This window comes from Pseudomonas sp. Irchel s3f7, from assembly GCF_900187615.1.
GTDB lineage: Bacteria > Pseudomonadota > Gammaproteobacteria > Pseudomonadales > Pseudomonadaceae > Aquipseudomonas.
This window is the reverse complement of record NZ_FYDO01000023.1, coordinates 57,672-110,078: the sequence shown is the minus strand read 5'-3', so window position 1 is coordinate 110,078 and position 52,407 is coordinate 57,672. Positions and strand designations below refer to the sequence as shown.

Below are 52,407 nucleotides of genomic sequence, written 5' to 3'. Positions count from 1 at the left end.
TGGAACCACCTGATCCCATCCCGAACTCAGCAGTGAAACGATGCATCGCCGATGGTAGTGTGGGGTTTCCCCATGTGAGAGTAGGTCATCGTCAAGATTAAATTCCGAAACCCCAATTGCGAAAGCAGTTGGGGTTTTGTTTTGTCCGCAGGAAAGTTCGCCTCCGGGATTTCTATGCAATGGCTCGGGGCGTGGCTATTATGCGGGCCTCATTGTGAGGCGAGACTTGCATGCTGACGTTGTTAAAGCTTCTTAAAGATGGTCGATTTCACTCGGGTGAAGCCTTGGGGGCTGCCCTGGGGGTGAGTCGTAGTGCTGTGTGGAAACAGCTCCAGCATCTAGAGGCAGAATTAGGTCTTTCAATTCACAAGGTCCGAGGTCGTGGTTATCAGCTGTCCACGTCACTGGTGTTGCTTGATCCTTCGGAAATCTTGAGAGCATCTTCCTGTGAGTGGCCGGCCCTCGCTTACGATTCGATCGACTCTACAAATGCAGAGGCGCTACGTCTGATCGAGCGGGGCCAAGCGGCACCATTTCTGGTGCTGGCTGAGCGGCAGACTGCTGGGCGCGGACGACGCGGTCGCAAGTGGGTGAGCCCATTTGCAGAGAATGTCTATTACAGTCTCGTATTGCGTATTGATGGTGGTATGCGTCAGCTAGAGGGATTAAGTCTGGTCGTTGGGCTTGCCGTTATGCAGACATTGCGCGAGCTGAGTATTCCAGGGGTTGGGTTGAAATGGCCTAACGATGTCCTGGTCGGTCAGAAAAAGATCGCCGGGATACTGCTGGAGTTGGTCGGAGATCCTGCTGATGTGTGTCACGTGGTCCTTGGTGTTGGAATTAATGTGAACATGCAGGCGAATGATGAGGTTGATCAGCAATGGACATCCATGCGGCTTGAATCGGGCAAGGTATTTGATCGCAATCATTTGGTCGCAGCGTTGGGTGCGACGCTTCAGAGATACTTGGCTCTTCATCAGGCGGGTGGCTTTTTGGCTATCCAGGCTGAGTGGGAGCAAAATCACTTATGGCAGGGGCGAGATGTGTCGTTGATTGCCGGCGTCAATAAAATAGACGGCCAGGTAGTAGGTATCGATAGTCAGGGAGCATTGCGTCTGAGGGTTGGTGGCGTGGAGAAAGTTTTCAGTGGTGGCGAGCTGAGCCTGAGGTTGCGTGATGATTCTTGAGCTCGACTGTGGGAATAGCTTCATCAAGTGGCGTGTGCTTGCGACAAGCGTCCGGCAGCTGATCGGTGAGGGTGTTGTCGATTCGGATCTCGCGCTGCTGGAAAGTCTGGAGGCGATCACGGGCCTTGCTCTCACTTTTTGCCGGATGGTGAGTGTCAGGACCGCTGAAGAAACTACGGCATTGACGTCGTTGCTATCGGATACCTACAGCGTATCTGTCGTTTGTGCTGCACCAGTGCGTGAGATGGCCGGTGTCCGAAATGGATACGAGGAGTTCGACCGTCTGGGGCTTGATCGTTGGTTGGCGATGCTTGGTGGTTTTCACTTGGCGGCTGGTGCCTGCTTGGTGCTCGATTTCGGTACGGCGGTAACTGCTGACTTCATAGCTGCAGACGGAGAGCATCTTGGTGGTTTCATCTGTCCGGGCATGCCATTGATGCGCAACCAACTGCGTACTCACACTCGTAAGATTCGATACGGGGATCTTGCAGCGGAGCGAGCGCTGGAGGTGCTTGTCCCTGGTCGAACCACTGTCGAAGCTGTCGAGCGTGGCTGTTCTTTGATGTTGCGTGGCTTTGTGCTGACTCAGCTCGAGTTGGCGCGCAGCTATTGGGGAGAAGGGTTCACAGTCTTCCTCACTGGTGGGGATGCGGGTCTGGTTGCTGAGGTGGTGCCTCAGGCCAGAGTCGTTCCGGACCTGGTCTTTGTCGGATTAGCTATGGCTTGCCCTTTGTCCTGAGGTTTTTATGCGTTGGTTGTTTCTGCTGCTACTTGTCCTCAATGGCTTTTATTACGTCTGGCACCAGCAGGAAGCACCTTTGCGTGCGAAAGATGTCACACCGTTGAATTTGTATCGCGGCGCTCAGCAGGATATCCGTTTGTTGAGCGAAGCATCTGAAGCTCCTCGAGACAAAGCGAGGGCGCCTGCGGAGGCTACCTGCCTCTATTTGGGGGGATATGTTCGTCAGGACGCCGCGCAAGCGCTGGAACGACGCTTGAGTGGCATGGAGGTAAAGTTTCAATCTCTGCCCAGGAATGGCGCAGAGCCTTACTGGGTGCGAATCGCGCCTGAGAGCAGGCGTTGGTTGGATGATCTGCAGCTGATAAACCTTTCTAAAGAATTCAATGAGTTAAAACATAAAATAATGCCGTGCGAAGGGGTTGCGCCCACCGAATAGTTTGCATAGAATGGCGCCCGCTCCACAGCGAACACCGGTAACGGGTAGCGATGTGAAGCGAGGTCAACGCAGCTAAGCTCAGGTTTTTAATGAGAAAATGCTTGACAGAAGGCTGGCATGATGTAGAATGCCGGCTCGCTTAGGAGGGGTTCCCGAGCGGCCAAAGGGATCAGACTGTAAATCTGACGTCTACGACTTCGAAGGTTCGAATCCTTCCCCCTCCACCATTTTTAGCGAGAGCTGTAAGCCTCGCGGGTATAGTTTAGTGGTAGAACCTCAGCCTTCCAAGCTGATGATGCGGGTTCGATTCCCGCTACCCGCTCCAAGTTTACAGGTTTTGCACAGTGTTACGCTCTTGTAGCTCAGTTGGTAGAGCACACCCTTGGTAAGGGTGAGGTCAGCGGTTCAAATCCGCTCAAGAGCTCCATATAACAAGGCAGATATGAAAATATCTGCCTTTGTTTTAGGTGGTCGTGGTTGCGCCTTGAGGTGGTTTTTTAAGGTTGCCGGTATCGTGAGGTTCGGTGTTGCAATCAGGGTTTCCTGGTAAGTGTTGTAAAGTCTTTTTCGGGTCGGCATAATGGTCGGCCTGATTTTGTTTTAGGTCAGTAGCTCAATTGGCAGAGCGACGGTCTCCAAAACCGTAGGTTGGGGGTTCGATTCCCTCCTGACCTGCCAGATTCACTCGGTGTATCTGGCTTTCTTTTCACAGGATCTTCATAGATGACTCCTAAAGCTGAAGCTCAAGGCTCTCGTTTCGACCTCCTCAAGTGGCTAGTAGTAGTCGCTCTGGTGGTTGTTGGCGTTGTTGGCAATCAGTACTTTTCTGCTTCGCCGATCCTGTACCGCGTACTCGCATTGCTTGCTATTGCTGCCGTAGCTGCCTTTGTAGGCTTGCAGACGGTCAAGGGCAAGTCTTTCTTTGTACTGGTTAAGGAAGCACGCACCGAGATTCGTAAAGTCGTTTGGCCAACTCGCCAAGAAACCACGCAGACCACGTTAATCGTTGTGGCTGTTGTTCTGGTTATGGCGTTGCTGTTGTGGGGGCTTGATTCCCTGCTCGGCTGGCTTGTTTCCTTGATCGTCGGCTAAGGGTGTCCCGTGGCTAAGCGTTGGTATGTTGTGCATGCTTACTCCGGTTACGAGAAGCATGTAATGCGCTCGCTCATCGAGCGCGTAAAGCTGGCCGGTATGGAAGATGGCTTCGGCGAGATTCTGGTTCCCACTGAAGAAGTGGTTGAAATGCGTAATGGCCAGAAGCGCAAGAGTGAACGTAAGTTCTTCCCTGGCTATGTGCTTGTACAGATGGATATGAACGAGGGTACTTGGCACTTGGTCAAGGACACTCCTCGGGTGATGGGTTTTATCGGCGGTACCGCTGATAAGCCTGCAGCAATTACCGATAAAGAAGCAGAGGCGATCCTGCGTCGCGTCGCTGATGGTAGCGATAAGCCGAAGCCGAAGACGTTGTTCGAGCCGGGTGAGTCGGTACGTGTCAACGATGGTCCGTTTGCTGACTTTACCGGTGTCGTTGAAGAAGTTAACTACGAAAAGAGCCGGATCCAAGTGGCTGTGCTTATTTTCGGTCGCTCTACTCCGGTGGAGCTCGAGTTCAGCCAGGTCGAAAAGGTCTAGTTGAACAAAAATCCCAACCCCGCAGCCGTAGGCTGTGGGGTTTTGTCGTCACTGGGATAAACGCGCAAGTAACCGGGGAGCCTTTCGAGGCGTTTGAACCCGTAATTGGAGTGCCTCATGGCCAAGAAGATTACCGCTTACATCAAGCTGCAAGTGAAAGCCGCTCAGGCTAACCCAAGCCCACCTGTTGGTCCTGCACTGGGTCAGCACGGCGTGAACATCATGGAATTCTGCAAGGCTTTCAACGCCCGTACTCAGGGTCTTGAGCCAGGTCTGCCGACTCCAGTGATCATCACTGTCTACAGCGACCGTAGCTTCACTTTCGAAACCAAATCCACCCCTGCTTCGGTTCTGCTGAAGAAGGCGGCCGGTCTGACCAGCGGTTCCGCTCGTCCGAACACCGTTAAGGTTGGCACTGTGACTCGTGCTCAGCTGGAAGAAATCGCGAAAACCAAAAACGCGGATCTGACTGCAGCTGATATGGAAGCAGCCGTGCGTACTATCGCCGGTTCTGCTCGTAGCATGGGCCTTAACGTGGAGGGTGTGTAATGGCTAAGCTGACCAAGCGTCAAAAGGCTATCGCCGGCAAAATCGAAGCAGGCAAGGCCTACAACTTTGTAGACGCCGCTGCATTGCTGGCTGAGCTGTCGACTGTCAAGTTCAGCGAGTCGTTCGACGTTGCTGTAAACCTGGGTGTTGACCCGCGTAAATCCGACCAGGTCGTTCGTAGCGCTACTGTGCTGCCACACGGCACTGGCAAGACCGTTCGCGTTGCAGTGTTCACCCAAGGTCCAGCTGCTGAAGCTGCTCTGGCTGCCGGCGCTGACCGTGTAGGCATGGACGACCTGGCTGCCGAAATGAAAGGCGGCGACCTGAACTATGACGTAGTGATCGCATCCCCGGATGCAATGCGCGTTGTGGGTCAGTTGGGTCAGATCCTCGGTCCACGTGGTCTGATGCCTAACCCTAAAGTCGGCACCGTAACTCCAGACGTAGCTACCGCGGTTAAAAACGCCAAGGCTGGTCAGGTTCGTTATCGCACCGACAAAAACGGCATCATCCACACTTCCGTTGGCAAGATCGGCTTCGACGCCGTCAAGCTGAAGGAAAACGTTGAAGCCCTGATCGCTGATCTGAAGCGTATCAAGCCAGCTTCTTCGAAAGGCATTTACGTCAAGCGCGTTACCCTGAGCACCACTATGGGCCCAGGTCTGGTCATCGACCAAGGCTCGCTCGACGCGTAAGACACAGATTGGCGTAAGTAATTGCGCCAATTGAAAAATTGGGGTCCCTGCCTGGCGGGGGCTATCCAAGACCGTAGGCGACGAAAGTCTTAAACCTCAAGCCTACGCAGATGGTGCTCCCGGTTCCTTACCGAATCAGACACCAAAACGACATCCGGTTTCGACCAGATGAAACGGTAACAAGCAGGAGTTAAACCCGTGGCAATTAAACTCGAAGACAAGAAGGCCATCGTCGCTGAAGTCAACGAGGCTGCCAAAGTCGCTCTGTCCGCTGTCGTGGCTGATGCCCGTGGCGTAACAGTAGGCGCGATGACCGGACTCCGTAAAGAGGCTCGTGAAGCTGGCGTTTACGTACGTGTTGTACGTAACACCCTGCTCAAGCGCGCTGTTGCTGACACTGAATTCAGTGTTCTCAACGACGTGTTCACTGGCCCTACCCTGATTGCGTTCTCCAAAGAACATCCAGGCGCTGCTGCCCGGATTTTCAAAGAGTTCGCAAAGGGTCAGGACAAGTTCGAGATCAAGGCAGCTGCGTTCGAGGGCAAGTTCCTCGCAGCTAACCAAATCGACGTACTGGCAACTCTGCCGACCCGTGACGAAGCAATTTCTCAGCTGATGAGCGTGATTCAAGGCGCTACCAGCAAATTGGCTCGTACTCTGGCGGCAATTCGCGACCAGAAAGAAGCTGCTGCAGCCTAAGGCTCGTCAACTTCTCGCGTTTTTTGTTTTTTTCGATGGTCGCGTAGGCCGTCCCCAATATCAGGAATTAGATTCATGTCTATCTCTCAGAACGATATCCTTGAAGCAGTTGGCAACATGTCCGTAATGGAAGTTGTTGAGCTGATCAAAGCTTTCGAAGAAAAATTCGGTGTTACCGCTGCTGCTGCTTCGGCTGGTCCAGCTGCTGCTGCCGCTGTTGTTGAAGAGCAAACTGAATTCAACGTCATGCTGCTGGAAGCTGGCGAGAAGAAAGTTAACGTGATCAAGGCAGTACGTGAACTGACCGGTCTGGGCCTGAAAGAAGCCAAGGCTGTAGTTGACGGCGCTCCTGCCATGGTTCTGGAAGCAGTGACCAAAGATGCTGGCGACAAAGCCAAAGCAGCTCTGGAAGAAGCAGGCGCTAAAGTCGAGCTGAAGTAAGCATCGACTTTGCGTCTCCAGCCCGAGCGTTAAGCGACAGGCTGATGGCTGGTGGCTCTTGCCACCGGCCTTTTTCCGTTATTGGCAGCCGACTGGGTCGGTGCCGATAACGTGCTGTAACCACCCGATGCGGTGGCGCAAACCATGGGGTTTGCACGATTTTCTGGCTGCTCCCGTCGGGAGGGGCCAAACAAGCAGGTGACCAAGCTGGGGAACGCTGATGGCTTACTCATATACTGAGAAAAAACGTATCCGCAAGGACTTTAGCAAGTTGCCGGACGTCATGGATGTGCCGTACCTCCTGGCCATCCAGCTGGATTCGTATCGTGAATTCTTGCAAGCGGGAGCGACTAAAGATCAGTTCCGCGACGTGGGCCTGCATGCGGCCTTCAAATCCGTTTTCCCGATCATCAGCTACTCCGGCAATGCTGCGCTGGAGTACGTCGGATATCGTCTGGGCGAACCGGCTTTTGATGTCAAAGAATGCGTATTGCGCGGTGTAACTTACGCCGTACCTTTGCGGGTAAAAGTGCGCCTGATCATTTTCGACAAAGAGTCGTCGAACAAAGCGATCAAGGACATCAAAGAGCAAGAAGTCTACATGGGTGAAATCCCCCTGATGACTGAGAACGGTACCTTCGTAATCAACGGTACCGAGCGTGTAATCGTTTCCCAGCTGCACCGTTCCCCGGGCGTGTTCTTCGACCACGACCGTGGCAAGACGCACAGCTCCGGTAAACTGCTGTACTCCGCGCGTATCATTCCTTACCGCGGTTCGTGGCTGGACTTCGAGTTCGACCCGAAAGACTGCGTATTCGTGCGTATCGACCGTCGTCGCAAGCTGCCTGCATCGGTACTGCTGCGCGCGCTCGGATATACCACTGAAGAAGTGCTCGACGCGTTCTATACCACCAACGTTTTCCACCTGAGCGGCGAAACCCTCAGCCTGGAACTGATTGCTTCGCGTCTGCGCGGTGAAATCGCTGTTCTTGATATTCAGGACGAGAAGGGCAAGGTCATCGTTGAGGCTGGTCGCCGTATTACTGCGCGCCACATCAACCAGATCGAAAAAGCCGGTCTCAAGACCCTGGAAGTGCCTCTGGACTACGTCCTGGGCCGCACTACCGCCAAGGCCATCGTGCATCCGGCAACTGGCGAAATTCTGGCTGAGTGCAACACCGAGCTGAACACCGAGATCCTGGCAAAAATCGCCAAGGCCCAGGTTGTTCGCGTCGAGACTCTGTACACCAACGATATCGACTGCGGTCCGTTCGTCTCCGACACTCTGAAGATCGACTCCACCAGCAACCAATTGGAAGCGCTGGTCGAGATCTATCGCATGATGCGTCCAGGCGAGCCGCCAACCAAAGACGCTGCCGAGACTCTGTTCAACAACCTGTTCTTCAGCCCTGAGCGTTATGATCTGTCTGCGGTCGGCCGGATGAAGTTCAACCGTCGTATCGGTCGTACCGAGATCGAAGGTTCGGGCGTGCTGTGCAAGGAAGACATCGTCGCGGTACTGAAGACCCTGGTCGACATCCGTAACGGTAAAGGCATCGTCGATGACATCGACCACCTGGGTAACCGTCGTGTTCGCTGCGTAGGCGAAATGGCCGAAAACCAGTTCCGCGTTGGCCTGGTACGTGTTGAGCGTGCGGTCAAAGAGCGTCTGTCGATGGCTGAAAGCGAAGGCCTGATGCCGCAAGACCTGATCAACGCCAAGCCAGTGGCTGCGGCGGTGAAAGAGTTCTTCGGTTCCAGCCAGCTGTCTCAGTTCATGGACCAGAACAACCCGCTATCCGAGATCACTCACAAGCGTCGTGTCTCTGCACTCGGCCCTGGTGGTCTGACTCGTGAGCGTGCCGGCTTTGAAGTTCGAGACGTTCACCCAACGCACTACGGTCGTGTTTGCCCGATCGAAACGCCGGAAGGTCCGAACATCGGTCTGATCAACTCCCTGGCCGCTTATGCGCGCACCAACCAGTACGGCTTCCTCGAAAGCCCGTATCGTGTGGTGAAAGACGCTCTGGTCACTGACGAGATCGTGTTCCTGTCCGCCATCGAAGAAGCTGATCACGTGATCGCTCAGGCTTCGGCCACGATGAACGACAAGAAAATGCTGATCGACGAGCTGGTAGCTGTTCGTCACTTGAACGAGTTCACCGTTAAGGCGCCGGAAGACGTCACCTTGATGGACGTTTCACCGAAACAGGTTGTTTCGGTGGCTGCGTCGCTGATCCCGTTTCTCGAGCACGATGACGCCAACCGCGCGTTGATGGGTTCGAACATGCAGCGTCAGGCTGTACCAACCCTGCGTGCTGACAAGCCGCTGGTGGGTACCGGCATGGAGCGTAACGTTGCCCGCGACTCCGGCGTTTGCGTCGTGGCTCGTCGTGGTGGTGTGATCGATTCCGTAGACGCCAGCCGTATCGTGGTTCGTGTTGCTGATGATGAAGTCGAGACTGGCGAAGCCGGTGTTGATATCTACAACCTCACCAAGTACACCCGCTCCAACCAGAACACCTGTATCAACCAGCGTCCGCTGGTTCGCAAGGGTGATCGGGTTCAGCGCAGCGACATCATGGCTGATGGTCCGTCCACCGATATGGGTGAGCTGGCTTTGGGCCAGAACATGCGCATCGCGTTCATGGCCTGGAACGGTTACAACTTCGAAGACTCCATCTGCCTGTCCGAGCGTGTGGTTCAGGAAGACCGCTTCACCACGATCCACATCCAGGAACTGACCTGTGTGGCTCGTGACACCAAGCTTGGGCCTGAAGAAATCACTGCAGACATCCCGAACGTCGGTGAAGCTGCACTGAACAAGCTGGACGAAGCCGGTATCGTTTACGTAGGTGCTGAAGTTGGCGCAGGCGACATCCTGGTTGGTAAGGTCACTCCGAAAGGCGAGACCCAGCTGACTCCGGAAGAGAAGCTGTTGCGTGCAATCTTCGGTGAAAAAGCCAGCGACGTTAAAGACACTTCCCTGCGTGTACCTACCGGTACCAAAGGTACTGTCATCGACGTACAGGTCTTCACCCGCGACGGCGTTGAGCGTGATGCTCGTGCACTGTCGATCGAGAAGTCCCAGCTGGACGAGATCCGCAAGGACCTGAACGAAGAGTTCCGTATCGTTGAAGGTGCTACTTTCGAACGTCTGCGTTCCGCTCTGGTCGGCCACAAAGCCGAAGGCGGCGCCGGTCTGAAGAAAGGTCAGGACATCACCGACGAAGTTCTCGACGGTCTTGAGCACGGCCAGTGGTTCAAGCTGCGCATGGCTGAAGATGCTCTGAACGAGCAGCTCGAGAAGGCTCAGGCCTACATCGTTGATCGTCGCCGACTGCTGGACGACAAGTTCGAAGACAAGAAGCGCAAACTGCAGCAGGGCGATGACCTGGCTCCAGGCGTGCTGAAAATCGTCAAGGTTTACCTGGCAATCCGTCGTCGCATCCAGCCGGGCGACAAGATGGCCGGTCGTCACGGTAACAAAGGTGTGGTCTCCGTGATCATGCCGGTTGAAGACATGCCGCACGATGCCAATGGCACCCCGGTCGACGTCGTCCTCAACCCGTTGGGCGTACCTTCGCGTATGAACGTTGGTCAGATCCTTGAAACCCACCTCGGCCTCGCGGCCAAAGGTCTGGGCGAGAAGATCAATCGCATGATTGAAGAGCAGCGTAAAGTTGCCGAGCTGCGTAAATTCCTGCACGAGATCTATAACGAGATCGGCGGTCGTCAGGAAAGCCTCGATGACTTCTCGGACCAGGAAATCCTGGATCTGGCTCAAAACCTGCGTGGCGGCGTTCCGATGGCCACTCCAGTGTTCGACGGCGCCAAGGAAAGCGAAATCAAGGCCATGCTGAAACTGGCGGACCTGCCAGAAAGCGGCCAGATGCAGCTGACCGACGGCCGTACCGGCAACAAGTTCGAGCGCCCGGTTACCGTTGGCTACATGTACATGCTGAAGCTGAACCACTTGGTAGACGACAAGATGCACGCTCGTTCTACCGGTTCGTACAGCCTGGTTACCCAGCAGCCGCTGGGTGGTAAGGCGCAGTTCGGTGGTCAGCGTTTCGGGGAGATGGAGGTCTGGGCACTGGAAGCATACGGTGCCGCTTACACTCTGCAAGAAATGCTCACAGTGAAGTCGGACGATGTGAACGGCCGTACCAAGATGTACAAAAACATCGTGGATGGCGATCACCGTATGGAGCCGGGCATGCCCGAGTCCTTCAACGTGTTGATCAAGGAAATTCGTTCCCTCGGCATCGATATCGATCTGGAAACCGAATAACACGTGACGCGAATCGAGAGCGGGGCAGGATTGCCCGCTCTCTGCTCCGCCAGGAGGAAAGGCCTTGAAAGACCTACTGAATTTGCTGAAAAACCAGGGTCAAGTCGAAGAGTTCGACGCCATCCGTATCGGATTGGCATCGCCTGAGATGATCCGTTCGTGGTCGTTCGGTGAAGTTAAAAAGCCGGAAACCATCAACTACCGTACGTTCAAACCTGAGCGTGACGGCCTGTTCTGCGCCAAGATCTTTGGCCCGGTAAAGGATTACGAGTGCCTGTGCGGTAAGTACAAGCGCTTGAAGCACCGTGGTGTGATCTGCGAGAAGTGCGGCGTTGAAGTCGCGCTGGCAAAAGTTCGTCGTGAGCGCATGGCGCACATCGAACTGGCCTCGCCAGTTGCCCACATCTGGTTCCTGAAGTCGCTGCCGTCGCGTATCGGCTTGCTGATGGACATGACCCTGCGTGATATCGAGCGCGTTCTCTACTTCGAGAGCTACGTCGTTATCGATCCAGGCATGACCACCCTTGAAAAAGGTCAGCTGCTCAACGACGAGCAGTACTTCGAAGCGCTGGAAGAGTTCGGCGACGATTTCGATGCCCGCATGGGTGCCGAAGCTGTCCGTGAACTGCTGCACGCGATCGACCTGGAACACGAGATTGGCCGTCTGCGTGAAGAAATTCCGCAAACCAACTCCGAAACCAAGATCAAGAAGCTGTCCAAGCGTCTGAAGTTGATGGAAGCCTTCCAGGGTTCCGGCAACCTGCCAGAGTGGATGGTGCTGACCGTTCTGCCGGTTCTGCCGCCAGATCTGCGTCCGCTGGTCCCGCTGGATGGTGGTCGCTTCGCGACTTCCGACCTCAACGATCTGTATCGTCGAGTGATCAACCGTAACAACCGCTTGAAGCGCCTGCTTGATCTGTCCGCTCCGGACATCATCGTGCGCAACGAAAAGCGTATGTTGCAGGAAGCCGTCGACGCACTGCTCGACAACGGTCGTCGTGGCCGTGCTATCACCGGTTCCAACAAGCGTCCTCTGAAATCCCTGGCTGACATGATCAAGGGTAAGCAGGGTCGTTTCCGTCAGAACTTGCTCGGTAAGCGTGTTGACTACTCCGGTCGTTCGGTAATTACCGTAGGTCCGACCCTGCGTCTGCACCAGTGCGGTCTTCCGAAGAAGATGGCTCTGGAGCTGTTCAAGCCGTTCATTTTCGGCAAGCTTGAAATGCGTGGTCTCGCTACCACCATCAAGGCTGCCAAGAAGATGGTCGAGCGCGAGCTCCCAGAGGTTTGGGACGTTCTTGCTGAAGTGATTCGCGAACACCCGGTTCTTCTCAACCGTGCACCGACCCTTCACCGTCTGGGTATCCAGGCGTTTGAACCGGTACTGATCGAAGGTAAGGCTATCCAGCTGCACCCTCTGGTCTGTGCTGCGTACAACGCCGACTTCGACGGTGACCAAATGGCCGTGCACGTACCGCTGACGCTGGAAGCCCAGCTCGAAGCGCGTGCGTTGATGATGTCGACCAACAACATTCTGTCGCCAGCCAACGGTGAGCCAATCATCGTTCCGTCGCAGGACGTTGTATTGGGTCTGTACTACATGACTCGTGAAGCGATCAACGCCAAGGGCGAAGGTCGTGTGTTCGCGGATCTGCAGGAAGTTGACCGTGTGTTCCGTGCCGGCGAAGCCGCACTGCACGCCAAGGTCAAAGTCCGGATCAACGAAACCGTCAACGACCGTGATGGCGGCAGCGTGAGCAATACCCGTATTGTCGACACCACTGTCGGCCGCGCTCTGTTGTTCCAGGTTGTGCCAAAAGGTCTGTCGTACGACGTCGTCAACCTGCCGATGAAGAAAAAGGCAATCTCCAAGCTGATCAACCAGTGCTACCGCGTGGTTGGTTTGAAAGAGACTGTGATCTTCGCTGACCAGTTGATGTACACCGGTTTTGCTTATTCGACCATTTCCGGCGTTTCCATCGGTGTTAACGACTTCGTTATCCCGGATGAAAAAGCCCGCATCATCAATGCTGCTACTGATGAAGTGAAAGAGATCGAAAGCCAGTACGCCTCCGGCCTGGTAACCCAGGGCGAGAAGTACAACAAAGTGATCGACCTTTGGTCCAAGGCGAACGACGAAGTTTCCAAGGCGATGATGGCCAACCTCTCGAAAGAGAAAGTCATCGACCGTCATGGCGTCGAAGTCGACCAGGAATCTTTCAACTCGATGTACATGATGGCCGACTCGGGTGCGCGGGGTTCCGCAGCACAGATTCGTCAGCTGGCCGGTATGCGTGGCCTGATGGCCAAGCCGGACGGTTCCATCATTGAAACGCCGATTACTGCGAACTTCCGTGAAGGCTTGAGCGTACTTCAGTACTTCATCTCCACTCACGGTGCTCGTAAGGGTCTGGCGGATACCGCGTTGAAAACGGCGAACTCGGGTTACCTGACTCGTCGTCTGGTAGACGTGGCGCAGGATCTGGTTGTAACCGAGATCGATTGCGGCACCGAACACGGTCTGCTGATGACTCCGCACATTGAAGGCGGTGACGTTGTAGAGCCGCTGGGTGAGCGCGTATTGGGTCGAGTTATCGCCCGTGACGTATTCAAGCCAGGTACCGAGGACGTCATCGTTCCTGCCGGCACCCTGGTAGACGAGAAGTGGGTCGAGTTCATCGAGCTGAACAGCATCGACGAAGTGATCGTGCGTTCGCCGATCAGCTGCGAAACCCGCTTCGGTATTTGCGCCAAGTGCTACGGCCGTGACCTGGCTCGTGGTCACCAGGTGAACATCGGTGAAGCGGTCGGCGTTATCGCCGCCCAGTCCATCGGTGAGCCGGGTACCCAGCTGACCATGCGTACGTTCCACATCGGTGGTGCGGCAAGCCGGACCTCCGCAGCCGACAGCGTTCAGGTGAAGAATGGCGGTACCGTCCGTCTGCATAACCTGAAGCACGTTGAGCGAGTGGATGGTTGCCTGGTTGCAGTGTCCCGTTCCGGTGAATTGGCGATCGCTGACGACTTCGGTCGTGAGCGCGAGCGTTACAAGCTGCCATACGGTGCTGTGATTTCGGTTAAAGAAGGTGACAAGGTCGAAGCTGGCGCTATCGTGGCCAAGTGGGATCCGCACACTCACCCAATCGTTACCGAAATGAAAGGTACCGTGACCTACGTGGGCATGGAAGAAGGCATCACGATCAAGCGTCAGACTGACGAATTGACCGGTATGACCAACATTGAAGTACTCGACGCCAAAGATCGTCCAGCTGCCGGCAAGGACATCCGTCCTGCCGTTAAGATGGTCGACGACAACGGCAAGGATCTGTTGCTGCCAGGGACTGACGTTATTGCTCAGTACTTCCTGCCAGCCAACGCCCTCGTCGGTGTGGCGGATGGTGCGAAGATCGCGATCGGTGATGTTATCGCTCGTATCCCGCAAGAAACTTCGAAGACCCGTGACATCACCGGTGGTCTGCCGCGTGTTGCCGACTTGTTCGAAGCTCGTCGTCCGAAAGAAGCGTCGATTCTGGCTGAAGTCAGCGGCACCATCGCGTTCGGTAAAGAGACCAAAGGCAAGCGCCGTTTGGTTATTACCCCGAACGACGGTAGCGATCCGTATGAAGAGCTGATTCCAAAGTGGCGTCACCTGAACGTGTTCGAAGGCGAACAGGTAAACCGCGGCGAAGTTATCTCCGATGGTCCAAGCGATCCACACGACATCCTGCGTCTGCTGGGTGTGAGTGCGCTGGCCAAGTACATTGTTAACGAGATCCAGGACGTTTATCGTCTGCAAGGCGTGAAGATCAACGACAAGCACATCGAGACCATCCTGCGTCAGATGCTGCGTAAAGTTGAAATCGCTGAATCCGGCGATTCCAGTTTCATCAAGGGCGACCAGATGGAATTGACTCACGTATTGGTAGAGAACGAACGTTTGAGCGGCGAAGACAAATTTGTCTCCAAGTTCACTCGCGTTCTGCTGGGTATCACCAAGGCGTCGTTGTCCACCGAATCGTTCATCTCGGCGGCTTCCTTCCAGGAAACCACTCGCGTACTGACCGAGGCGGCGGTAACCGGCAAGCGCGATTACCTGCGCGGCCTGAAAGAAAACGTGGTCGTGGGTCGTCTGATCCCGGCTGGTACCGGCCTGGCCTATCACAGCGAGCGTAAGCGCCGCCGTGATGCTGACAAGCCGTTGCGCGTAAGCGCCAGTGAAGTGGAAGCTGCACTGACCGAAGCGCTGAACTCGAGCGGTAACTGAGTTCTGCGGTAAATGAGCGTAAGGCCCTGGTCGCTCCGTTCATCGAATCGAGACAATTTGTCGAGGTTGGATGAGGGGAGAGGTCGGGGCCTTGCCTTGACTGGGGGCAAGATCCTCTTTAGACTCTTGTACCCCTAAATTTGGCGGGAATTCGTTCCTGCCATTTTGCTTTTCTTGCAAGACAATAGCGTCGCAAGACAACAGTGGAGCTAGTAGATGGCAACTATCAACCAGCTGGTACGTCAGCCGCGTAAGCGTATCGTCGAGAAATCCGACGTGCCTGCGCTGCAGAACTGCCCGCAACGCCGTGGCGTGTGCACCCGTGTGTACACCACCACGCCGAAAAAACCTAACTCGGCACTGCGTAAAGTATGCCGTGTGCGTCTGACCAACGGTTTCGAGGTTTCCTCGTACATCGGCGGTGAAGGCCACAACCTGCAAGAGCACAGCGTGGTACTGATCCGCGGCGGTCGTGTAAAAGACTTGCCAGGTGTTCGTTACCACACCGTACGCGGCTCCTTGGATACTTCCGGCGTTAAAGGTCGTAACCAGGGTCGTTCGAAGTACGGTACCAAGAAGCCTAAGTAGTAGCGGCTTTTTGTAAAAACTGATTTTCTATTTTTCTGAGTCGATAAGAGTAAGGTCGGAGGCGTCCCTTGATGGGCACCGATTCCGAGCGAACCTGAAGACCGTTTGAGGGCTTATCCATGCCAAGAAGACGCGTAGCAGCCAAGCGCGAAGTGCTTGACGATCCAAAATACGGAAGCCAAATTCTGGCCAAGTTCATGAACCACGTGATGGAAAGCGGCAAGAAAGCCGTTGCCGAGCGTATCGTTTATGGCGCGCTGGAAAAGGTTAAAGAACGCAAGAACAGCGACCCCCTGGAAATCTTCGAGAAAGCTCTCGACGCCATCGCTCCGCTGGTCGAAGTGAAGTCGCGCCGTGTAGGCGGTGCTACTTACCAGGTTCCGGTTGAAGTTCGTCCGTCCCGTCGTAACGCTCTGGCAATGCGCTGGTTGGTAGACTTCGCCCGTAAGCGCGGCGAGAAGTCTATGGCTCTGCGTTTGGCTGGCGAATTGCTGGACGCTGCCGAAGGTAAAGGTGCTGCAGTTAAGAAGCGTGAAGACGTGCACCGTATGGCTGAAGCTAACAAAGCTTTCTCGCACTACCGCTTCTAATTTTTGCGTCACTAATTTTGCGAGGGCTTTATGGCTCGTACTACACCGATTAATCGCTACCGTAACATTGGTATCGTTGCTCACGTGGATGCTGGTAAAACCACCACCACCGAGCGCGTCCTTTTTTACACTGGCAAAAGCCACAAGATGGGCGAGGTGCATGACGGCGCCGCGACCACGGACTGGATGGTTCAGGAGCAGGAGCGTGGTATTACCATTACTTCTGCTGCTATTACCGCTTTCTGGCAGGGTTCTGCGAAGCAGCACAAAGACAACTACCGTTTCAACGTCATTGACACCCCGGGCCACGTAGACTTCACCATTGAAGTTGAGCGTTCCCTGCGTGTACTCGACGGCGCGGTCGTTGTGTTCTGTGGTACTTCCGGTGTTGAGCCTCAGTCCGAAACCGTATGGCGTCAAGCCAACAAGTACGGTGTTCCACGTATCGTTTACGTGAACAAAATGGACCGTGCTGGTGCGAACTTCCTGCGCGTGATCGCTCAGATCAAACAGCGTCTGGGTCACACCCCGGTGCCAATCCAGTTGGCTATCGGTTCCGAAGACAACTTCCAGGGTCAGATCGATCTGATGACCATGGAAGCGGTTTACTGGAACGATGCTGACAAAGGCATGACTCCACGTCGTGAGGCTATCCCTGCTGAGCTGCAGGAATTGGCTGAAGAGTGGCGCAGCAACATGGTTGAGGCTGCGGCTGAAGCCAGCGAAGAGCTGATGAACAAGTACCTGGAGGGTGAAGAGCTCACCATCGAGGAAATCAAGACCGCTCTGCGTCAGCGTACTATCGCTGGTGAGATCGTTCTTGCTGTTTGCGGTTCTTCCTTCAAGAACAAGGGCGTTCCCCTGGTTCTCGACGCCGTTATCGACTACCTGCCTGCTCCAAGCGACATTCCTGCCATCAAGGGTACAGACCCGGATGACGAGGAAAAGCAAATGGAGCGTCATGCAGACGACAACGAGCCGTTCTCGGCTCTGGCGTTCAAGATCGCTACCGACCCATTCGTGGGTACTTTGACCTTCGTCCGCGTTTACTCGGGCGTGTTGGCCTCCGGCGACGGCGTGATCAACTCGGTCAAGGGCAAGAAAGAGCGCGTGGGTCGTATGGTGCAGATGCACGCAAACGCCCGTGAAGAGATCAAGGAAGTGCGCGCTGGCGACATCGCGGCCCTGATCGGCATGAAGGACGTCACCACTGGTGAAACCTTGTGCAACGCTGATAAGCCAATCATCCTGGTTCGCATGGACTTCCCGGAGCCGGTTATTTCGGTTGCCGTAGAGCCTAAGACCAAGGATGACCAGGAAAAAATGGGTATCGCTCTGGGCAAGCTTGCTCAGGAAGACCCGTCTTTCCGCGTCAAAACTGATGAAGAGACTGGTCAAACGATCATCTCTGGCATGGGCGAGCTGCACCTGGACATCCTGGTTGACCGGATGCGCCGTGAGTTCAACGTCGAAGCCAACATCGGTAAGCCTCAGGTTTCCTATCGTGAGCGCATCACGAAGAGCTGCGAAATCGAAGGCAAGTTCGTTCGTCAGTCCGGCGGTCGTGGCCAGTTCGGTCATTGCTGGATTCGTTTTGCTCCTGCTGACGAAGGTCAGGAAGGTCTGCAATTCCTGAACGAAGTGGTAGGTGGTGTGGTTCCTAAGGAATACATCCCGGCAATCCAGAAGGGTATCGAAGAGCAGATGAAGAACGGCGTTGTTGCCGGCTATCCGCTGATCGGCCTGAAGGCTACCGTGTTCGATGGTTCTTACCACGACGTCGACTCGAACGAGATGGCGTTTAAGGTGGCAGCTTCCATGGCGACCAAGCAACTGGCCCAGAAGGGCGGTGGTGAGTTGCTTGAGCCGATCATGGCGGTTGAGGTTGTTACGCCTGAAGACTATATGGGTGACGTGATGGGCGACCTCAATCGTCGTCGCGGCATGATTTTGGGTATGGAAGATACGGTCTCCGGCAAAGTAATTCGTGCTGAAGTTCCGTTGGGCGAGATGTTCGGTTATGCGACCGACGTTCGTTCCATGTCCCAGGGTCGCGCAAGCTACTCTATGGAATTCAAAAAATACAATACAGCTCCGTCGCACATCGTCGAAACTGTAACCAAAAAACAAGGCTGATTCAGCCCCTTTAGGCTAGGAGTTAATTGTCGTGGCTAAAGAAAAATTTGATCGTTCCCTTCCGCACGTCAACGTTGGCACCATCGGTCACGTTGACCATGGTAAAACCACTCTGACCGCAGCTCTGACTCGCGTTTGCTCCGAAGTTTTCGGTTCCGCAATCGTTGATTTCGATAAAATCGACAGCGCGCCAGAAGAAAAAGCTCGTGGTATCACCATCAACACCGCGCACGTCGAGTACAACTCGAAGATCCGTCACTACGCTCACGTTGACTGCCCAGGTCACGCTGACTACGTGAAGAACATGATCACCGGTGCTGCCCAGATGGACGGCGCGATCCTGGTTTGCTCGGCCGCTGATGGTCCGATGCCACAAACCCGTGAGCACATCCTGCTGTCCCGTCAGGTAGGCGTTCCGTACATCGTGGTTTTCCTGAACAAGGCTGACCTGGTAGACGACGCTGAGCTGCTGGAACTGGTCGAGATGGAAGTTCGCGACCTGCTGTCCACCTACGACTTCCCGGGCGATGACACTCCAATCATCATCGGTTCGGCTCGTATGGCGCTGGAAGGCAAAGACGACAACGAAATGGGCACCACTGCCGTTCGTAAACTGGTTGAAACTCTGGACAGCTACATCCCAGAACCAGAGCGTGCTATCGACAAGCCATTCCTGATGCCAATCGAAGACGTATTCTCGATCTCGGGTCGTGGTACTGTTGTGACTGGTCGTATCGAGCGCGGTATCGTTCGCGTTCAAGATGCACTGGAAATCGTTGGTCTGCGTGACACCACCACCACCACCTGCACCGGTGTTGAAATGTTCCGCAAGCTGCTCGACGAAGGTCGTGCTGGCGAGAACTGCGGCGTTCTGCTGCGTGGTACCAAGCGTGACGACGTTGAGCGTGGCCAGGTTCTGGTTAAGCCAGGTTCGGTTAAGCCGCACACCAAGTTCACCGCAGAAGTTTACGTTCTGAGCAAGGAAGAAGGCGGTCGTCACACTCCGTTCTTCAAAGGCTACCGTCCACAGTTCTACTTCCGTACTACTGACGTGACTGGTAACTGCCAGCTGCCAGAAGGCGTTGAAATGGTAATGCCAGGTGATAACATCCAGATGGAAGTTACCCTGATCAAGACCATCGCAATGGAAGACGGCCTGCGTTTCGCTATCCGTGAAGGCGGTCGTACCGTCGGCGCTGGCGTCGTAGCCAAAATCATCGAGTAAGCGTCTCTTTTGAGATAGCTTCGATGCTTTGAAAAAGCCTCCGCTCAGCGGGGGCTTTTTTATTGGGTTGACACCTATCTGGGGCGTCTATAGAATTGCGCCTCCTTTTAACGGGCGTATTGCGCTCGGTGGGAATAGCAGCCGGAGTCTGAAATCCAATGCAAAATCAGCAAATCCGTATCAGGTTGAAGGCTTTCGACCATCGCCTGATCGACCAATCAACCCAGGAAATCGTGGAAACCGCGAAACGTACTGGTGCTCAAGTGCGTGGTCCAATTCCACTGCCTACCCGTAAAGAGCGGTTCACCGTTCTGGTCTCCCCGCACGTCAACAAAGACGCGCGTGACCAGTACGAGATCCGCACTCATAAGCGCGTTCTGGACATCGTCCAGCCAACGGATAAAACCGTTGATGCTCTTATGAAGCTTGATCTTGCGGCCGGTGTGGAAGTGCAGATCAGCCTCGGCTAAGACTCGGTCTTAGTCGTGTAACGCTCTGAAATGGGCGGCCATAGCGGGTGAAAGCCCCGTACACTCATGAGGTTTACAACATGACTATTGGTGTAGTCGGTCGTAAATGCGGTATGACCCGTATTTTCACCGAAGAAGGTGTCTCCATTCCGGTCACGGTCATTGAGATCGAGCCGAATCGCGTCACCCAGTTCAAAACTGAAGAGACCGATGGCTATCGTGCAGTGCAAGTCACTGTCGGCGAGCGTCGTGCTTCGCGTGTAACAGCAGCTCAGGCTGGCCACTTCGCTAAAGCGAACGTTGCCGCTGGTCGTACCGTAATGGAATTCCGCCTTGAAGAAGGCGAGTACCAGGCCGGCGATCTGATCAACGCTGAAATCTTCGCCGCTGGTCAACTGGTTGATGTAACCGGTCAGTCCAAGGGTAAAGGCTTCCAGGGTACGATCAAGCGTTGGAATTTCCGCGGGCAAGATAATACCCACGGTAACTCCGTATCCCACCGCGTTCCAGGCTCTATCGGCCAGTGCCAGACTCCTGGTCGTGTATTCAAGGGCAAAAAAATGTCCGGTCATATGGGCGCTGAGCGCGTGACCGTGCAGTCCCTCGAAGTAGTGCGCGTGGACGCTGAACGCAATCTGTTGTTGGTCAAGGGCGCTGTTCCTGGCGCTACTGGCGGCAACTTGGTTGTACGTCCAGCAGCCAAGGCTCGCGGTTAAGGGGAAGCTGACATGCAATTAAATGTAAATGACGCTCAAGCGATCGAAGTTTCCGAACTGACATTTGGCGGCGAATTCAACGAGACGCTGGTTCACCAAGCAGTCGTGGCCTACATGGCCGGCGGCCGTCAAGGTAGCAAGCAGCAAAAGACCCGTTCCGACGTTCGTGGTGGCGGTAAGCGCCCTTGGCGTCAGAAAGGTACTGGCCGTGCTCGTGCCGGTACTATCCGTAGCCCAATCTGGCGTGGCGGCGGTACCACTTTCGCAGCTCGTCCTCAGGATCACTCCCAGAAGCTGAACAAGAAGATGTATCGCGCAGCAATGCGTTCCATCCTTGCTGAGCTGGTGCGTACTGATCGTCTGGTTGTGGTTCAGGATTTCGCCGTTGAAACGCCGAAAACCAAAGACCTGCTGGGCAAGCTGAACAACATGAGCCTGACCGACGTTTTGATCGTGTCGGACGCTGTTGATCAGAACCTGTACCTGGCTGCTCGTAACCTGCCACACGTTGATGTACGTGACGTGCAAGGTTCCGATCCAGTTAGTCTGATCGCATACGACAAGGTGTTGATCACCGTGTCGGCCGTGAAGAAATTCGAGGAGCTGCTGGGATGAACCAGGAACGCGTATTTAAAGTTCTGCTTGGCCCGCACGTTTCCGAGAAGGCTACGGTTCTGGCAGACAAGAAAGGCCAGTTCGTTTTCAAGGTTGCTACTGACGCAACCAAGCTGGAAATCAAGAAGGCCGTCGAAAGCCTGTTCAGCGTGAAAGTAGAGCGTGTTACTACCCTGAACGTTCTGGGTAAGAGCAAGCGCACTGCTCGCGGTCTGGGCAAGCGTAATGACTGGAAGAAGGCAGTTATCTCCCTTCAACCAGGCCAAGATCTCGATTTCAGCAGCAGTGCTGAGTAAGGAAGGGGTGCATCATGGCAATCGTTAAATGCAAACCGACTTCCCCTGGCCGCCGTTTTGTGGTCAAGGTGGTCAACCAGGAGCTGCATAAAGGCGCTCCTCACGCACCGCTGCTCGAGAAGAAATCGAAGACTGGTGGTCGTAACAACAATGGCCGTATTACCACTCGTCACATCGGTGGTGGTCATAAGCAGCATTATCGTCTGGTCGACTTCCGTCGCAACGACAAAGATGGCATCGCTGCCACTGTCGAGCGTATCGAATACGATCCAAACCGTACTGCTCACATCGCTCTGCTGCTGTACGCAGATGGCGAGCGTCGCTACATCATCGCCCCTAAAGGCGTGAGCGCTGGCGACCAGCTGATCGCAGGTGCTTTGGCGCCGATCAAGCCGGGCAACGCTCTGCAACTGCGCAACATTCCAGTTGGTAGCACCGTACACGGCATCGAATTGAAGCCAGGTAAAGGCGCACAGATCGCTCGTTCCGCTGGTGCTTCGGCTCAGCTGATCGCTCGTGAAGGTGTGTACGTTACCCTGCGTCTGCGTTCCGGTGAGATGCGTAAAGTTCTGGCTGAATGCCGTGCGACCCTGGGCGAAGTCTCGAACTCCGAGCACAGCCTGCGTTCGCTGGGTAAAGCTGGTGCCAAACGCTGGCGTGGCGTTCGCCCAACCGTTCGTGGTGTTGCCATGAACCCGGTTGACCACCCACATGGTGGTGGTGAAGGTCGTACCTCTGGTGGTCGTCATCCGGTATCGCCATGGGGCTTCCCGACTAAGGGCGCGAAGACTCGTGGTAATAAGCGTACCGACAAAATGATCGTCCGTCGTCGCAAGTAAATAGAGGGATACGACAGTGCCACGTTCTCTGAAAAAAGGTCCTTTTATCGATCTTCACCTACTGAAGAAGATCGAAGTGGCGGCGGAAAAGAACGATCGCAAGCCGGTGAAAACCTGGTCGCGTCGTTCGATGATCCTGCCACAAATGGTCGGTTTGACCATCGCAGTACACAACGGTCGCCAGCACGTCCCAGTTCTCGTGAACGAAGACATGGTCGGCCACAAACTGGGCGAGTTCGCCGGTACCCGCACTTATCGCGGGCACGTGGCAGACAAGAAAGCCAAGCGTTAAGGGGTTAGGAAATGGAAGTAGCCGCTAAGTTGTCGGGCGCTCGAATCTCCGCCCAGAAAGCCCGCTTGGTCGCCGACCAGATCCGCGGGAAGAAGGTGGGCGAAGCGCTCAACCTGTTGGCTTTCAGCAGTAAGAAAGCCGCCGAGATCATGAAGAAAGTGCTGGAGTCGGCCGTAGCCAACGCCGAGCATAACGAAGGCGCAGACGTTGATGACCTCAAGGTCAGCACCGTTTTCGTCAACGAAGGGCGTTCGCTGAAGCGCATCATGCCACGTGCCAAAGGCCGTGCTGATCGCATCGTCAAGCGGTCTTGCCATATCACTGTCAAGGTTGCTGACAAGTAACGGAGTCGAAGAGATGGGTCAGAAAGTACATCCCATTGGCATTCGCCTGGGAATCGTCAAGGAGCACACCTCCGTCTGGTACGCAGACGGTCGGACTTATGCGGACTATTTGCTCGCAGATCTGAAGGTGCGTGAGTATCTCCAAGACAAACTAAAAAGCGCGTCCGTAAGCCGTATCGATATCCATCGTCCGGCCCAAACTGCACGTATCACCATCCACACCGCTCGTCCAGGTATCGTTATCGGGAAGAAAGGTGAAGATGTTGAGAAACTGCGTCAGGACCTGACCAAGCAAATGGGTGTGCCTGTGCACATCAATATCGAAGAGATCCGCAAGCCGGAGCTCGACGGTATGCTGGTTGCGCAGAGCGTAGCTCAGCAGCTGGAGCGTCGTGTAATGTTCCGTCGCGCTATGAAGCGCGCTGTACAGAACGCCATGCGCATTGGTGCCAAAGGCATCAAAATCCAAGTGAGCGGTCGTCTCGGCGGTGCTGAAATCGCACGTACTGAATGGTATCGCGAAGGTCGTGTGCCACTGCACACCCTGCGTGCCGACATCGACTATGCCAACTACGAAGCTCACACCACTTACGGTGTGATCGGTGTAAAGGTTTGGATCTTCAAAGGCGAAGTAATTGGTGGTCGCCAAGAAGAACTGAAACCACAAGCACCAGCGCCTCGTAAAAAAGCTGCTAAGTAAGGGGTACGCCAAATGTTGCAACCAAAGCGTACGAAGTTCCGCAAGCAAATGACTGGTCACAACCGTGGCCTGGCATTGCGCGGTAGCAAAGTCAGCTTCGGCGAGTTCGCGCTGAAGTCTGTTGCTCGTGGTCGTCTCACCGCTCGTCAGATCGAGTCAGCGCGTCGTGCACTGACCCGTCACGTAAAACGTGGCGGCAAGATCTGGATCCGTGTATTCCCGGACAAGCCTATTTCCAAGAAGCCACTCGAAGTTCGGATGGGTAAAGGTAAGGGTAACGTCGAATACTGGGTTGCCCAGATTCAGCCAGGCAAAGTCCTGTATGAAATCGAGGGTGTTTCTGAAGAGCTGGCGCGTGAGGCTTTCGCCCTGGCTGCTGCAAAGCTGCCGCTCGCCACCTCCTTTGTTAAACGGACGGTGATGTGATGAAAGCGAATGAACTTCGTGAAAAATCCGCACAGCAGCTGAACGAGCAACTGCTCGGCTTGCTGCGCGACCAGTTCAATCTGCGTATGCAGAAAGCAACTGGCCAGTTGGGGCAGTCTCATCTGCTCTCGCAAGTTAAGCGTGACATCGCTCGCGTGAAGACTGTGCTCAACCAGCAGGCAGGTAAGTAATCATGGCTGAAGCCGAAAAAACTGTCCGTACGCTGACTGGCCGTGTTGTCAGCGACAAGATGGACAAAACCATCACCGTTCTGATCGAGCGTCGCGTTAAGCACCCGATCTACGGTAAATACGTTAAGCGTTCGACTAAGCTGCACGCGCACGACGAAACCAATCAGTGCCACATCGGCGACAAAGTCACTATTCGTGAAACTCGTCCTTTGGCCAAGACCAAGTCTTGGGCGCTGGTTGATGTTCTCGAACGCGCTGTGGAAGTCTAAGGACTAGGGGTCGGAGAAATTATATGATTCAGACTCAATCCATGCTCGATGTGGCCGATAACAGCGGCGCTCGCCGTGTTATGTGCATCAAGGTGCTGGGTGGCTCCCATCGTCGTTACGCTGGTATCGGTGACATCATCAAAGTTACCGTCAAGGAAGCAATTCCTCGCGGTAAAGTGAAAAAAGGCCAAGTGATGACTGCTGTTGTAGTCCGCACTCGTCACGGCGTACGCCGTGCTGATGGCTCCATTATCCGCTTTGATGGCAACGCTGCTGTTCTTCTGAACAACAAGCAAGAGCCGATCGGCACCCGTATCTTTGGGCCAGTGACCCGTGAACTTCGTACTGAGAAGTTCATGAAGATCGTCTCGCTCGCCCCAGAAGTGCTGTAAGGAGATCCGACATGCAAAAGATTCGTCGTGACGACGAGATCATCGTGATCGCCGGCAAAGACAAAGGTAAGCGCGGTAAGGTGCTTAAGGTTCTCGCTAACAACCGTCTGGTTATTGGTGGTCTGAACCTGGTCAAGCGTCATACCAAGCCTAACCCGATGTCGGGCGTGCAGGGCGGTATCGTCGAAAAAGAAGCTCCACTGGATGCTTCTAACGTCGCCATTTTCAACAGCGAAACCAACAAGGCTGACCGCGTTGGTTTCAAAGTAGAAGACGGCAAGAAAATTCGTGTCTTCAAGTCGACCCAAAAAGCGGTTGATGCTTGAACACTGCTAGGTAGATGAGACCATGGCACGACTAAAAGAGATTTACCGGAAGGAAATTGCTCCGAAACTTAAGGAAGAACTTAAGCTTTCGAACGTGATGGAAGTTCCGCGCGTTACCAAAATCACCCTGAACATGGGTCTGGGCGAAGCGATCGGCGACAAAAAAGTCATCGAGCACGCTGTTGCTGACCTGGAAAAGATCACCGGCCAGAAAGTCGTTGTGACCTACGCTCGGAAATCCATCGCTGGCTTTAAAGTCCGTGAAGGTTGGCCGATCGGCGTCAAAGTGACCCTGCGCCGTGAGCGTATGTACGAGTTCCTGGATCGTCTGCTGTCGATCTCCCTGCCTCGGGTTCGCGACTTCCGCGGCCTGAATGCCAAGTCCTTCGATGGTCGTGGTAACTACAGCATGGGCGTGAAAGAGCAGATCATCTTCCCGGAAATCGACTACGACAAGATCGATGCTCTCCGCGGTCTGGACATCACCCTGACCACCACTGCCAAGAACGATGATGAAGGCCGCGCTCTGCTGCGTGCGTTCAAATTCCCGTTCCGCAACTGATTGGAGTAGGACCATGGCCAAGATGAGCATGAAAAACCGCGAGCTGAAGCGTCAGCTCACGGTTGCCAAGTACGCCAAAAAGCGTGCAGCACTGAAAGCTATCATCGTTGATCTGAACGCAAGTCCAGAAGCGCGTTGGGAAGCTACAGTAGCTCTGCAGAAGCAGCCACGTGACGCAAGCGCTTCGCGCATGCGTAACCGCTGCCGCCTGACCGGTCGTCCACACGGCGTTTACCGCAAGTTCGGCCTCGGCCGTAACAAACTGCGTGAAGCTGCCATGCGTGGTGACGTACCGGGTCTGGTTAAAGCCAGCTGGTAAGTACTGTCAAAGTCTCGGTGTCCAGGATCGAAAGATCCTGACCACCGGTGGCCTTGAATCTGAAACAAGCCCCTTTTGGGGCTTGTTTCATTTCCGGAGTGTGTCTAGAATACCCGGCTCGCCTGAGCCCGTGTTTTTCATGCTCGGAGATTCTCGGCGACACGTAATAGCCGCAAGGCTAATTTTTTTGTATTAGGAGCGTCTAGCCCATGAGTATGCAGGACCCGTTAGCGGACATGCTAACTCGTATCCGTAATGCCCAGATGGCTGAAAAGTCCGTCGTAAGCATGCCATCTTCCACGTTGAAGGTAGCTGTTGCCAAAGTCCTGAAGGACGAAGGTTACATTGCGGGTTATCAGATCAGCAGCGAAATCAAACCACTGCTGTCCATCGAGCTGAAGTACTTCGAAGGCCGTCCGGTTATCGAAGAAGTGAAGCGCGTTAGCCGTCCAGGCCTGCGTCAGTACAAGTCCGTCGATGATCTGCCAAAAGTTCGTGGCGGTCTCGGTGTGTCTATCGTCTCCACCAACAAGGGTGTGATGACTGATCGTGCTGCGCGCGCTGCCGGTGTCGGCGGCGAAGTTCTTTGCACTGTGTTCTAAGGGGGGATAAGCATGTCTCGCGTCGCTAAGAACCCCGTTAAGCTGCCAGCCGGTGTCGAAGTAAAATTCGCAGGCCAACAGCTTTCGGTGAAGGGTGCCAAGGGCACTCTTGAACTGAACATCCATTCGTCCGTTGAGATCGTTGAAGAAGCCGGTGAGTTGCGTTTCGCTGCTCGCAATGGCGATCAACAAACTCGCGCAATGGCTGGTACCACTCGTGCGTTGGTAAACAACATGGTCCAAGGCGTAAGCCAAGGCTTCGAGCGCAAGCTCCAGCTGGTCGGTGTTGGTTACAAAGCGCAAGCAAAAGGCACAGTGCTGAACCTGGCTCTTGGCTTCTCGCATCCAGTGGATTACGAACTGCCGGAAGGCATCACCGCTGAGACTCCTAGCCAGACCGATATCCTGATCAAGGGCATCGACAAGCAGCTGGTAGGTCAAGTGGCCGCCGAGATCCGCGACTTCCGTCCACCAGAGCCGTACAAAGGCAAAGGTGTGCGCTACGCGGACGAAGTCGTCCGTCGTAAAGAAGCCAAGAAGAAGTAGGGCATAGCAAATGACCGACAAAAAAGTTACTCGACTGCGTCGCGCTCGCAAAGCACGCCTGAAAATGCACGAACTCGAAGTCGTGCGTCTCTGCGTGTTCCGCTCTTCGCAGCACATCTACGCCCAGGTCATTTCGGCCGACGGCAGCAAAGTCCTGGCAAGCGCCTCGACTTTGGATAAAGAACTGCGTGATGGTGCCACCGGCAACATCGACGCGGCCACTAAGGTTGGCCAGCTGGTCGCTACGCGTGCTAAGGCCGCTGGCGTCTCGCAAGTGGCTTTCGACCGCTCTGGCTTCAAGTACCACGGCCGCGTTAAAGCGCTGGCTGATGCTGCTCGTGAAGCTGGGCTGGAGTTCTAAGTTATGTCAAATAACGACCAAAAGCGCGACGAAGGCTACATTGAGAAGCTGGTTCAAGTTAACCGCGTAGCCAAAACCGTTAAAGGCGGCCGTATCTTCACTTTCACCGCGTTGACCGTGGTTGGTGATGGTAAAGGCCGTGTTGGCTTCGGCCGTGGCAAGTCGCGTGAAGTGCCTGCTGCGATCCAGAAGGCAATGGAAGCTGCTCGCCGCAACATGATCCAAGTTGATCTGAACGGCACCACTCTGCAGTACGCAATGAAGTCCGCTCACGGCGCTTCGAAGGTGTACATGCAGCCTGCTTCTGAAGGTACCGGTATCATCGCTGGCGGCGCTATGCGTGCTGTCCTCGAAGTTGCTGGCGTTCAGAACGTTCTGGCCAAGTGCTACGGCTCGACTAACCCGGTAAACGTGGTTCACGCCACTTTCAAAGGTTTGAAGGCTATGCAGTCTCCTGAATCCATTGCCGCCAAGCGTGGCAAAAGCGTCAAGGAGATCTTCTGATCATGGCTACCGTTAAAGTTACGCTGATCAAAAGCATGACCGGCCGCATCCCTAACCACAAACTGTGCGTTAAGGGTCTTGGTCTGCGTCGCATCGGTCACACTGTAGAAGTCCTGGATACTCCCGAGAATCGCGGGATGATCAACAAGGCTTACTACATGCTGCGTGTCGAGGGTTAATCGATGAAACTCAATGATCTGAGTCCAGCGCCGGGTTCCCGTCGCGAAAAGCATCGTCCGGGCCGTGGTATCGGTAGCGGTTTGGGTAAGACCGGTGGCCGTGGCCACAAAGGTCAGACCTCCCGCTCCGGTGGCACCATTGCTCCAGGCTTTGAAGGCGGTCAACAGCCGCTGCATCGTCGCCTGCCGAAGTTCGGTTTCGTTTCCCTGAAAGCCATGGATCGCGCAGAAGTGCGTTTGTCCGAGCTGGCTAAAGTGGAAGGCGACATCGTCACCGTGCAGTCCCTGAAAGATGCCAACGTGATCAACGTCAACGTACAGCGTGTGAAAATCATGCTGTCCGGTGAAGTGACTCGCGCTGTCACTATCGGCAAGGGAATCGGCGCCACCAAAGGTGCGCGTGCGGCTATCGAAGCAGCTGGCGGCAAGTTCGAGGAATAAATGGCTAAGCAAGGTGCTCTCTCTGCGCTCGGCAAAGGCGGTATGTCTGAACTCTGGGCTCGTCTGCGTTTTCTGTTCCTGGCGATTATCGTCTACCGAATAGGCGCACACATCCCGGTTCCAGGTATCAACCCGGACCGACTCGCGGACCTGTTTCGACAGAATGAGGGGACCATTCTTAGCTTGTTCAACATGTTTTCCGGCGGCGCGCTGGAGCGGATGAGCATCTTTGCACTGGGGATCATGCCGTACATTTCGGCATCGATCATCATGCAATTGATGACCGCCGTCAGCCCGCAGCTGGAGCAGTTGAAGAAGGAAGGTGAAGCTGGCCGTCGCAAGATCAGCCAGTACACCCGCTACGGCACTGTCGTTCTCGCTCTCGTTCAGGCTATTGGCATGTCCATTGGTCTGGCGGGGCAGGGCGTTGCGTTCACTGGTGACTTTGGCTTCCATTTCGTCGCGGTAACCACATTTGTGGCTGGTGCGATGTTTATGATGTGGCTGGGTGAGCAGATTACTGAGCGTGGTGTTGGCAACGGTATCTCGATGTTGATTTTTTCGGGTATCGTCGCCGGTCTTCCGAGAGCGATCGGGCAGTCTTTCGAGTCTGCACGTCAGGGCGATATCAACATCTTCGCCTTGGTTGCCATCGGTTTGCTGGCAGTAGCGATTATCGGTTTCGTGGTGTTCATTGAGCGTGGTCAGCGTCGTATTGCTGTTCACTACGCCAAGCGTCAGCAGGGCCGCAAGGTCTTCGCTGCGCAGACTAGCCACTTGCCGCTGAAGGTGAACATGGCCGGTGTTATTCCGGCTATTTTCGCGAGCAGCATTTTGCTGTTCCCGGCTTCGTTGGGTGCCTGGTTCGGTCAGTCTGAAGGTATGGGCTGGTTGCAGGACATCTCGCAGTCGATCGCTCCTGGTCAGCCGTTGAATATTCTGCTGTTTAGTGCAGGGATTATTTTCTTCTGCTTCTTCTATACGGCGTTGATGTTCAATCCGAAAGACGTAGCGGAAAACCTGAAGAAGTCCGGTGCCTTTATTCCGGGCATCCGTCCAGGTGAGCAGTCTGCGCGCTACATTGACGGCGTTCTGACTCGCTTGACCATGTTCGGTGCTCTTTACATGACGGCCGTGTGCCTGTTGCCCCAGTTCCTGGTGGTCGCAGCCAACGTTCCGTTCTACCTTGGCGGGACCTCGTTGCTGATCGTCGTCGTGGTTGTGATGGACTTCATGTCCCAAGTACAATCGCACCTCGTTTCGCACCAGTACGAATCCCTGATGAAGAAAGCCAACCTGAAGGGTTACGGCAGCGGCATGTTGCGCTGAGTACCCATAAGGTTCGAGGAGTTGGTGATGAAAGTTCGTGCATCGGTGAAAAAGCTGTGCCGTAACTGCAAGATTATTCGCCGCGAAGGTGTTGTTCGAGTAATTTGCAGCGCGGAACCGCGTCACAAACAGCGCCAAGGCTGAGTGTGATTGTGCTTCAAGCCCGGTAGCTAGTGCGCTACCGGGTTGATTATTTGTTATTACAGCGATATTATCTCGCGCCCTATTTCTTGGCTTCCGGGGCGTAGGTAGCTGTCAATTGGAGTCCCACTGAATGGCCCGTATTGCAGGCGTTAACATTCCAGATAACAAGCATACTGTTATCTCGCTGACCTACATCTATGGTGTTGGTCGCACTACTGCACAGAAAATTTGTGCAGAGACTGGGGTAAACCCAGCAGCAAAGATCAAAGATCTGAGCGACGAGCAAATTGAACAGCTGCGTGGCGAAGTGGCGAAGTTCACCACTGAAGGTGACCTGCGTCGCGAAATCAACATGAAAATCAAGCGCTTGATGGACCTCGGTTGCTATCGCGGTCTGCGTCATCGTCGCGGTCTTCCAGTACGCGGTCAGCGTACCAAGACCAACGCGCGTACCCGTAAAGGTCCGCGTAAGCCGATCCGCAAGTAATCGCCCCAGCGAATCGACAGGAATTTAATCATGGCAAAACCTGCTGCTCGTCCTCGTAAAAAAGTTAAAAAGACAGTGGTTGATGGCATCGCCCACATCCATGCATCTTTTAACAACACCATCGTGACCATTACCGACCGTCAAGGTAACGCTCTTTCCTGGGCTACCTCCGGTGGTTCGGGTTTCCGCGGTTCCCGCAAGTCCACCCCGTTTGCTGCTCAAGTAGCTGCTGAACGTGCTGGTCAAGCTGCGCTGGAATACGGCCTGAAAAACCTCGACGTCAATGTCAAAGGTCCAGGTCCAGGTCGTGAATCCGCAGTCCGCGCTTTGAACGGCTGTGGCTACAAGATCGCCAGCATCACCGACGTGACGCCAATCCCGCACAACGGGTGCCGTCCGCCGAAGAAGCGCCGCGTGTAATCCAGGAGATTGTAAAGAATGGCTCGTTACATTGGTCCAAAATGCAAACTCGCTCGTCGCGAAGGCACCGATCTCTTCCTGAAGAGCGGCGTGCGCGCGATCGAATCGAAGTGCAACATTGAAGCAGCACCTGGTATCCACGGCCAACGCCGCGGTCGCCAGTCCGACTACGGCACCCAACTGCGTGAAAAGCAGAAGGTCCGTCGTATCTACGGCGTTCTCGAGCGTCAATTCAGCGGCTACTACAAAGAAGCTGCTGGCAAGAAAGGTGCAACCGGTGAAAACCTGCTGCAACTGCTCGAATGCCGTCTGGACAACGTTGTATACCGTATGGGCTTTGGTTCGACTCGTGCCGAATCCCGTCAGCTGGTATCGCACAAGTCGATCAGCGTAAACGGTCAGACCGTTAACGTACCGTCCTACCAGGTTCGTGCTGGTGACGTGGTTGCTGTTCGCGAGAAAGCAAAAAATCAACTTCGCATTGTCCAAGCTCTCGATCTGTGTGCCCAACGTGGCCGCGTAGAATGGGTAGAAGTAGACACTGAGAAGAAGTCGGGCGTTTTCAAGAACGTTCCAGCTCGCAGTGATCTGTCCGCCGACATCAACGAAAGCCTGATTGTCGAGCTCTACTCCAAGTAAGGGCTAGAAAATAGGTGCATCCATGCAGATTTCGGTAAATGAGTTCCTGACACCCCGTCACATTGACGTGCAGGTTGTCAGTCCAACCCGCGCCAAGATCACTCTCGAGCCTCTCGAGCGTGGCTTTGGCCATACCCTGGGCAACGCGCTGCGCCGCATCCTGTTGTCCTCAATGCCCGGCTGTGCAGTAGTCGAGGCCGAGATTGACGGTGTGCTCCACGAGTACAGCGCCATCGAAGGTGTACAGGAAGACGTAATTGAAATCCTGTTGAACCTTAAAGGTCTGGCTATCAAGCTGCACGGTCGTGACGAAGTTACGCTGACCTTGTCGAAGAAGGGTTCGGGGGTGGTTACCGCTGCCGATATTCAGCTGGATCATGATGTCGAGATCGTTAATCCCGATCACGTAATCGCTAACCTGGCGTCTAACGGCGCCCTGAACATGAAGCTAGTAGTAGCTCGTGGTCGTGGTTATGAACCGGCAGACTCGCGTCAGAGCGATGAAGACGAAAGCCGCAGCATCGGTCGCTTGCAGCTTGACTCTTCGTTCAGCCCGGTTCGCCGTATCGCATACGTGGTGGAAAACGCCCGTGTCGAGCAGCGTACTAACCTGGACAAGCTGGTTATTGATCTGGAAACCAACGGTACCCTGGATCCTGAAGAGGCTATCCGTCGCGCTGCAACCATTCTGCAACAGCAGTTGGCTGCGTTCGTCGACCTCAAAGGTGACAGTGAACCAGTGGTTGTCGAGCAGGAAGACGAGATCGATCCGATCCTGCTTCGCCCGGTTGACGATCTGGAACTGACTGTACGTTCGGCTAACTGCCTTAAGGCGGAAAACATCTACTACATCGGCGACCTGATTCAGCGTACCGAAGTAGAGCTGTTGAAGACTCCGAACCTGGGCAAGAAATCCTTGACTGAAATCAAGGACGTTCTGGCCTCCCGCGGTCTGTCCCTCGGCATGCGCCTCGACAACTGGCCGCCTGCAAGTCTTAAGAAGGACGACAAGGCGACTGCCTGATCGTCGTAATCACCGAACGTAGTGTTTGGTAAGGAATGAACCATGCGTCATCGTAAAAGTGGTCGTCACCTGAGCCGCACCAGCTCGCACCGCAAGGCCATGTTTCAAAACATGGCGGTGTCGCTGTTCGAGCACGAGCTGATCAAAACTACTCTGCCAAAAGCTAAAGAACTGCGTCGCGTTGCTGAGCCGCTGATCACTTTGGCCAAGGTAGATAGCGTTGCTAACCGCCGTCTGGCTTTCGACCGTACTCGTTCGAAAGCTATCGTTGGTAAGCTCTTCAACGACCTGGGCAAGCGTTACGCTACCCGTGAGGGTGGCTACCTGCGCATCCTCAAGTGCGGTTTCCGCGCTGGCGACAACGCGCCTATGGCGTACGTCGAGTTGGTTGATCGTGCTACTGCCGGCGAAGCTGTATCCGCCGAGTAAGACGTCAGTCTGAAACAAAGGACCGGGCCTAGTGCCCGGTTTTTTGTGTCTGAAACAAATGTGTTGTTTGTTCAGGTCTCTTCTTCCTCCAAGCCGTCATGATGTAGTGGGGAGGATAAGTAGAAATTATCTATCGATGTCTGCAAGTTAATGAATTTGTAGGTGTCACATTGATGATCAATACTCCTCCTCAGCCGATTAGCCGGCAGTTCAAGACCGACAGAGGAAGGAAGATCGCATGAGTCAGAACACAACGCTTACAACCGCCAGCGGCGCTCCCGTTGCCGATAACCAGAATTCCCGTTCCGCCGGCCCCCGTGGCCCGTTGCTGCTCGACGACTTTCACCTGATCGAGAAGCTTGCCCACTTCAACCGTGAAAATATTCCGGAGCGTCGCGTGCACGCGAAAGGCTCGGGTGCATACGGTACGTTCACGGTCACTCGCGATATCAGTCAATACACCAGCGCGAAACTGTTTGAGTCGGTTGGCAAGCAAACCCCAACCTTCCTGCGGTTCTCCACTGTCGGTGGTGAACGCGGTTCGGCGGACACCGAGCGTGACCCCCGTGGTTTCGCGCTGAAGTTTTATACCGAGGAAGGCAACTGGGACATTGTTGGCAACAACACGCCGGTATTTTTCATCCGCGATCCGCTGAAGTTCCCTGACTTTATCCACACCCAAAAACGTCTGCCGCAAAGCAATCTGAAAAGCGCTCAGATGATGTGGGACTTCTGGTCGCATTCGCCTGAGGCGCTGCACCAGGTCACGATCCTGTTTTCAGATCGGGGTATTCCTGACGGCTACCGTCACATGCACGGCTTCGGTAGCCACACCTATAGCCTGATTAGCGCCAGTGGCGAGCGTCATTGGGTGAAATGGCATTACAAAACCCAGCAAGGGATCAAGAACCTGGCTCCAGCGGATGCTGCGCGCCTGGCCGGCACTGACCCGGATTACGCCCAGCGCGATCTGTTCAATGCCATTGAACGCGGTGATTTTCCGAAATGGACTGTGTGCATTCAGATCATGACCGAAGCCCAGGCTGCCGCTCATCACGAGAATCCGTTCGACGTCACCAAGACGTGGTCGCAGAAAGAGTTTCCGCTGATCGAGGTGGGTGTTCTGGAGCTCAATCGCAACCCGCAAAATTACTTCGCTGAAGTTGAGCAGGCCGCATTTGGCCCCAGCAACATGGTGCCAGGCGTTGGTCTTTCACCGGATCGAATGCTGCAAGGTCGGGTCTTTGCCTACGCGGATGCTCATCGCTACCGTGTGGGGACCAATCACCAGCAGTTGCCGGTGAATGCGCCTCGTAGCCCGGTCAATACGTATCAACGTGATGGTTCGATGGCGTTTGGCGGCAATGGCGGCGCAGCGCCGAACTACGAGCCGAACAGCTATGTACAGTCGCCCAAACAGGCTCCTCATTTCGCGGAGCCTGCCTTGACCCTGAGCGGCGCGGCCGATCGTTATGATCATCGCGAAGACACCGACTACTACAGCCATGCCGGCGCGTTGTTCCGCTTGATGACTGAAGTGCAGAAATCACTGCTGGTCAGCAACATCGCCGGTGCGATGGCCGGTGTCTCCAGTGATGTGGTGGATCGTCAACTTCAGCATTTCTACAAGGCTGATCCGGCGTATGGAGAAGCAATCGCAAAGCTGCTCAACGTACAGCTTAACGAAGTCTAAATGAGAAGCAGAACCGCCCTTATTTGGGCGGTTTTTGCGTTATTTAGGCTGGTTTTCTCTGAATATCTTCGCTTTTATTGCGTATTGCGAGTGACGTTATGGGCAGGGTGGTTCAAACTACAACTTTCAAGCAGGGAGATGTAGGGCGATGCAAGGCCACCCAGACGTAATCGATTACCTCAACACGTTGCTGACCGGCGAGCTGGCCGCGCGTGATCAATATTTCGTCCACTCGCGGATGTATGAGGACTGGGGTTTCACCAAGCTCTACGAACGAATCAACCACGAGATGGAAGAAGAAGCAGGGCACGCCGATGCGCTGATGCGCCGGATCCTGATGCTCGAAGGCACGCCGCGCATGCGTCCGGACGACCTCGATGTCGGCACCACGGTGACAGAGATGCTCGAAGCGGATTTGCGCCTTGAATATAAAGTGAGAGCTGCGCTGTGCAAGGGCATCAAGCTCTGTGAGCAGCACAATGACTATGTCAGCCGTGAAATGTTGCGAGTTCAATTACACGACACCGAAGAAGATCACACCTACTGGCTCGAGAAGCAGTTGGGTCTGATCAAGTTGATCGGTCTCGAGAACTACCTGCAATCTCACACCTGATTTGCGAATACAAAAAAGCCCCTGTCACTGATGAAGTGACAGGGGCTTTTTCATGGGGGCCAGGTTAAGCCCGATCACGCTCCAGCAGCGGCTTGAGGTAGAAACCGGTATGAGATTGCTTCATCTCGGCCACTTCCTCCGGGGTGCCGACCGCAATGATCTGGCCGCCCTTGGAGCCGCCTTCCGGCCCCAGGTCCACCAGCCAGTCGGCAGTCTTGATCACGTCCAGGTTGTGTTCGATGACCACGACGGTATTGCCGTGATCGCGCAGTCGATGCAGCACGTCGAGCAATTGCTGGATATCCGCGAAGTGCAAGCCGGTCGTCGGCTCGTCGAGGATGTACAGGGTTTTGCCGGTATCGCGTTTGGACAGCTCGCGGGACAGTTTCACCCGTTGGGCTTCACCGCCTGACAGTGTGGTCGCCGATTGGCCCAGCTTGATGTACGACAGACCGACATCCATCAGCGTTTGCAGCTTGCGCGCCAGAGCCGGTACCGCGTCGAAGAATACCCGTGCTTCCTCGATGGTCATTTCGAGGGTTTCGTGAATGCTCTTGCCCTTGTACTTGATCTCCAGCGTCTCGCGGTTGTAGCGCTTGCTCTTGCAGACGTCGCACGGGACATAGATGTCCGGCAGGAAGTGCATTTCAACCTTGATCAGGCCATCGCCCTGGCAGGCCTCGCAACGTCCGCCCTTCACGTTGAAGGAGAAACGCCCCGGCCCGTATCCGCGGGAGCGGGATTCCGGCACGCCGGCGAACAGTTCGCGGATCGGCGTGAACAATCCGGTATAAGTCGCCGGGTTGGAGCGCGGTGTACGGCCGATAGGGCTTTGGTCGATGTCGACGACCTTGTCCAGGTGTTCCAGGCCCTTGATGCTGTCGTGCGCGGCAGCCTCGAGCGTCGTTGCACCATTAAGTGCCGTGGCGCTCAATGGGAACAGCGTGTTGTTGATCAGCGTCGACTTGCCCGAGCCGGACACGCCGGTGACGCAGGTCAGCAGACCAATCGGAATCTCCAGGTCGACATTGCGCAAATTGTTGCCGCGAGCACCGTTGAGGGACAGCGTCAGCTTTTTGTTGCGCGGCGTGCGGTTGGCCGGGACTTTGATCTTCACCCGGCCCGACAGATATTTGCCCGTCAGGGAGTCGGGGTGCGCCATGACTTCGGCCGGCGTACCTTCAGCGACGATATGCCCGCCGTGCACGCCAGCACCCGGCCCGATATCCACTACATAGTCCGCCAGGCGAATCGCGTCTTCGTCGTGCTCGACCACGATCACTGTGTTGCCGATGTCGCGCAGGTGCTTGAGGGTGCCGAGCAATCGGTCGTTATCGCGCTGGTGCAGGCCAATCGAAGGTTCGTCGAGGATGTACAGCACGCCGACCAGACCGGCGCCAATCTGGCTGGCCAGGCGGATTCGCTGTGCCTCGCCGCCCGACAAAGTGTCGGCACTGCGATCCAGCGACAGGTAATCCAGACCGACGTTGACCAGAAACTGCAGACGCTCGCGGATTTCCTTGAGGATCTTGTCGGCGATTTCGCCACGGCGGCCGGTCAATTTCAGCCCGCCGAAGTATTCGCAGGCATCGCCGATGGGCAGGTTGGTCACCGCCGGCAGGGTTTTCTCGCCAACCCACACATGCCGTGCTTCACGGCGCAGACGGGTGCCTCGGCAATCCGGGCAGGATTGGGTGCTAAGGAATTTGGCCAGCTCTTCGCGCACCGAAGCCGACTCGGTTTCGCGGTAGCGTCGCTCCAGGTTCGGCACGATGCCTTCGAACGGGTGCGACCGTTTGACGATGTCGCCACGGTCGTTCAGGTATTTGAAGTCGACGTTCTGTGAGCCGCTGCCGTGCAGGATGAATTTCTGCTGATCGGCTGGCAGTTCGTTGAACGGAACCTCCAGGCTGAACTTGTAGTGAGCAGCGAGCGACCCGAGCATCTGGAAGTAATAGACGTTGCGCCGATCCCAGCCGCGTATCGCACCTTCGGCCAGGGTCAATTCACCGTTGACCAGACGCTTGATGTCGAAGAACTGCTTCACCCCCAAACCATCGCAGGTCGGGCAGGCGCCGGCCGGGTTGTTGAAGGAGAACAGCTTGGGTTCCAGTTCGCTGATCGCGTGGCCGCAGATCGGGCAGGCGAAACGTGCGGAGAAGATCATCTCTTCGCCCGGCTCGTCGTCCATCGGCGCCACGAGGGCAATGCCGTCCGCGAGTTTCAGCGCGGTTTCGAAGGATTCGGCCAGGCGTTGTTGCAAGTCGGCGCGAACCTTGAAGCGGTCAACCACGACATCAATGGTGTGTTTTTTCTGTTTGTCGAGCTTGGGTGCTTCGTCCAGCTCATAGAGCTTGCCGTTGATTCGGGCGCGGACGAAGCCTTGTGCGCGCAGCTCTTCGAAGACCGACAGGTGCTCGCCTTTGCGCTCGCGGATGACCGGGGCCAGCAGCATCAGCCTGCGGCCCTCCGGTTCGGCGAGGACCAAATCAACCATCTGGCTGACGGTCTGCGCTTCCAGAGGGATGTCGTGATCCGGGCAGCGCGGAATACCCACGCGTGCATACAGCAGGCGCAGGTAGTCGTAGATTTCGGTGATGGTGCCGACGGTTGAGCGCGGGTTGTGCGAGGTCGACTTCTGTTCGATGGAGATCGCCGGCGACAGGCCTTCGATGGTGTCGACGTCGGGCTTTTCCATCATCGACAGGAACTGCCGGGCATACGCCGACAGCGATTCGACGTAGCGGCGCTGGCCTTCGGCGTACAGGGTGTCGAAGGCCAATGACGACTTGCCGGAGCCGGACAAGCCGGTGATGACGATCAGCTTGTCCCGTGGCAGGGTCAGGTCGATGTTCTTCAGGTTGTGGGTTCGAGCCCCACGAATCAGGATCTTGTCCAAAGTGGCCTCGCTCGGCGGGCGTCGAAAACGTAGGAGTATACGGCCAAATACTGGATGGATGCACACTATCAAACGAGTGGGTGACTGTCTTACATGAAGAGTGTGTCAGCAATGCGCGGCAAAGCGTCGCGATATATCCCGTCAATCGATGGGACTGGTAGAATCGCCGCCGGTTCACATGAGGTTTTTCCATGCACGATCCCCACAGCGAGCGTATGAGTGGCAGCGAGACCCGCGCAGCAAGCGGTCTGGCGCTGGTGTTCGCCTTCCGTATGCTTGGCATGTTCATGGTGTTGCCGGTGCTGGCGACCTATGGGATGGATCTGGCGGGTGCGACCCCGGCCCTGATTGGGCTGGCGATTGGCGCATACGGCCTGACCCAGGCTGTTTTCCAGATCCCGTTCGGTATCATTTCTGACCGTATCGGTCGCCGTCCGGTGATTTACCTGGGGCTGATTGTCTTCGCCCTCGGCAGCGTGCTGGCGGCCAATGCCGATTCGATCTGGGGTGTGATCGCCGGACGGATCCTGCAAGGCGCCGGGGCGATTTCTGCGGCGGTCATGGCGTTGCTGTCCGACCTGACCCGTGAGCAGCACCGGACCAAGGCCATGGCCATGATCGGGATGACGATTGGTCTGTCGTTCGCTGTCGCGATGGTTGTAGGGCCATTGTTGACCCGTGCTTTCGGCCTGTCCGGGTTGTTTTTCGCCACGGGCGGCATGGCGTTGTTCGGCATCTTGATCGTGATGTTCATGGTGCCGCGGTCCACCGGGCCGTTGCAGCATCGTGAATCCGGTGTGGCGCGCCAAGCGCTGATGCCGACGCTCAAGCATCCGGACCTGCTGCGCCTGGACCTGGGCATTTTTGTGTTGCACGCCATGTTGATGTCGAGCTTCGTTGCCTTGCCGCTGGTCCTGGTGGAAAAAGCCGGCCTGCCCAAGGAGCAGCACTGGTGGGTGTACCTGACTGCGCTGCTGATTTCTTTCTTCGCCATGATCCCGTTCATTATCTACGGCGAGAAGAAACGCAAAATGAAACGAGTTTTACTCGGCGCCGTCGTGACGCTGTTGCTCACTGAGCTATTCTTCTGGCAGTTCGGCGACAGCTTGCGAGCTCTGGTGATCGGTACGGTGGTGTTTTTCACCGCTTTCAATCTGCTGGAAGCTTCGTTGCCGTCGCTGATCAGCAAGGTTTCACCGGCAGGCGGCAAGGGCACTGCGATGGGGGTTTACTCCACCAGCCAGTTCCTCGGGTCAGCACTGGGCGGCATTCTCGGCGGCTGGATGTACCAGCATGGCGGTCTGTCGGTTGTGTTCCTCGGATGCGCCGGTCTGGCTGCCCTCTGGCTGGTCTTTGCTGTTACCATGCGTGAACCTCCCTACGTCACAAGCCTGCGCTTGCCGTTGTCGCCTGAGGCGGTCCGCGAAGCGGGTCTGGTCGAGCGCCTGAAGGCGGTCGTAGGGGTAACAGATGCAGTGATCGTCGCGGAAGAAGCGGCTATTTACATCAAATTGGACACCGAACTATTGGATCGCACCACCCTTGAGCGCCTGGTGAACAACCCGGCCGGGGCAGCGTGCGTAGCCTAGGAGAACGTTATGGCCCGTGGGGTTAACAAAGTCATATTGGTCGGCACTTGCGGCCAGGATCCCGAAGTTCGCTACTTGCCTAACGGTAACGCCGTGACCAACCTGAGTCTGGCGACCAGCGAACAGTGGACCGACAAGCAAACCGGTCAGAAAGTCGAAAAGACCGAATGGCACCGTGTTTCGATGTTCGGCAAGGTTGCGGAAATCGCCGGCGAATACCTGCGTAAAGGTTCGCAGGTCTACATCGAAGGCAAGCTGCAGACCCGCGAGTGGGAAAAAGACGGTATCAAGCGTTACACCACCGAAATCGTGGTCGACATGCAAGGCACCATGCAACTGCTGGGCGGCCGTCCACAGGGCGAGCAGCAGCCTCAGGGCGGCGGTAACAACTACCAGCAATCCGCTCCGCGCCAGCAGGCTCCACGTCCGCAGCAGTCGGCACCGCAACAGCGTTCGGCTCCGGCTCCACAGCAGGCTGCACCGCAGCCAGCTCCGGATTTCGACAGCTTTGATGACGATATCCCGTTCTAGGATGTACCTAGGAGGAAACTGTAAAATATTTCAATTAAAGCCCTGATTATTCAGGGCTTTTTTATTTCATTTGCGAACGCGTTGACAGGTCGATAAAGAGGAACTTAGCTACCTAGACCAGAATGTAAATTTTGGAGGTGGCCCATGCTGCGTGCTCAACGGTTCGTGATGAAATCTGGTGAGCGTTATGTTGTTGGCGCTGATTGAAAACTAACCCACCGGGGGTGGGGACCATTTGACCTGCTGCATTGTTTGACTGATATCAGAGAGGTCTTGGCCCTTTGTTATCGAGTGACAATGCATAAGTGCCACCGATAGGCAGCACGGCTTTTTCAAAGTGTGGTTAAAACGCCACGAATGGTGCTTCTCGAAGGACGGTCAAGACCCTCTTGGAGAGAGCGCTTCTTGTGGAAGCGCTCCTCAAGCATTTACGACACGCAGTGCCAGCTTAGTTAGTTACCAAGCCCGCCTAGGGCGACGTACTTGATTTCCAGGTAGTCATCCACGCCGTACTTCGAGCCTTCTCGCCCTAGCCCAGATGTTTTTACCCCGCCGAAAGGTGCCACTTCGGTGGAAATGATCCCTTCGTTAACACCGACCATGCCGAATTCCAGGCTGTCGACGACGCGGAAGATTCGACCCACGTCTCGGGCAAACACGTAGGCAGCCAACCCGAAGGGCGTGTCGTTCGCCATTTCGATCGCTTCAGCCTCAGTTTCAAAGCGGAAGAGCGGTGCCACTGGGCCAAAGGTTTCGTCGTTAAAAATCAACGCATCGCGAGGAACGTTGGTCAAAACGGTCGGCTGAAAATAGCTTCCGCCGAGCGCATGACGTTTGCCGCCAGCAGCAACCTGCGCGCCCTTGGAAAGCGCGTCGGCAATGTGCTCCTCAACTTTATCAACTGCCTGGCTGTTGATCAGCGGGCCCTGCACAACACCGTCGTCCATGCCATTGCCAACCTTGAGCGCGCTAGTCGCCTCAGCCAGCTTTTTCGCAAACGTGTCGTAAATACCCGATTGGACCAGGATGCGGTTGGCGGCTACGCAGGCCTGGCCTGTGTTCCGATATTTCGCAGCCACGGCGCCTTGTACGGCAGCATCCACATCAGCATCGTCGAAGATGATGAAGGGGGCATTGCCGCCCAGTTCCATGCTGGTTTTCTTGATGGTCGGAGCACATTGCGCCAACAGTTGAGCGCCTACCTCGGTCGAGCCAGTAAACGACAGCTTACGAACCACATGGCTGGAAGTAAGCTCGCCGCCGATGGCCCGGGCAGATCCAGTCACCACGTTGCAGACGCCGGCGGGCAGGCCAGCGCGTTCAGCCAATACTGCGAGAGCAAGGGCTGACAACGGCGTTTGGCTAGCAGGTTTGATTACTCCGGCGCAGCCTACAGCCCAGCCTGGACCAGCCTTTCGCGTGATCATCGCGGAAGGAAAGTTCCAGGGGGTGATTGCCGCAAAAACACCGATCGGAGCTTTTTGCACCAAGAGACGACGACCATGAACGTTGTGCGGGACGATGTCGCCATACACGCGTTTCGCTTCTTCCGCGTACCACTCGATAAAGCCCGCGGCGTAGACGATTTCGCCTCGTGATTCCACCAGCGGTTTGCCTTGTTCGGCTGTCATGATGACCGCGAGGTCTTCCAGATTCTCATGCATCAGATCGAACAGTGTGCGCAGAACCTTCGAGCGTTCCTTGGGCAGTGTGTTGCGCCATGTGCGCATAGCCTTTTCAGCCGCTTCAATAGCCCGCCGAGTTTCCGCTGCGCCACCGTTAGGCACACGTGCAATCAGCTCACCAGTCGCCGGGTTTCTAACTTCAATGGTCTCGCCGCTATCGGCTTGTACCCACTCGCCACCGATCAGCATTGCCTGGCGCAACAGGTCCGGATCTCTCAACTGTAACTTTACGACTGCGTTCATTGATTCGGTCTCAAGCAGGGTTACGACCAACGAAGAAAGCTTCGTCGAGATCAGATGTTGGGTTCAGGCCAGCAGCTTCCAGGCCCTTGCGAAGCACGGCCATGTCGCGCTGGAAAACTCGCTGGGTCGGGTGCGGCAGTGGACCGCCGTTGTAGCCCTGGAGCCAGCCTTCGTATTTCCACATCATGCGGTTCAGGAGACCGTTGGCGGCGATAGGCAGGCTTCCGAAGGCCTTGCGAGCCGGATCAATTTTGTACCAGAGCTGCGTGGCCTCGTCGTAATTTCCGGCTTGAATCAGCGCGTGGATCTTTGGAATGGTCGAGCCGTAGTAAGAGGAGTAGTTAGTTCCACAGAACGGAATATCTATGACTTGAGCGAGTGGTGCGTACTCGTATTCCAGCGGAGAAGAAATCACCACTTCTTTGTGGAACTCACGGTGAACTTCGATCGCGGACATGATGTAGGGCAGGCCGCCCTCGGCTTTGATAGCCACCACGTTAGGAATTTCGTCTACCATCCGGCGCAATACCGAGACCGGAATGTCGGCTGGATGCAGGCGGCCGAAGTTCCAGGCCGGCAATGGGAAGACGATTACGCCGAGGTTTGTGGCGTCGCAAACAGCCTTCGTGTAATCGAAGACTTCGTCGTAAGACTTGGGGTAGAAGTAGGGCGGGTAACCCAGCAGAACCAGGTCTGCACCTGCGGCTTCTGCGCGCTTTACGGCCTCGATGTTCTCTTCGAGGGTATTGAATACCGCCTGGTGAATAACCATAAGACGGCCCGCAGCCTGATCGGCCATGATGCGGCAGAACTCATCGTATTGGTCGCGAGTAATCGCTACTTCGGAGCAGGAAAGAGAGCCGACAAAACCGTGCTTGATAGCAAGCTCTACGTCGTGGCGAACGGCCTTTTCATTGATGCGTTTGAAGTCTGAGGTCATCGTTGGAATCGTGACGTTACCGACACCTTTAAGGTGTTCACGTGCCCACTCGCGGGATTCCTTTTTGTTGTAATTAGCCATGGTCGGTTCCTATCTATAAGTCAGTGTTTAGGCGGATTGGTACGTTCAGCGTTTGGTTTCGAATTCAATTGGCAACGGCGTCGCAAGACCTGCTTCGATCGCCTTTGTCAGGAGCAGCTCCGCCACAACGATGTCTTGAAGGCCGCCGCCGACCGACTTGAACATGGGCGTTTTGGATTTTTTAAGTTGCTCATCACATGCGCCGCTCATCAAGTCGGCAAGGCTGAAGGCTTTATCGTGGAACTCGATTCCCGCCGCCTTCGCCGCCAGCATATCGCCGGTCTCTTCGAGAACTTCTTCCAGGGTGTCGCAGATGATCAGGTCGCTGCGCTCCACAACCGACACATCGATCTCGCGTTGTTCCGGAATGGTGGACCCGATGGAGACAACGGTCGCGCCTGGCTTGAGCCAATCGGCAAACAGAATGGGTTCTTCGCCGTGAGAGCGGGCAGCCGTCAGCACGATGTCCGCGCCTTCGACGGCTTCTTTAGCCGAAGCTGCTCCAATTGCAGGGATACCGAGGTCGCTGGTAACCGCTTCGGCAAAAGCCTGGCGTTTTGCTGGGGTCGGACTGAACACAGTCACTTGCGTCAGTTCCCGGACGCTGGCGAATGCACGGGTATGCATAGACGCCTCCAGGCCACTCCCCAGAACTGCTAGTTTCGCTGGGCCTTTCGGAGCCAGAAGGTCCAGGGCCGAGGCTGATGTTGCAGCGGTGCGGTAACCCGTGACCAGGTTTCCATCAACGAATGCGGCGATACGGTTTGTCGTTCTATCAAAAAGCACGATGACGTATTCGATGCCCGCAGGCGCGTCGCCGCCCATGTTGGAGCCCATGAGTTTGGCTCCGTAATAACGCCCACCTACAGGAATCGCCGGAAGCGTACGGAGCCAGGTTTTCTGCAGCACTGCGACGGTTCTTGGTGGCGTCGCTTTGGCTGGGATCTGTTGACCGTAAGCAGCTTGCAGGGCGGCAATGGCGTCTTTCCAGCGGAAGACAGACCTTGCTACATCGCTGGAAACGAACACAGGCGCTTGTAAGGGGGCAGTCATTCTTGAACTCCGTGAATTATTGAAATTGGAGGGGGTGTTCAGGCTCGTACGGTCTACGGGCAGCATCACATTATGTGGGGAAATTCCATCAACTCTGCAGGTGATACGGCTCAAGTGGTCGGGTGAATGTCACCGGAGAAATCAGCTCAGCACGTCTCGGCCTCACGACAAACGACACGTAGCGTATTCAAAGTATTGAGGCGAGGGCAGCTCCTTGTCAACCGAGTAATTAGCCTCAATTCGACTAACTGAAACACGGTTGCGTTTTCAAAACGGTACGTATAGTTTGTTAAGGTCGTCATCACAAAAAGATCTGGAGAACTGTATGAAGCTGGGTAGATTTGTCGTAGAGGGCCTGGACGGTCCAGTGCATCGCATCTGTCTCGTTCTGCCTGAACAGGGTCGGGTAATTGATCTGCGCGCTGCTGAGGCTCTTCGCTTGCAAACGCAAGGTGCGACGCGCGAAGCATCGCTGCGTTTAGCGTCGGCTCTGTTTCCTGAAAGCATGTCGGCAGCTATCGCACTGGGTCAGCAATTTCTTGATTCTGCTGCCCAGGCCGCCGAGAAGCGTGGCGATGATGCCTCGCTCGCAATCGACGTAATTAAGTGGGGCGCTGCTTGTGATCCATCAGTGGTGCGAGACGGCCTCACCTTTACCAAGCACATTCGCCAGTTTCACGAACGAATGAACGTCACTCCGCAGCCGGCATTGCTTGATATCCCAGGCTATTTCAAAGGCTCGCCCTGGACTGTGATCGGTAACGATGCAGTCGTGCCGTGGCCTGCCAAAGGTCAGCGGATTGACTATGAGCTGGAGATCGGCTGGGTAATCGGTAAGCTCGCCAACAACGTGAGCCCTGATGATGCACTTTCCCACCTGTTCGGCGTGACCATTTTCAACGACTTCAGCGCCCGTGATCTGCAGGCAAACGAGTTCGCTATCGGCATGGGTCCGACCAAGAGTAAAGACTTCGCTTATGGCATTGGCCCGTGGATCACCACCATCGATGAGTTCAAAAGCTTGAACAACATCGCCATGTCGGTCCGAGTGAACGGCGAAACATGGGGTGAGGGCGATACATCTGAAATGCTCTGGACCCCAGAAGAGCTGATCGCCTACGTATCCATTGATGATCACATCCAGCCAGGTGACGTGATTGGTTCAGGTACCATGGGCAATGGTTCTGCGTTGGAGATCGGCCGCAGCCTAAATCCAGGCGATTTGGTTGAGCTAGAGGTTGCCGGTGTCGGCGTGTTGCGCAACCGCATTGGCGAGAAGAAAGCGGATGGCTGGTGGCCGGAGAAGCGTCAGCCGTTCATGTAACTCAGCGCATAAGAGTGCTTAGCGGACGGAGTGAGCGGCTGACAAACATCAAGTTTATCTGCGCAACTTATCACTTTCGTCCCTAAGCATTTTTGCTGGAGTGGCTTTGGCGTGTGCACGGTAATTCACGGCGCTTTGAGCTCTCTTTGAGAGCGATAAAAGTGGCATATGCTGCACCAGGTCAAAATTCGCCAAATGACTCAGTCGAACTCATTTGGCTACCCAGCTTTAACCACCCGCCACAGAAGCGGAGAGGAGACAAAAATGAGTAAAGTAAAACGCGTACTGATAGTCGGGAGTGGTATCGGCGGTGCGACTGCTGCGTATGCGCTGCGCAGGGCGGGGGTTGATGTCCACAGCATCGATATCAAGCCTGATACGCCGACAGCTGGCTCCGGTATTTGTATGCTTCACAACGCTATGCGAGCTTTGGATTCCCTGGGTCTGGCCGAGCCCTGCCTTGATAGTGGCTTCAGTTTTAACGCATTTCGACAATTCGATGCCGCAGGTGAGTTGTTTCGAACCGACCCTGCGCCTCCGAGCTGTGGTATTCGTCGCCCGGAATTGGCTCGCATTCTGGAAGGTGCCGCAGAAGGTGCTGGAGCTGTTCTGGACAAAGGCGTAACGGTGAAAAGCCTCGTCGACCGTGGTGATTGCGTCGAAGTCCAATTTTCGAATGGTACTGAAGGTGTCTACGACATAGTCGTTGCCGCTGACGGTGTTTACTCCAAGCTACGAGACGACACCTTTGGCCCAGAAGTGGGACCGAAATTCGCGGGCCAAAGTGTCTGGCGCTTTAATGCCCCACGACCTTCCCAAGTGGATGCGTTTTGCTTGTATCGCAGTCCGTCGGGTCGCACCGTTGGGTCGTTTCCGACCTCTCAAGACTCTTGCTACATCTTCTTTTTGGAAAACAGCGTCGATCCGCTGCGAATCCCCGACGGCGAAGCCGCGGTAATGCTCCGTGAGCGATTGTCCGAGTACACGGCACCCGCTGTGAGAGAGTCGCTTGATTTGGTGACTGATGCGAAGAAGATCATTTTTCGCCCTCTCGACATCACCTTGGTACCAGCACCTTGGAACCGTGGTCGCGTGGTGCTCCTGGGGGATGCTGCCCATGCTCCGACGCCGCATATGACTTCTGGGGGTGGAATGGCAATTGAGGATGGTGTAGTTCTGGCAGAGTGCATAGCAGCTGCTAGCTCCGCTGAACAAGCACTGGTGGATTACAGCAATCGCCGCTTCGGCCGAGTTAAGACAATCTGTGATGCTTCGCTACAGCTCTGCCGGTATGAGCAAGACAATCCTTTCGCGAATCGGGAAAAGTCAGCAGGTCTGCTTTTGCAGACTTACCAGTACTTGGGTGAGCCTATTTAATACGCTAGGAAGACGTGAACCTTAGTTGCTTTCGCAGCTAAGGTGGCTTTTGTAAAAATAAGATAAATGGCGATCAGTCGTAAGACTGATCGCTGATGCTGCGGCGTAAATATGCCGTAAGCGAGACGTAGAAAAAGTTACGTCTCGCTGACGCCGAGCAGATGGTACACATAGTTGATGTGCGATTCGGCAAACTCTGCGTCGAGTGGAGCGTGACCTATCAAAAGCCGCATATAGACTGCTCCATAGATGATATCCATCAAAATTTCGACATTGGTATCTGCTGAAATCTCGCCACTCTTGCGCCACTCTTCAAGCGTTTCTCTGATAACCGCGCGCCTTCCGTAATGAAACCTTTCACGAAAAGCTCTGAGTATGGACGGGTCGGATTGCCCCTCTGCGATTATCTGGGCAACCAAACGCCCGGACCATCCGGAATATTGCTCTACTAGGGATCTGAAGTGGTGCGCGATGGCGCCTTTAAGCCCTAGTTCGCGGGGCAGGGTGGTTTTGACCAGGTGGTTTTCGATAAACGCATCTATTACAACCAATGCTTTGGAGTCCCACCATCTGTAGATCGTGGCTTTGCTCACCCCAGCTTCACGAGCGATAGCTTCGATCGAAATTGCCTGAATGGACTTCTCCTGAAGCAGCTTGATGGTGGAGTCCAGTATCTGGCGACGCGTAGCTTCGCTTCGGGGGCGACCTACCGCCGATTTGGTGGCCGAAGCCGCTCGCTTAACTTGCATTACAGAAGTCCTTCCAGCTCGCTGCTGATTGAGGGGGTCGATCAAAATCATTTAATCGATACGATGTGGCCAGTATATAGTCAGATTAGCCAGAGTTCCACACCGTGTTCTGGTATCGAGTTGACCTTAAAGTTCCGAAGAGATCCCCATGGAATCAGGGTCTTTGGCTCGTAAGATTCGAAAAAAATTCCAGCTAAAAAAGTCTTTACAGTACGTACCGTATCGTATAGGTTTAGCCCATCTCCCTGATCAAGCGCCTAGATGCGCATTCAAACAAGAAAGGAAGGGTGGCATGAGGTTAGACCTGTTTTCACTTTGCCAATTGGGCTTCAGGCTGTTCCGGTGCCTCAACTGGATGCCCCTTCATAAGCCGAATATTTCTGTATCCGACCCTCTCCGTCGCCGCTGTTCGCATGGAGAAGAATACCCTTTTAGCGCATTTGACGCTTCTGCGCTCTTCGAGATTGCTGGGCGTTGGCTATCTGCTGCTTTGCTTCCCGAGCCCGCGGGATCAAGTTCCGATCGCAACCGTTCTTTCGTTACCGATGTAAAAGCCCAGGTGATCGAATGGCCTGATGTTTACTTCACTCGTTTCTGGGGTGGAGAGTACTCGGAGCACTATATCTCGGGCCTCGCTCGCTAATAAGGCACGTAGCGCCGGCAGGCCTTATTCTGGCTATTATGTTTAATATTTAATCGAAGTAAAAACAATTACAAGGAGATTGAGATGAATATTATTGGTCCCGATACGCTAGTGTTTGGTGTCGATGATGTCGAACTGTGCGGTCAGTTCCTAACCGCTTATGGGTTGAATCCCGTTGCAGATAACCGGTATGAAGCGCTGGATGGCACTGGTGTTGTAATTCGCCATCAGGACGACTCTTCATTGCCTGACAAAATCTTGCAAACGGGCAACATGCTTCGCAAAACTATTTACGGCGTAGCTGATCAATCCGTTTTAGACCAGATTAAGCGCGAGTTCGAAGGCGAGCGCGAGATTAAACAATTAGTCGATGGGTCTCTCGAAGTTGTTGATGACGTTGGTTTTGTGCTGGGCTTCCAGATCACCGTCCGCAAGCCCATTAATCTCAGCGCCGAGCGAGTAAATGCGCCCGGTAGCATCCATCGGCCCGCTAACGTCACCGGTGTCGATGTTAGTCCTGAAGCGCCTACGCCAAAACCGCGAACGCTTTCGCACGTCGTTTATTTCGTTCCCGATATTGAAAAAGCAGAACGGTTTTATACCGAGCGGTTAGGGTTTAGAGTCTCGGACCGATTCGAAGGTATGGGTCCATTCTTACGACCGGCTGGCACCTTTGACCACCACACACTGTTCTTTATCAAAACGCCGCCACAAATTCAGGGCTGTGAGCATTTTACTTTCCATATGGGCGGGCCTTCCGAAGTAATGAGCGCGGGCTACGCGCTTGCCGGAAAGGGCTATGAAAGTTATTGGGGCCCAGGCCGTCATCAGTTTGGCTCAAATTGGTTCTGGTATTTCAATACGCCGATGGGTTGCCATATTGAGTATGACGCTGATATGGATCAGCACGATGATGATTGGGTGCCACGTGTTGCTCCAGCTATCACAGACAACTCGCAGATTTTCCTATTCCAATGGCGTGATAAGTGGGCGCCAGGTGGCCCGCAGAATTAATGTCTCCGGAAAAGCGAAAGGTATGGGTATGCAATACCAGTAGCTTCGCCAACGGTGCGGCAAAAGGTGTTCGGCTGAAAGAGTTTGGCAGCGATGACTTTTTTGTGGTTAATCGAAATGATCAAATTTTTGCGTACGAAAATTCTTGCCCGCACTGGCCTGGCTCAACACTGCCTATTAAAAAAGACACCTACCTGTGCAAGGAGAAATTGTACATAACCTGTCATGGGCACGGAGCCCTGTTTGACGTGCCTACTGGGCGGTGTATTTCGGGCCCCTGTGAGGGGGAGCATCTAAGCTCTCTTGAGGTCGTGGTTGATGAAAATGGAGAAATATTCGTCCTGCTATAAATATGCTTGAAATGGCTTGGCGCTTTGATTGCTCTTTATTTGCTTATTACAAAAATAATTAAGAAGTATATTAATGAAAAAAAGTGCAGTTCTCCTTTTTACCTTTTGTCTGGCTGTTTCAAATTCATATGCTCTTGAAGGCGGCGCCTCGAGCTATCCACTTGGCATTCTGACGGTAATGAGCGGAGCAGTGGGAGCTCCCGGAGAAACTGGTATTTACACGTATAACAAACGTATCCAGTTGGAGTCGCTGCGCGACGGCCAGGGAGATAAACAGTTTCCCAAGGCAAAAGGTACCATTCACGCACACGCGCTTAGAGTCGTGCATACACTCGAAGAAACTGAGCTGCTGGGGGGAAATGTCTCAGTTCAGGCTGCGCTGCCCTACGTAAAGGGAGATATAGACATTCCTGCTTTGGGTGCCTATGGCTACGATGATGCAGCGGGCATGGGCGATCCTCTGTTTGGTGTACTCGTTAGTTGGGTATCGCCGCGATATTTCCAGAATGTTGAGTTCGACCTGGTTGAACCGTGGGGTAAGTACCGCAAAGGCGCGCTTATAAATCCAGGCAATAATGCTAGAGCGTTGTACGCCGCTTATGCCTTCTCATGGTTCGCATTGCCTCAGGTCGAAGTGAGCTCAAAAATCAGTTTGAATTACAGTTTTGAAAATGATGCGACGAATTATCAATCCGGTATTCAGTTGGTGGCTGACTATGGAGTGAACTATCGAATTTCTGACGCTTGGCTGGCTGGAGTGGGTGGTTATATTACTACACAACTAAATGATGACGAGCAATTCGGTAAGGATGTTGGTAATCGCACGAAAAATATCAAAGTTGGTCCGCAAATCGGTTACGCCCAAACGGGCTGGGGCGTCGTTGCAGCTTACCAGAAGGATGTCTTCGCCCGAAATGTTGGTGAAAGTAATGTTTTGATGATCAACACTGTAGTTCGGTTCTGATAGCTAATTCTGTATAGAAAGGAGTGAATATGAATGCTGTATTGAAAGAGGCGTTAATAGCGGGTGTGACTGGTGGGCTGGTGTCTGCATGCATTGCATTCGCCGTGGCGTTTTTTGTTGTGCCTTTGCCGGCGAATGTATTGGAAAATGCAATGGGAAGTACTTTTTGTGGGTTTTTCAGCGGTTTAATGAGCGGATTTGTAGGTGTCTACGTCGCGCTAAGCAAGTTTGTTAAAGTGCGGTCATTGGAAGTATCTACATCCAGGTAATATTAACTGGCTTATAAAGTTAGTATCTGTTTCCCCGTTTTTTCCACTCGTAAACTGATGGTGTCGGCAGGGTGAGTGGGATTTTTATTATTCTGGGCCAAGCGCTAGAAAACTGGGAGGTAGGATGCATGTAATGTTTGCTGGGGCTGAAAGTAGTCTAGGTCGTACCTTGGCCCAGCGGCTTCGCGCATTGGGGGCGCTCCTTGGTCGACCAATCACCCAGTTAACAGTGATTGGTGAGGGGGGCAGATGGCTTTCTCGCAATCAGCGCGTCTCAACACTTGATGCAAGACTGTCCGACGCGAAGCTTCTGCAGCATATTGCTAGTCATGAAGTCGATTTATTTTTCCATCTGTTTAGTTGTACGACAGGTGTTAGTGAGGTCGATGATGACGTGACGTATGCGAATGTGGCAATTATCGATGGAGTATAAAAAATGAGCAGTCTCAGGTTGTCTGCATTGTTCGCTCTGATTCTGGTCCAGATAAGCATCAGTCGAGTCTATGCTGAAGACGCGGTCCAAAGTGCTCGCGCCAAGCAACTCCTTGCCAATGCAGTAAGTTACTACCGCGATCAGGGTGACGCCGCCTTGGCTGCATTTAGCCGCCAAGGAGAGTTTATCGACGGGGACCATTATGTGTTTGTTGTTGATACCAAAGGCACGATGCTTGCCAGTGGCGGGAGTTCTGCTGTTTTGATCGGGCGGGATGTCTCCTCGGTCTTGCAGCCCGAGTTAAAGAGTGCATTCCGTGAGGTTTTATCAGCGCCTGAAGACGGCGTGGTCAAAAGTGTCGAGTACCGATGGCTAAACGCGCGTGATGGAAAAGTAGAGCGAAAAAAGGTTTACTACCAACGCTATAAAGACCGGATTTTCGCAGTAGGCGTATATCTTCCCCGTGCGACCGCGGAGCAAGCCAGCGCGCTGTTAGCGAAATCGGCACATGCCTTAAAAGAAAACCCTGCGGCCGCCATACAAGCCATCAACTCTCTCTCTCCAGAGTTTCGCGAAGACGATCTATATGTTTTCGTGGTGGATCTGCGAACCCA

General features: G+C 54.8%; 60 protein-coding genes, 4 tRNA genes and 1 rRNA gene (1 of these 65 cut by a window edge). 60 read left to right on the top strand and 5 right to left on the bottom strand.

Annotation, left to right across the window (positions count from 1 at the left end; translation table 11 throughout):
* The 50 genes from rrf to bfr all read left to right on the top strand — a co-directional run.
* Positions 1 to 97, top strand: a 5S ribosomal RNA gene (gene rrf, locus CKW19_RS20170); the annotation flags it as partial.
* 133 nt (positions 98 to 230) lie between these two features.
* Complete coding sequence (birA, locus tag CKW19_RS20165) at positions 231 to 1,187, top strand: bifunctional biotin--[acetyl-CoA-carboxylase] ligase/biotin operon repressor BirA (protein WP_095059517.1); 957 nt, start codon at positions 231 to 233, stop codon at positions 1,185 to 1,187.
* Positions 1,177 to 1,926, top strand: coding sequence for a pantothenate kinase (locus CKW19_RS20160; RefSeq protein ID WP_095059516.1), 750 nt, complete (start codon positions 1,177 to 1,179; stop codon positions 1,924 to 1,926). The genes birA and CKW19_RS20160 overlap by 11 nt, the downstream gene beginning before the upstream one ends.
* Positions 1,927 to 1,933: 7 nt before the next feature.
* On the top strand, positions 1,934 to 2,365 hold the full coding sequence (locus CKW19_RS20155; protein WP_095059515.1) for a hypothetical protein: 432 nt from the start codon (positions 1,934 to 1,936) through the stop codon (positions 2,363 to 2,365).
* 142 nt (positions 2,366 to 2,507) lie between these two features.
* A tRNA-Tyr gene (locus tag CKW19_RS20150) sits at positions 2,508 to 2,592 on the top strand.
* A gap of 24 nt (positions 2,593 to 2,616) precedes the next feature.
* Positions 2,617 to 2,690, top strand: a tRNA-Gly gene (locus CKW19_RS20145).
* Between the two features lie 26 nt (positions 2,691 to 2,716).
* Positions 2,717 to 2,792: transfer RNA gene (locus CKW19_RS20140), tRNA-Thr, on the top strand.
* A 175-nt stretch (positions 2,793 to 2,967) separates the two neighbouring features.
* Positions 2,968 to 3,043, top strand: a tRNA-Trp gene (locus CKW19_RS20135).
* A gap of 45 nt (positions 3,044 to 3,088) precedes the next feature.
* Positions 3,089 to 3,457: a preprotein translocase subunit SecE gene (gene secE, locus CKW19_RS20130; protein WP_007984402.1), complete on the top strand. Its 369-nt coding sequence runs from the start codon at positions 3,089 to 3,091 to the stop codon at positions 3,455 to 3,457.
* A 9-nt stretch (positions 3,458 to 3,466) separates the two neighbouring features.
* The gene (nusG, locus tag CKW19_RS20125; RefSeq protein WP_095059514.1) at positions 3,467 to 4,000 is read left to right on the top strand and encodes a transcription termination/antitermination protein NusG; all 534 of its coding nucleotides are present in this window, start codon (positions 3,467 to 3,469) and stop codon (positions 3,998 to 4,000) included.
* A 117-nt stretch (positions 4,001 to 4,117) separates the two neighbouring features.
* Positions 4,118 to 4,549, top strand: coding sequence for a 50S ribosomal protein L11 (gene rplK, locus CKW19_RS20120; RefSeq protein ID WP_007933726.1), 432 nt, complete (start codon positions 4,118 to 4,120; stop codon positions 4,547 to 4,549).
* Positions 4,549 to 5,244 carry a 50S ribosomal protein L1 gene (rplA, locus tag CKW19_RS20115; protein ID WP_095059513.1) on the top strand — a complete coding sequence of 232 codons (696 nt, stop codon included), beginning with the start codon at positions 4,549 to 4,551 and terminating at the stop codon, positions 5,242 to 5,244. Before rplK ends, rplA begins: the two co-directional genes overlap by 1 nt.
* Before the next feature lie 198 nt (positions 5,245 to 5,442).
* Positions 5,443 to 5,943 carry a 50S ribosomal protein L10 gene (gene rplJ, locus CKW19_RS20110; protein ID WP_007970413.1) on the top strand — a complete coding sequence of 167 codons (501 nt, stop codon included), beginning with the start codon at positions 5,443 to 5,445 and terminating at the stop codon, positions 5,941 to 5,943.
* A gap of 75 nt (positions 5,944 to 6,018) precedes the next feature.
* Positions 6,019 to 6,384: a 50S ribosomal protein L7/L12 gene (rplL, locus tag CKW19_RS20105; protein WP_095059512.1), complete on the top strand. Its 366-nt coding sequence runs from the start codon at positions 6,019 to 6,021 to the stop codon at positions 6,382 to 6,384.
* A 220-nt stretch (positions 6,385 to 6,604) separates the two neighbouring features.
* Positions 6,605 to 10,678, top strand: a complete 4,074-nt coding sequence (gene rpoB, locus CKW19_RS20100) for a DNA-directed RNA polymerase subunit beta (protein WP_095059511.1) — start codon at positions 6,605 to 6,607, stop codon at positions 10,676 to 10,678.
* Positions 10,679 to 10,742: 64 nt separating this feature from the next.
* Entirely contained in the window at positions 10,743 to 14,942 is a 4,200-nt protein-coding gene (gene rpoC / locus CKW19_RS20095; RefSeq protein WP_053162834.1) for a DNA-directed RNA polymerase subunit beta', read from the top strand.
* Positions 14,943 to 15,158: 216 nt separating this feature from the next.
* Entirely contained in the window at positions 15,159 to 15,530 is a 372-nt protein-coding gene (gene rpsL / locus CKW19_RS20090) for a 30S ribosomal protein S12 (RefSeq protein ID WP_002555494.1), read from the top strand.
* A gap of 119 nt (positions 15,531 to 15,649) precedes the next feature.
* A complete protein-coding gene (rpsG, locus tag CKW19_RS20085; RefSeq protein ID WP_002555493.1) occupies positions 15,650 to 16,120 on the top strand; it encodes a 30S ribosomal protein S7 in 471 nt (156 codons plus the stop codon).
* A gap of 30 nt (positions 16,121 to 16,150) precedes the next feature.
* A complete protein-coding gene (fusA, locus tag CKW19_RS20080) occupies positions 16,151 to 18,256 on the top strand; it encodes an elongation factor G (protein ID WP_095059510.1) in 2,106 nt (701 codons plus the stop codon).
* Positions 18,257 to 18,287: 31 nt separating this feature from the next.
* Complete coding sequence (gene tuf, locus CKW19_RS20075; RefSeq protein WP_008053875.1) at positions 18,288 to 19,481, top strand: elongation factor Tu; 1,194 nt, start codon at positions 18,288 to 18,290, stop codon at positions 19,479 to 19,481.
* A gap of 158 nt (positions 19,482 to 19,639) precedes the next feature.
* Positions 19,640 to 19,951 (top strand): 30S ribosomal protein S10, encoded by a 312-nt coding sequence (rpsJ, locus tag CKW19_RS20070; RefSeq protein WP_003186070.1) that lies wholly within the window; start codon positions 19,640 to 19,642, stop codon positions 19,949 to 19,951.
* Positions 19,952 to 20,031: 80 nt separating this feature from the next.
* Complete coding sequence (rplC, locus tag CKW19_RS20065) at positions 20,032 to 20,667, top strand: 50S ribosomal protein L3 (protein WP_003186059.1); 636 nt, start codon at positions 20,032 to 20,034, stop codon at positions 20,665 to 20,667.
* A 12-nt stretch (positions 20,668 to 20,679) separates the two neighbouring features.
* Positions 20,680 to 21,282: a 50S ribosomal protein L4 gene (gene rplD, locus CKW19_RS20060; RefSeq protein ID WP_003228735.1), complete on the top strand. Its 603-nt coding sequence runs from the start codon at positions 20,680 to 20,682 to the stop codon at positions 21,280 to 21,282.
* On the top strand, positions 21,279 to 21,578 hold the full coding sequence (rplW, locus tag CKW19_RS20055; RefSeq protein WP_002555488.1) for a 50S ribosomal protein L23: 300 nt from the start codon (positions 21,279 to 21,281) through the stop codon (positions 21,576 to 21,578). The genes rplD and rplW overlap by 4 nt, the downstream gene beginning before the upstream one ends.
* Before the next feature lie 14 nt (positions 21,579 to 21,592).
* Positions 21,593 to 22,417 carry a 50S ribosomal protein L2 gene (rplB, locus tag CKW19_RS20050; RefSeq protein ID WP_003210080.1) on the top strand — a complete coding sequence of 275 codons (825 nt, stop codon included), beginning with the start codon at positions 21,593 to 21,595 and terminating at the stop codon, positions 22,415 to 22,417.
* 16 nt (positions 22,418 to 22,433) lie between these two features.
* Positions 22,434 to 22,709, top strand: a complete 276-nt coding sequence (rpsS, locus tag CKW19_RS20045; RefSeq protein ID WP_002555486.1) for a 30S ribosomal protein S19 — start codon at positions 22,434 to 22,436, stop codon at positions 22,707 to 22,709.
* Positions 22,710 to 22,720: 11 nt separating this feature from the next.
* Entirely contained in the window at positions 22,721 to 23,053 is a 333-nt protein-coding gene (rplV, locus tag CKW19_RS20040) for a 50S ribosomal protein L22 (RefSeq protein ID WP_003103908.1), read from the top strand.
* A gap of 13 nt (positions 23,054 to 23,066) precedes the next feature.
* Positions 23,067 to 23,753 (top strand): 30S ribosomal protein S3, encoded by a 687-nt coding sequence (gene rpsC / locus CKW19_RS20035; RefSeq protein WP_008065719.1) that lies wholly within the window; start codon positions 23,067 to 23,069, stop codon positions 23,751 to 23,753.
* A 12-nt stretch (positions 23,754 to 23,765) separates the two neighbouring features.
* A complete protein-coding gene (rplP, locus tag CKW19_RS20030) occupies positions 23,766 to 24,179 on the top strand; it encodes a 50S ribosomal protein L16 (RefSeq protein WP_003228729.1) in 414 nt (137 codons plus the stop codon).
* Positions 24,179 to 24,370: a 50S ribosomal protein L29 gene (gene rpmC, locus CKW19_RS20025; protein ID WP_002555481.1), complete on the top strand. Its 192-nt coding sequence runs from the start codon at positions 24,179 to 24,181 to the stop codon at positions 24,368 to 24,370. Before rplP ends, rpmC begins: the two co-directional genes overlap by 1 nt.
* A 2-nt stretch (positions 24,371 to 24,372) precedes the next feature.
* Positions 24,373 to 24,639, top strand: coding sequence for a 30S ribosomal protein S17 (rpsQ, locus tag CKW19_RS20020; RefSeq protein ID WP_003176419.1), 267 nt, complete (start codon positions 24,373 to 24,375; stop codon positions 24,637 to 24,639).
* A gap of 23 nt (positions 24,640 to 24,662) precedes the next feature.
* On the top strand, positions 24,663 to 25,031 hold the full coding sequence (gene rplN, locus CKW19_RS20015) for a 50S ribosomal protein L14 (protein ID WP_002555479.1): 369 nt from the start codon (positions 24,663 to 24,665) through the stop codon (positions 25,029 to 25,031).
* Positions 25,032 to 25,042: 11 nt separating this feature from the next.
* Positions 25,043 to 25,357 carry a 50S ribosomal protein L24 gene (gene rplX / locus CKW19_RS20010; protein WP_095059509.1) on the top strand — a complete coding sequence of 105 codons (315 nt, stop codon included), beginning with the start codon at positions 25,043 to 25,045 and terminating at the stop codon, positions 25,355 to 25,357.
* Positions 25,358 to 25,379: 22 nt separating this feature from the next.
* On the top strand, positions 25,380 to 25,919 hold the full coding sequence (rplE, locus tag CKW19_RS20005; protein ID WP_003210069.1) for a 50S ribosomal protein L5: 540 nt from the start codon (positions 25,380 to 25,382) through the stop codon (positions 25,917 to 25,919).
* Between the two features lie 13 nt (positions 25,920 to 25,932).
* Positions 25,933 to 26,238, top strand: a complete 306-nt coding sequence (gene rpsN, locus CKW19_RS20000; RefSeq protein ID WP_003176414.1) for a 30S ribosomal protein S14 — start codon at positions 25,933 to 25,935, stop codon at positions 26,236 to 26,238.
* 209 nt (positions 26,239 to 26,447) lie between these two features.
* Entirely contained in the window at positions 26,448 to 26,840 is a 393-nt protein-coding gene (gene rpsH, locus CKW19_RS19995) for a 30S ribosomal protein S8 (protein WP_003186040.1), read from the top strand.
* A 12-nt stretch (positions 26,841 to 26,852) separates the two neighbouring features.
* Complete coding sequence (gene rplF, locus CKW19_RS19990) at positions 26,853 to 27,386, top strand: 50S ribosomal protein L6 (protein ID WP_003176412.1); 534 nt, start codon at positions 26,853 to 26,855, stop codon at positions 27,384 to 27,386.
* Between the two features lie 10 nt (positions 27,387 to 27,396).
* Positions 27,397 to 27,747, top strand: a complete 351-nt coding sequence (gene rplR, locus CKW19_RS19985; RefSeq protein ID WP_053162831.1) for a 50S ribosomal protein L18 — start codon at positions 27,397 to 27,399, stop codon at positions 27,745 to 27,747.
* A 3-nt stretch (positions 27,748 to 27,750) separates the two neighbouring features.
* Positions 27,751 to 28,251 carry a 30S ribosomal protein S5 gene (rpsE, locus tag CKW19_RS19980; RefSeq protein WP_003186035.1) on the top strand — a complete coding sequence of 167 codons (501 nt, stop codon included), beginning with the start codon at positions 27,751 to 27,753 and terminating at the stop codon, positions 28,249 to 28,251.
* Positions 28,252 to 28,253: 2 nt separating this feature from the next.
* Positions 28,254 to 28,430, top strand: coding sequence for a 50S ribosomal protein L30 (gene rpmD / locus CKW19_RS19975; RefSeq protein ID WP_003186033.1), 177 nt, complete (start codon positions 28,254 to 28,256; stop codon positions 28,428 to 28,430).
* Positions 28,431 to 28,433: 3 nt separating this feature from the next.
* Positions 28,434 to 28,871: a 50S ribosomal protein L15 gene (gene rplO, locus CKW19_RS19970; RefSeq protein ID WP_003228720.1), complete on the top strand. Its 438-nt coding sequence runs from the start codon at positions 28,434 to 28,436 to the stop codon at positions 28,869 to 28,871.
* Positions 28,872 to 30,200, top strand: coding sequence for a preprotein translocase subunit SecY (secY, locus tag CKW19_RS19965; protein ID WP_042610655.1), 1,329 nt, complete (start codon positions 28,872 to 28,874; stop codon positions 30,198 to 30,200). It begins immediately after the preceding gene.
* A gap of 27 nt (positions 30,201 to 30,227) precedes the next feature.
* The gene (gene rpmJ, locus CKW19_RS19960; RefSeq protein WP_002555468.1) at positions 30,228 to 30,344 is read left to right on the top strand and encodes a 50S ribosomal protein L36; all 117 of its coding nucleotides are present in this window, start codon (positions 30,228 to 30,230) and stop codon (positions 30,342 to 30,344) included.
* Positions 30,345 to 30,474: 130 nt separating this feature from the next.
* On the top strand, positions 30,475 to 30,831 hold the full coding sequence (gene rpsM / locus CKW19_RS19955; RefSeq protein WP_009045849.1) for a 30S ribosomal protein S13: 357 nt from the start codon (positions 30,475 to 30,477) through the stop codon (positions 30,829 to 30,831).
* A 30-nt stretch (positions 30,832 to 30,861) separates the two neighbouring features.
* Complete coding sequence (rpsK, locus tag CKW19_RS19950; protein WP_002555466.1) at positions 30,862 to 31,251, top strand: 30S ribosomal protein S11; 390 nt, start codon at positions 30,862 to 30,864, stop codon at positions 31,249 to 31,251.
* An 18-nt stretch (positions 31,252 to 31,269) separates the two neighbouring features.
* Positions 31,270 to 31,890, top strand: a complete 621-nt coding sequence (gene rpsD, locus CKW19_RS19945) for a 30S ribosomal protein S4 (protein WP_003176404.1) — start codon at positions 31,270 to 31,272, stop codon at positions 31,888 to 31,890.
* Between the two features lie 22 nt (positions 31,891 to 31,912).
* Positions 31,913 to 32,914, top strand: a complete 1,002-nt coding sequence (gene rpoA / locus CKW19_RS19940; RefSeq protein ID WP_007970428.1) for a DNA-directed RNA polymerase subunit alpha — start codon at positions 31,913 to 31,915, stop codon at positions 32,912 to 32,914.
* Positions 32,915 to 32,956: 42 nt separating this feature from the next.
* On the top strand, positions 32,957 to 33,343 hold the full coding sequence (rplQ, locus tag CKW19_RS19935) for a 50S ribosomal protein L17 (protein WP_040071272.1): 387 nt from the start codon (positions 32,957 to 32,959) through the stop codon (positions 33,341 to 33,343).
* Positions 33,344 to 33,581: 238 nt separating this feature from the next.
* The gene (locus CKW19_RS19930; protein ID WP_095059508.1) at positions 33,582 to 35,036 is read left to right on the top strand and encodes a catalase; all 1,455 of its coding nucleotides are present in this window, start codon (positions 33,582 to 33,584) and stop codon (positions 35,034 to 35,036) included.
* 148 nt (positions 35,037 to 35,184) lie between these two features.
* A complete protein-coding gene (gene bfr, locus CKW19_RS19925) occupies positions 35,185 to 35,649 on the top strand; it encodes a bacterioferritin (protein WP_095059507.1) in 465 nt (154 codons plus the stop codon).
* A gap of 64 nt (positions 35,650 to 35,713) precedes the next feature.
* Here bfr and uvrA read toward each other — a convergent pair whose 3' ends face one another.
* Complete coding sequence (uvrA, locus tag CKW19_RS19920; protein WP_095059506.1) at positions 35,714 to 38,548, bottom strand: excinuclease ABC subunit UvrA; 2,835 nt, start codon at positions 38,546 to 38,548, stop codon at positions 35,714 to 35,716.
* A 191-nt stretch (positions 38,549 to 38,739) separates the two neighbouring features.
* Here uvrA and CKW19_RS19915 point away from each other — a divergent pair, with 191 nt between their 5' ends.
* Together CKW19_RS19915 and CKW19_RS19910 are read left to right on the top strand one after the other, a co-directional pair.
* Entirely contained in the window at positions 38,740 to 40,137 is a 1,398-nt protein-coding gene (locus CKW19_RS19915) for an MFS transporter (RefSeq protein WP_095059505.1), read from the top strand.
* 9 nt (positions 40,138 to 40,146) lie between these two features.
* Entirely contained in the window at positions 40,147 to 40,668 is a 522-nt protein-coding gene (locus CKW19_RS19910) for a single-stranded DNA-binding protein (protein WP_095059504.1), read from the top strand.
* A gap of 452 nt (positions 40,669 to 41,120) precedes the next feature.
* Here CKW19_RS19910 and CKW19_RS19905 read toward each other — a convergent pair whose 3' ends face one another.
* From CKW19_RS19905 to CKW19_RS19895, 3 genes are read right to left on the bottom strand one after another with little or no spacing between them, the layout of a single operon-like run.
* Complete coding sequence (locus tag CKW19_RS19905) at positions 41,121 to 42,596, bottom strand: NAD-dependent succinate-semialdehyde dehydrogenase (RefSeq protein WP_095059503.1); 1,476 nt, start codon at positions 42,594 to 42,596, stop codon at positions 41,121 to 41,123.
* Between the two features lie 10 nt (positions 42,597 to 42,606).
* Positions 42,607 to 43,617, bottom strand: coding sequence for a dihydrodipicolinate synthase family protein (locus CKW19_RS19900; protein ID WP_095059502.1), 1,011 nt, complete (start codon positions 43,615 to 43,617; stop codon positions 42,607 to 42,609).
* A 45-nt stretch (positions 43,618 to 43,662) separates the two neighbouring features.
* A complete protein-coding gene (locus CKW19_RS19895; protein ID WP_095059501.1) occupies positions 43,663 to 44,670 on the bottom strand; it encodes an ornithine cyclodeaminase family protein in 1,008 nt (335 codons plus the stop codon).
* 325 nt (positions 44,671 to 44,995) lie between these two features.
* On the opposite strand from CKW19_RS19895, the gene CKW19_RS19890 reads away from it, so the two are divergent.
* Positions 44,996 to 45,994 carry a fumarylacetoacetate hydrolase family protein gene (locus CKW19_RS19890; protein WP_095059500.1) on the top strand — a complete coding sequence of 333 codons (999 nt, stop codon included), beginning with the start codon at positions 44,996 to 44,998 and terminating at the stop codon, positions 45,992 to 45,994.
* A 264-nt stretch (positions 45,995 to 46,258) separates the two neighbouring features.
* A complete protein-coding gene (locus tag CKW19_RS19885; RefSeq protein WP_095059499.1) occupies positions 46,259 to 47,371 on the top strand; it encodes an FAD-dependent monooxygenase in 1,113 nt (370 codons plus the stop codon).
* A 137-nt stretch (positions 47,372 to 47,508) separates the two neighbouring features.
* On the opposite strand, the gene CKW19_RS19880 is transcribed toward CKW19_RS19885, so the two are convergent.
* Complete coding sequence (locus tag CKW19_RS19880; protein WP_095059498.1) at positions 47,509 to 48,120, bottom strand: TetR/AcrR family transcriptional regulator; 612 nt, start codon at positions 48,118 to 48,120, stop codon at positions 47,509 to 47,511.
* Between the two features lie 292 nt (positions 48,121 to 48,412).
* Between CKW19_RS19880 and CKW19_RS28560 the strand changes: the two genes are divergently transcribed.
* The 6 genes from CKW19_RS28560 to CKW19_RS19855 form a co-directional block, all read left to right on the top strand.
* Entirely contained in the window at positions 48,413 to 48,763 is a 351-nt protein-coding gene (locus CKW19_RS28560) for a hypothetical protein (protein ID WP_143500375.1), read from the top strand.
* 84 nt (positions 48,764 to 48,847) lie between these two features.
* The gene (locus CKW19_RS19875) at positions 48,848 to 49,777 is read left to right on the top strand and encodes a VOC family protein (RefSeq protein ID WP_095059497.1); all 930 of its coding nucleotides are present in this window, start codon (positions 48,848 to 48,850) and stop codon (positions 49,775 to 49,777) included.
* Positions 49,777 to 50,127: a Rieske 2Fe-2S domain-containing protein gene (locus CKW19_RS29595; protein WP_095059496.1), complete on the top strand. Its 351-nt coding sequence runs from the start codon at positions 49,777 to 49,779 to the stop codon at positions 50,125 to 50,127. The genes CKW19_RS19875 and CKW19_RS29595 overlap by 1 nt, the downstream gene beginning before the upstream one ends.
* Positions 50,128 to 50,200: 73 nt before the next feature.
* Positions 50,201 to 51,091: a transporter gene (locus CKW19_RS19865; RefSeq protein WP_095059495.1), complete on the top strand. Its 891-nt coding sequence runs from the start codon at positions 50,201 to 50,203 to the stop codon at positions 51,089 to 51,091.
* Between the two features lie 29 nt (positions 51,092 to 51,120).
* The gene (locus CKW19_RS19860) at positions 51,121 to 51,360 is read left to right on the top strand and encodes a hypothetical protein (RefSeq protein WP_095059494.1); all 240 of its coding nucleotides are present in this window, start codon (positions 51,121 to 51,123) and stop codon (positions 51,358 to 51,360) included.
* Positions 51,361 to 51,796: 436 nt separating this feature from the next.
* Positions 51,797 to 52,407: the 5' portion of a cache domain-containing protein gene (locus CKW19_RS19855; protein WP_095059493.1), read on the top strand. The gene runs 253 nt beyond the window's last position; 611 of the gene's 864 nt are visible here — the first part of the coding sequence; its start codon is at positions 51,797 to 51,799; the stop codon falls past the right edge of the window.

Excerpts from the sequence above, each read along its gene's own strand:
- birA (WP_095059517.1), top strand. The coding sequence starts at position 231 with ATGCTGACGTTGTTAAAGCTTCTTAAAGATGGTCGATTTCACTCGGGT.
- CKW19_RS20160 (WP_095059516.1), top strand. The coding sequence starts at position 1,177 with ATGATTCTTGAGCTCGACTGTGGGAATAGCTTCATCAAGTGGCGTGTG.
- CKW19_RS20155 (WP_095059515.1), top strand. The coding sequence starts at position 1,934 with ATGCGTTGGTTGTTTCTGCTGCTACTTGTCCTCAATGGCTTTTATTAC.
- secE (WP_007984402.1), top strand. The coding sequence starts at position 3,089 with ATGACTCCTAAAGCTGAAGCTCAAGGCTCTCGTTTCGACCTCCTCAAG.
- rplK (WP_007933726.1), top strand. The coding sequence starts at position 4,118 with ATGGCCAAGAAGATTACCGCTTACATCAAGCTGCAAGTGAAAGCCGCT.
- rplA (WP_095059513.1), top strand. The coding sequence starts at position 4,549 with ATGGCTAAGCTGACCAAGCGTCAAAAGGCTATCGCCGGCAAAATCGAA.
- rplL (WP_095059512.1), top strand. The coding sequence starts at position 6,019 with ATGTCTATCTCTCAGAACGATATCCTTGAAGCAGTTGGCAACATGTCC.
- rpoB (WP_095059511.1), top strand. The coding sequence starts at position 6,605 with ATGGCTTACTCATATACTGAGAAAAAACGTATCCGCAAGGACTTTAGC.
- rpsL (WP_002555494.1), top strand. The coding sequence starts at position 15,159 with ATGGCAACTATCAACCAGCTGGTACGTCAGCCGCGTAAGCGTATCGTC.
- rpsG (WP_002555493.1), top strand. The coding sequence starts at position 15,650 with ATGCCAAGAAGACGCGTAGCAGCCAAGCGCGAAGTGCTTGACGATCCA.
- fusA (WP_095059510.1), top strand. The coding sequence starts at position 16,151 with ATGGCTCGTACTACACCGATTAATCGCTACCGTAACATTGGTATCGTT.
- rpsJ (WP_003186070.1), top strand. The coding sequence starts at position 19,640 with ATGCAAAATCAGCAAATCCGTATCAGGTTGAAGGCTTTCGACCATCGC.
- rplC (WP_003186059.1), top strand. The coding sequence starts at position 20,032 with ATGACTATTGGTGTAGTCGGTCGTAAATGCGGTATGACCCGTATTTTC.
- rplD (WP_003228735.1), top strand. The coding sequence starts at position 20,680 with ATGCAATTAAATGTAAATGACGCTCAAGCGATCGAAGTTTCCGAACTG.
- rplW (WP_002555488.1), top strand. The coding sequence starts at position 21,279 with ATGAACCAGGAACGCGTATTTAAAGTTCTGCTTGGCCCGCACGTTTCC.
- rplB (WP_003210080.1), top strand. The coding sequence starts at position 21,593 with ATGGCAATCGTTAAATGCAAACCGACTTCCCCTGGCCGCCGTTTTGTG.
- rplV (WP_003103908.1), top strand. The coding sequence starts at position 22,721 with ATGGAAGTAGCCGCTAAGTTGTCGGGCGCTCGAATCTCCGCCCAGAAA.
- rpsC (WP_008065719.1), top strand. The coding sequence starts at position 23,067 with ATGGGTCAGAAAGTACATCCCATTGGCATTCGCCTGGGAATCGTCAAG.
- rplP (WP_003228729.1), top strand. The coding sequence starts at position 23,766 with ATGTTGCAACCAAAGCGTACGAAGTTCCGCAAGCAAATGACTGGTCAC.
- rpmC (WP_002555481.1), top strand. The coding sequence starts at position 24,179 with ATGAAAGCGAATGAACTTCGTGAAAAATCCGCACAGCAGCTGAACGAG.
- rpsQ (WP_003176419.1), top strand. The coding sequence starts at position 24,373 with ATGGCTGAAGCCGAAAAAACTGTCCGTACGCTGACTGGCCGTGTTGTC.
- rplN (WP_002555479.1), top strand. The coding sequence starts at position 24,663 with ATGATTCAGACTCAATCCATGCTCGATGTGGCCGATAACAGCGGCGCT.
- rplX (WP_095059509.1), top strand. The coding sequence starts at position 25,043 with ATGCAAAAGATTCGTCGTGACGACGAGATCATCGTGATCGCCGGCAAA.
- rplE (WP_003210069.1), top strand. The coding sequence starts at position 25,380 with ATGGCACGACTAAAAGAGATTTACCGGAAGGAAATTGCTCCGAAACTT.
- rpsN (WP_003176414.1), top strand. The coding sequence starts at position 25,933 with ATGGCCAAGATGAGCATGAAAAACCGCGAGCTGAAGCGTCAGCTCACG.
- rpsH (WP_003186040.1), top strand. The coding sequence starts at position 26,448 with ATGAGTATGCAGGACCCGTTAGCGGACATGCTAACTCGTATCCGTAAT.
- rplF (WP_003176412.1), top strand. The coding sequence starts at position 26,853 with ATGTCTCGCGTCGCTAAGAACCCCGTTAAGCTGCCAGCCGGTGTCGAA.
- rplR (WP_053162831.1), top strand. The coding sequence starts at position 27,397 with ATGACCGACAAAAAAGTTACTCGACTGCGTCGCGCTCGCAAAGCACGC.
- rpsE (WP_003186035.1), top strand. The coding sequence starts at position 27,751 with ATGTCAAATAACGACCAAAAGCGCGACGAAGGCTACATTGAGAAGCTG.
- rpmD (WP_003186033.1), top strand. The coding sequence starts at position 28,254 with ATGGCTACCGTTAAAGTTACGCTGATCAAAAGCATGACCGGCCGCATC.
- rplO (WP_003228720.1), top strand. The coding sequence starts at position 28,434 with ATGAAACTCAATGATCTGAGTCCAGCGCCGGGTTCCCGTCGCGAAAAG.
- secY (WP_042610655.1), top strand. The coding sequence starts at position 28,872 with ATGGCTAAGCAAGGTGCTCTCTCTGCGCTCGGCAAAGGCGGTATGTCT.
- rpmJ (WP_002555468.1), top strand. The coding sequence starts at position 30,228 with ATGAAAGTTCGTGCATCGGTGAAAAAGCTGTGCCGTAACTGCAAGATT.
- rpsM (WP_009045849.1), top strand. The coding sequence starts at position 30,475 with ATGGCCCGTATTGCAGGCGTTAACATTCCAGATAACAAGCATACTGTT.
- rpsK (WP_002555466.1), top strand. The coding sequence starts at position 30,862 with ATGGCAAAACCTGCTGCTCGTCCTCGTAAAAAAGTTAAAAAGACAGTG.
- rpsD (WP_003176404.1), top strand. The coding sequence starts at position 31,270 with ATGGCTCGTTACATTGGTCCAAAATGCAAACTCGCTCGTCGCGAAGGC.
- rpoA (WP_007970428.1), top strand. The coding sequence starts at position 31,913 with ATGCAGATTTCGGTAAATGAGTTCCTGACACCCCGTCACATTGACGTG.
- rplQ (WP_040071272.1), top strand. The coding sequence starts at position 32,957 with ATGCGTCATCGTAAAAGTGGTCGTCACCTGAGCCGCACCAGCTCGCAC.
- CKW19_RS19930 (WP_095059508.1), top strand. The coding sequence starts at position 33,582 with ATGAGTCAGAACACAACGCTTACAACCGCCAGCGGCGCTCCCGTTGCC.
- bfr (WP_095059507.1), top strand. The coding sequence starts at position 35,185 with ATGCAAGGCCACCCAGACGTAATCGATTACCTCAACACGTTGCTGACC.
- CKW19_RS19915 (WP_095059505.1), top strand. The coding sequence starts at position 38,740 with ATGCACGATCCCCACAGCGAGCGTATGAGTGGCAGCGAGACCCGCGCA.
- CKW19_RS19910 (WP_095059504.1), top strand. The coding sequence starts at position 40,147 with ATGGCCCGTGGGGTTAACAAAGTCATATTGGTCGGCACTTGCGGCCAG.
- CKW19_RS19905 (WP_095059503.1), bottom strand. The coding sequence starts at position 42,596 with ATGAACGCAGTCGTAAAGTTACAGTTGAGAGATCCGGACCTGTTGCGC.
- CKW19_RS19900 (WP_095059502.1), bottom strand. The coding sequence starts at position 43,617 with ATGGCTAATTACAACAAAAAGGAATCCCGCGAGTGGGCACGTGAACAC.
- CKW19_RS19895 (WP_095059501.1), bottom strand. The coding sequence starts at position 44,670 with ATGACTGCCCCCTTACAAGCGCCTGTGTTCGTTTCCAGCGATGTAGCA.
- CKW19_RS19890 (WP_095059500.1), top strand. The coding sequence starts at position 44,996 with ATGAAGCTGGGTAGATTTGTCGTAGAGGGCCTGGACGGTCCAGTGCAT.
- CKW19_RS19885 (WP_095059499.1), top strand. The coding sequence starts at position 46,259 with ATGAGTAAAGTAAAACGCGTACTGATAGTCGGGAGTGGTATCGGCGGT.
- CKW19_RS19880 (WP_095059498.1), bottom strand. The coding sequence starts at position 48,120 with ATGCAAGTTAAGCGAGCGGCTTCGGCCACCAAATCGGCGGTAGGTCGC.
- CKW19_RS28560 (WP_143500375.1), top strand. The coding sequence starts at position 48,413 with ATGAGGTTAGACCTGTTTTCACTTTGCCAATTGGGCTTCAGGCTGTTC.
- CKW19_RS19875 (WP_095059497.1), top strand. The coding sequence starts at position 48,848 with ATGAATATTATTGGTCCCGATACGCTAGTGTTTGGTGTCGATGATGTC.
- CKW19_RS29595 (WP_095059496.1), top strand. The coding sequence starts at position 49,777 with ATGTCTCCGGAAAAGCGAAAGGTATGGGTATGCAATACCAGTAGCTTC.
- CKW19_RS19865 (WP_095059495.1), top strand. The coding sequence starts at position 50,201 with ATGAAAAAAAGTGCAGTTCTCCTTTTTACCTTTTGTCTGGCTGTTTCA.
- CKW19_RS19860 (WP_095059494.1), top strand. The coding sequence starts at position 51,121 with ATGAATGCTGTATTGAAAGAGGCGTTAATAGCGGGTGTGACTGGTGGG.